This window comes from Pauljensenia sp. 27098_8_83, assembly GCF_041432695.1.
Taxonomy (GTDB): Bacteria; Actinomycetota; Actinomycetes; order Actinomycetales; family Actinomycetaceae; genus Pauljensenia.
In genome coordinates this window covers 1-57,671 of record NZ_JAPWAD010000015.1, presented here as the reverse complement: position 1 = coordinate 57,671, position 57,671 = coordinate 1, and the positions used below count along the sequence as shown (strand labels likewise).

At 66.4% G+C, this 57,671-nt stretch carries 45 protein-coding genes, 2 tRNA genes and 1 other RNA gene (1 of these 48 running past the window's edge); 22 read left to right on the top strand and 26 right to left on the bottom strand.

Annotated elements, in window-relative coordinates; genetic code table 11:
• Window positions 1–1,492, top strand: the 3' portion of a protein-coding gene (locus O3656_RS06855; RefSeq protein ID WP_500063236.1) for a glycoside hydrolase family 2 TIM barrel-domain containing protein. It extends 155 nt beyond the left edge of the window; the window shows 1,492 of its 1,647 coding nt (coding positions 156–1,647); its start codon lies beyond the left edge, outside the window; the stop codon is at window positions 1,490–1,492.
• Window positions 1,493–1,645: 153 nt separating this feature from the next.
• Here the strand turns inward: O3656_RS06855 and O3656_RS06850 are convergent, their stop codons facing one another.
• The 3 genes from O3656_RS06850 to modA all read right to left on the bottom strand — a co-directional run bounded on the left by O3656_RS06850 (window position 1,646) and on the right by modA (window position 9,394).
• Window positions 1,646–6,220, bottom strand: a complete 4,575-nt coding sequence (locus tag O3656_RS06850; RefSeq protein WP_500063235.1) for an acyl-CoA dehydratase activase-related protein — start codon at window positions 6,218–6,220, stop codon at window positions 1,646–1,648.
• Between the two features lie 303 nt (window positions 6,221–6,523).
• Window positions 6,524–8,587 (bottom strand): ABC transporter permease, encoded by a 2,064-nt coding sequence (locus O3656_RS06845; protein WP_500063234.1) that lies wholly within the window; start codon window positions 8,585–8,587, stop codon window positions 6,524–6,526.
• Between the two features lie 9 nt (window positions 8,588–8,596).
• A complete protein-coding gene (gene modA / locus O3656_RS06840) occupies window positions 8,597–9,394 on the bottom strand; it encodes a molybdate ABC transporter substrate-binding protein (RefSeq protein ID WP_500063233.1) in 798 nt (265 codons plus the stop codon).
• 342 nt (window positions 9,395–9,736) lie between these two features.
• Between modA and O3656_RS06835 the strand changes: the two genes are divergently transcribed.
• The gene (locus O3656_RS06835) at window positions 9,737–10,249 is read left to right on the top strand and encodes a molybdopterin-binding protein (protein ID WP_500063232.1); all 513 of its coding nucleotides are present in this window, start codon (window positions 9,737–9,739) and stop codon (window positions 10,247–10,249) included.
• Window positions 10,250–10,498: 249 nt separating this feature from the next.
• On the opposite strand, the gene O3656_RS06830 is transcribed toward O3656_RS06835, so the two are convergent.
• From O3656_RS06830 to moaA, 11 genes are all read right to left on the bottom strand, one after another.
• Window positions 10,499–12,424, bottom strand: a complete 1,926-nt coding sequence (locus O3656_RS06830; RefSeq protein ID WP_500063231.1) for a ComEC/Rec2 family competence protein — start codon at window positions 12,422–12,424, stop codon at window positions 10,499–10,501.
• A gap of 189 nt (window positions 12,425–12,613) precedes the next feature.
• Complete coding sequence (gene mobA / locus O3656_RS06825; protein WP_500063230.1) at window positions 12,614–13,231, bottom strand: molybdenum cofactor guanylyltransferase; 618 nt, start codon at window positions 13,229–13,231, stop codon at window positions 12,614–12,616.
• Window positions 13,232–13,236: 5 nt separating this feature from the next.
• Complete coding sequence (locus O3656_RS06820) at window positions 13,237–14,061, bottom strand: HesA/MoeB/ThiF family protein (RefSeq protein ID WP_500063229.1); 825 nt, start codon at window positions 14,059–14,061, stop codon at window positions 13,237–13,239.
• Window position 14,062: 1 nt separating this feature from the next.
• Window positions 14,063–14,482 (bottom strand): molybdenum cofactor biosynthesis protein MoaE, encoded by a 420-nt coding sequence (locus tag O3656_RS06815; protein WP_500063228.1) that lies wholly within the window; start codon window positions 14,480–14,482, stop codon window positions 14,063–14,065.
• Window positions 14,483–14,583: 101 nt separating this feature from the next.
• A complete protein-coding gene (locus tag O3656_RS06810; protein ID WP_500063227.1) occupies window positions 14,584–15,579 on the bottom strand; it encodes a MoaD/ThiS family protein in 996 nt (331 codons plus the stop codon).
• Between the two features lie 323 nt (window positions 15,580–15,902).
• Window positions 15,903–16,679, bottom strand: coding sequence for a respiratory nitrate reductase subunit gamma (narI, locus tag O3656_RS06805; protein ID WP_500063226.1), 777 nt, complete (start codon window positions 16,677–16,679; stop codon window positions 15,903–15,905).
• Window positions 16,680–16,684: 5 nt separating this feature from the next.
• On the bottom strand, window positions 16,685–17,374 hold the full coding sequence (narJ, locus tag O3656_RS06800) for a nitrate reductase molybdenum cofactor assembly chaperone (protein ID WP_500063225.1): 690 nt from the start codon (window positions 17,372–17,374) through the stop codon (window positions 16,685–16,687).
• Window positions 17,371–18,921 carry a nitrate reductase subunit beta gene (gene narH / locus O3656_RS06795; RefSeq protein ID WP_296532618.1) on the bottom strand — a complete coding sequence of 517 codons (1,551 nt, stop codon included), beginning with the start codon at window positions 18,919–18,921 and terminating at the stop codon, window positions 17,371–17,373. Before narH ends, narJ begins: the two co-directional genes overlap by 4 nt.
• The gene (locus tag O3656_RS06790; RefSeq protein WP_500063224.1) at window positions 18,921–22,691 is read right to left on the bottom strand and encodes a nitrate reductase subunit alpha; all 3,771 of its coding nucleotides are present in this window, start codon (window positions 22,689–22,691) and stop codon (window positions 18,921–18,923) included. Before O3656_RS06790 ends, narH begins: the two co-directional genes overlap by 1 nt.
• A 68-nt stretch (window positions 22,692–22,759) precedes the next feature.
• Window positions 22,760–24,103 (bottom strand): MFS transporter, encoded by a 1,344-nt coding sequence (locus O3656_RS06785; RefSeq protein ID WP_500063223.1) that lies wholly within the window; start codon window positions 24,101–24,103, stop codon window positions 22,760–22,762.
• 223 nt (window positions 24,104–24,326) lie between these two features.
• Window positions 24,327–25,391: a GTP 3',8-cyclase MoaA gene (moaA, locus tag O3656_RS06780; protein WP_500063222.1), complete on the bottom strand. Its 1,065-nt coding sequence runs from the start codon at window positions 25,389–25,391 to the stop codon at window positions 24,327–24,329.
• 177 nt (window positions 25,392–25,568) lie between these two features.
• Between moaA and O3656_RS06775 the strand changes: the two genes are divergently transcribed.
• The 4 genes from O3656_RS06775 (at window position 25,569) to moaC (ending at window position 30,365) form a co-directional block, all read left to right on the top strand.
• Window positions 25,569–26,609, top strand: coding sequence for a zinc-dependent alcohol dehydrogenase family protein (locus tag O3656_RS06775; protein WP_500063221.1), 1,041 nt, complete (start codon window positions 25,569–25,571; stop codon window positions 26,607–26,609).
• Between the two features lie 575 nt (window positions 26,610–27,184).
• Entirely contained in the window at window positions 27,185–28,201 is a 1,017-nt protein-coding gene (locus tag O3656_RS06770) for an endonuclease domain-containing protein (RefSeq protein ID WP_500063220.1), read from the top strand.
• A 325-nt stretch (window positions 28,202–28,526) separates the two neighbouring features.
• Window positions 28,527–29,828 carry a molybdopterin molybdotransferase MoeA gene (locus tag O3656_RS06765; RefSeq protein ID WP_500063219.1) on the top strand — a complete coding sequence of 434 codons (1,302 nt, stop codon included), beginning with the start codon at window positions 28,527–28,529 and terminating at the stop codon, window positions 29,826–29,828.
• Between the two features lie 54 nt (window positions 29,829–29,882).
• On the top strand, window positions 29,883–30,365 hold the full coding sequence (gene moaC / locus O3656_RS06760; protein ID WP_003791807.1) for a cyclic pyranopterin monophosphate synthase MoaC: 483 nt from the start codon (window positions 29,883–29,885) through the stop codon (window positions 30,363–30,365).
• An 82-nt stretch (window positions 30,366–30,447) separates the two neighbouring features.
• Here moaC and O3656_RS06755 read toward each other — a convergent pair whose 3' ends face one another.
• Both O3656_RS06755 and tadA read right to left on the bottom strand, forming a co-directional pair.
• On the bottom strand, window positions 30,448–30,939 hold the full coding sequence (locus O3656_RS06755) for a MogA/MoaB family molybdenum cofactor biosynthesis protein (protein WP_500063218.1): 492 nt from the start codon (window positions 30,937–30,939) through the stop codon (window positions 30,448–30,450).
• 1 nt (window position 30,940) lies between these two features.
• Window positions 30,941–32,227, bottom strand: coding sequence for a tRNA adenosine(34) deaminase TadA (tadA, locus tag O3656_RS06750; RefSeq protein ID WP_500063217.1), 1,287 nt, complete (start codon window positions 32,225–32,227; stop codon window positions 30,941–30,943).
• Between the two features lie 208 nt (window positions 32,228–32,435).
• Here tadA and upp point away from each other — a divergent pair, with 208 nt between their 5' ends.
• Both upp and O3656_RS06740 read left to right on the top strand, forming a co-directional pair.
• Window positions 32,436–33,074 (top strand): uracil phosphoribosyltransferase, encoded by a 639-nt coding sequence (gene upp / locus O3656_RS06745; RefSeq protein WP_500063216.1) that lies wholly within the window; start codon window positions 32,436–32,438, stop codon window positions 33,072–33,074.
• A gap of 248 nt (window positions 33,075–33,322) precedes the next feature.
• Window positions 33,323–33,877, top strand: coding sequence for a YagU family protein (locus O3656_RS06740; protein ID WP_500063215.1), 555 nt, complete (start codon window positions 33,323–33,325; stop codon window positions 33,875–33,877).
• 141 nt (window positions 33,878–34,018) lie between these two features.
• Here the strand turns inward: O3656_RS06740 and O3656_RS06735 are convergent, their stop codons facing one another.
• The 5 genes from O3656_RS06735 to O3656_RS06715 all read right to left on the bottom strand — a co-directional run bounded on the left by O3656_RS06735 (window position 34,019) and on the right by O3656_RS06715 (window position 38,291).
• Complete coding sequence (locus O3656_RS06735; RefSeq protein ID WP_500063214.1) at window positions 34,019–34,855, bottom strand: MetQ/NlpA family ABC transporter substrate-binding protein; 837 nt, start codon at window positions 34,853–34,855, stop codon at window positions 34,019–34,021.
• 80 nt (window positions 34,856–34,935) lie between these two features.
• Window positions 34,936–35,673 carry a methionine ABC transporter permease gene (locus O3656_RS06730; protein ID WP_500063213.1) on the bottom strand — a complete coding sequence of 246 codons (738 nt, stop codon included), beginning with the start codon at window positions 35,671–35,673 and terminating at the stop codon, window positions 34,936–34,938.
• The gene (locus tag O3656_RS06725) at window positions 35,670–36,689 is read right to left on the bottom strand and encodes a methionine ABC transporter ATP-binding protein (RefSeq protein WP_500063212.1); all 1,020 of its coding nucleotides are present in this window, start codon (window positions 36,687–36,689) and stop codon (window positions 35,670–35,672) included. Before O3656_RS06725 ends, O3656_RS06730 begins: the two co-directional genes overlap by 4 nt.
• Window positions 36,690–37,437: 748 nt before the next feature.
• A complete protein-coding gene (locus O3656_RS06720) occupies window positions 37,438–37,806 on the bottom strand; it encodes a fluoride efflux transporter FluC (RefSeq protein ID WP_500063211.1) in 369 nt (122 codons plus the stop codon).
• Window positions 37,803–38,291 (bottom strand): fluoride efflux transporter FluC, encoded by a 489-nt coding sequence (locus O3656_RS06715; protein ID WP_500063210.1) that lies wholly within the window; start codon window positions 38,289–38,291, stop codon window positions 37,803–37,805. The genes O3656_RS06720 and O3656_RS06715 overlap by 4 nt, the downstream gene beginning before the upstream one ends.
• 79 nt (window positions 38,292–38,370) lie before the next feature.
• On the opposite strand from O3656_RS06715, the gene gluQRS reads away from it, so the two are divergent.
• Window positions 38,371–39,285, top strand: a complete 915-nt coding sequence (gene gluQRS / locus O3656_RS06710) for a tRNA glutamyl-Q(34) synthetase GluQRS (protein WP_500063209.1) — start codon at window positions 38,371–38,373, stop codon at window positions 39,283–39,285.
• A gap of 1,381 nt (window positions 39,286–40,666) precedes the next feature.
• Here the strand turns inward: gluQRS and O3656_RS06705 are convergent.
• Window positions 40,667–40,739 (bottom strand) — tRNA-Arg (locus O3656_RS06705).
• 118 nt (window positions 40,740–40,857) lie between these two features.
• An RNA gene (gene ffs, locus O3656_RS06700) (signal recognition particle sRNA small type) lies at window positions 40,858–40,953 on the bottom strand.
• Window positions 40,954–41,149: 196 nt separating this feature from the next.
• Here ffs and O3656_RS06695 point away from each other — a divergent pair.
• Window positions 41,150–41,713, top strand: a complete 564-nt coding sequence (locus O3656_RS06695; protein ID WP_500063208.1) for a YbaK/EbsC family protein — start codon at window positions 41,150–41,152, stop codon at window positions 41,711–41,713.
• A 268-nt stretch (window positions 41,714–41,981) separates the two neighbouring features.
• Here O3656_RS06695 and O3656_RS06690 read toward each other — a convergent pair.
• Both O3656_RS06690 and O3656_RS06685 read right to left on the bottom strand, forming a co-directional pair.
• Window positions 41,982–42,069 (bottom strand) — tRNA-Ser (locus O3656_RS06690).
• A 280-nt stretch (window positions 42,070–42,349) separates the two neighbouring features.
• Window positions 42,350–42,787: a hypothetical protein gene (locus tag O3656_RS06685; RefSeq protein WP_500063207.1), complete on the bottom strand. Its 438-nt coding sequence runs from the start codon at window positions 42,785–42,787 to the stop codon at window positions 42,350–42,352.
• A gap of 159 nt (window positions 42,788–42,946) precedes the next feature.
• Here O3656_RS06685 and O3656_RS06680 point away from each other — a divergent pair, with 159 nt between their 5' ends.
• Window positions 42,947–44,320: a uracil-xanthine permease family protein gene (locus tag O3656_RS06680; protein ID WP_500063206.1), complete on the top strand. Its 1,374-nt coding sequence runs from the start codon at window positions 42,947–42,949 to the stop codon at window positions 44,318–44,320.
• A gap of 256 nt (window positions 44,321–44,576) precedes the next feature.
• Here O3656_RS06680 and O3656_RS06675 read toward each other — a convergent pair whose 3' ends face one another.
• Window positions 44,577–45,281 (bottom strand): ion transporter, encoded by a 705-nt coding sequence (locus O3656_RS06675; protein ID WP_500063205.1) that lies wholly within the window; start codon window positions 45,279–45,281, stop codon window positions 44,577–44,579.
• A 314-nt stretch (window positions 45,282–45,595) separates the two neighbouring features.
• Between O3656_RS06675 and O3656_RS06670 the strand changes: the two genes are divergently transcribed.
• The 11 genes from O3656_RS06670 to O3656_RS06620 all read left to right on the top strand — a co-directional run.
• On the top strand, window positions 45,596–45,985 hold the full coding sequence (locus O3656_RS06670; protein ID WP_500063204.1) for a MarR family winged helix-turn-helix transcriptional regulator: 390 nt from the start codon (window positions 45,596–45,598) through the stop codon (window positions 45,983–45,985).
• A complete protein-coding gene (locus O3656_RS06665) occupies window positions 45,982–46,809 on the top strand; it encodes an ABC transporter ATP-binding protein (RefSeq protein WP_500063203.1) in 828 nt (275 codons plus the stop codon). Before O3656_RS06670 ends, O3656_RS06665 begins: the two co-directional genes overlap by 4 nt.
• Window positions 46,806–47,444, top strand: a complete 639-nt coding sequence (locus tag O3656_RS06660) for an ABC transporter permease (protein WP_500063202.1) — start codon at window positions 46,806–46,808, stop codon at window positions 47,442–47,444. Before O3656_RS06665 ends, O3656_RS06660 begins: the two co-directional genes overlap by 4 nt.
• The gene (locus tag O3656_RS06655) at window positions 47,441–48,136 is read left to right on the top strand and encodes an ABC transporter permease (RefSeq protein ID WP_500063201.1); all 696 of its coding nucleotides are present in this window, start codon (window positions 47,441–47,443) and stop codon (window positions 48,134–48,136) included. The genes O3656_RS06660 and O3656_RS06655 overlap by 4 nt, the downstream gene beginning before the upstream one ends.
• Entirely contained in the window at window positions 48,133–49,050 is a 918-nt protein-coding gene (locus O3656_RS06650) for an ABC transporter substrate-binding protein (protein ID WP_500063200.1), read from the top strand. Before O3656_RS06655 ends, O3656_RS06650 begins: the two co-directional genes overlap by 4 nt.
• Window positions 49,051–49,307: 257 nt before the next feature.
• Window positions 49,308–50,906, top strand: coding sequence for a peptide ABC transporter substrate-binding protein (locus O3656_RS06645; protein ID WP_500063199.1), 1,599 nt, complete (start codon window positions 49,308–49,310; stop codon window positions 50,904–50,906).
• Window positions 50,907–51,207: 301 nt separating this feature from the next.
• Window positions 51,208–52,134 carry an ABC transporter permease gene (locus O3656_RS06640; RefSeq protein ID WP_500063198.1) on the top strand — a complete coding sequence of 309 codons (927 nt, stop codon included), beginning with the start codon at window positions 51,208–51,210 and terminating at the stop codon, window positions 52,132–52,134.
• Window positions 52,127–53,095: an ABC transporter permease gene (locus tag O3656_RS06635; protein ID WP_500063197.1), complete on the top strand. Its 969-nt coding sequence runs from the start codon at window positions 52,127–52,129 to the stop codon at window positions 53,093–53,095. Before O3656_RS06640 ends, O3656_RS06635 begins: the two co-directional genes overlap by 8 nt.
• Window positions 53,092–55,005: a dipeptide ABC transporter ATP-binding protein gene (locus tag O3656_RS06630; RefSeq protein WP_500063196.1), complete on the top strand. Its 1,914-nt coding sequence runs from the start codon at window positions 53,092–53,094 to the stop codon at window positions 55,003–55,005. Before O3656_RS06635 ends, O3656_RS06630 begins: the two co-directional genes overlap by 4 nt.
• A gap of 1,354 nt (window positions 55,006–56,359) precedes the next feature.
• On the top strand, window positions 56,360–56,968 hold the full coding sequence (locus tag O3656_RS06625; protein WP_500063195.1) for a hypothetical protein: 609 nt from the start codon (window positions 56,360–56,362) through the stop codon (window positions 56,966–56,968).
• A 15-nt stretch (window positions 56,969–56,983) separates the two neighbouring features.
• On the top strand, window positions 56,984–57,671 hold a 688-nt coding region (locus O3656_RS06620), incomplete at its 3' end, for an SPFH domain-containing protein (protein ID WP_500063194.1).

The window sequence follows — 57,671 nt, the reverse complement described above, 5'->3', positions numbered from 1 at the left end:
GCTGATTGATGAGGCTCCCGTTCATCAGAATTTCGGCGCGACATCTGTGCCTGGCATCCTGGAGCTGGATGGCTCACGGAGGTGCCCGCAGACGCAGGCGCGCCCGGAGGCACAGGCGCACGCGCAGACGCACGCTCACCCGGAGGGCAAGCAGCCCGCTGGCGGGGTGTCACCCACCGACGTTGTGCGCGCCTCGATTCTGCGCCGCGAGTTTTCCCTTGATGCGCCCCTCAAGGAGGCGGTTGATCGCGGCTGGATGATGACGCTGACTTTCGGCGGTTTTTCGGGTCCCCTCTACGCATGGCTCGATGGAGCGTTCGTCGGTTTTAGTGCGGACGGTTTCATTCCTGCGGCTTTTGACGTGACGGGCGCGTTGCAGCCCACCCACACGCACACGCTGGTTGTCTTGCTGATGGAGTCCCTGGTGTGCTGTCATGGCCTGTTCCGTGAAGTGTCGTTGGAGGCGAGGCCGACGGCACACATCGTCGACGTGGTGCCGGTGGCATCCCACGATGGCCGCGCAGGTGCGCTGACGCTGCGGGTTGAGACGACGGGGGGCGTCGAGGTTCATGCCACGCTCGTCAACGAGGCCGAACAGGAGAGGCTGTGGTCTGCGGTCGCATCTCCGGATGAGGTTGTTGACGCGCAGGGTCTGGATGTGATCCCCTGGAGCGCGGAGGAGCCGGCCCTGTACCGACTGATCGTCACGCTGCGCGATGAGGAAGGGGTCAAGGATACCGTGTCCCTTGACGTTGGCTTCCGCGACGTTGAGGCGACTGCGCAGGGTGTGACGCTGGGCGGTAAGGCACTGATCCTGCGGGGAGTGAACCGCAACGAGTGCGATGGGCGCACGGGCTTGGCTGTCAACTTGCCGGAGATGCTCGACGACATCGTGTGGTGTAAGCGCCACGGCGTGAACGCGGTTGTGATTGCGGGCGCGCCCGGCCACGCATGTTTCCTGGAGCTGGCAGACGAGTACGGCCTGTACGTCATCGACCGCGCGTCGGACGTGTACGGCCCGGGGGCCGCGCGCGACGAGGCAATCGAAGCGGCGATTCGCAGGGACCGTGCGCACCCGAGCGTGATCGCGTGGAACGTGGGTGACGTCGACGAGGAGCTTCGCGCGATCCACGCGTTGGACCCGACGCGCCCGGAGTTCGCGGGCGGCAACTTCCCGGACCTGTACGAGGTACGCAGCGAGGAGCTGCACTATGCGCCGGTGACCGTGGCTCCTTCCTATTCGGGGGTGACGGTGCGTAACCACATGACGTTCACGTCGACGTCGGATCTGGAGTTCCTCTGCCGCGTCGTCGAGGAGGGCCACGAAACGTGGGAGTATTCGGCGTCCCTGGATGTCGCGCCGGGTGAGACGGGCTTCCTTGAGGTGCCCTGGCCGTCCTCGGGCGTGCGCGAGGTCTCGGTGCGTCTGTCGTACAGCACGGGCTGGGCGTCGGCGGGCTTTGAGATCGCGCACGGAAGCCTGGCGGTGTAGGCCGCCGGCCTCGCAATGCGCCGCGACGACCGGGGCACGCACGCCACGCACGGCTTGCACAGCCCGCAGCACCCGCAGCCCGCACGGCGCCCCAGATAGCGCGACGAGGCCCGGGAACCCAGCCCAGGCCTCGTGCGCGGCGAGACAAGGCGGTCAGCGGAAGGCCGCGCGCCTCGTCGGAATGGTCGGCATGCCGAGCATGACGGAGCCGGATCCGCCGCACGACGTCGGCTCTTCGACGTCGACCAGCTGCAACACGTCGCCGTCGCGCGCCTCCGGGTCCTGCAGGGCGGTCGCCAGCATGAGCTTGATGCGGTTGAGCTGGTTGACTTCGGAGGCACCCGGGTCGTAGTCGACGGCCACGATGTTGGCCTCGGGGTAGCGGGTGCGCAGCGCGCGGAACATGCCCTTGCCGACGACGTGGTTAGGCAGGCACGCAAACGGCTGGGCGCAGATGATGTTCGGGCAGCCGTGTTCGATCATGTCGACCATTTCGGCGGTCAGGTACCAGCCTTCGCCGGCCTGGTTGCCCAGGCGCGCAATGTCCTGGGAGCGAGAGATCATCTCTTCGATGGGCCGGTGCGGCTCGAACTTGCCGTTCGTGGCCGCAAAAGCGCGGTGCACGGGCTTCTCGTACTTCTTGAGCGCCCAGAGCACGATCGGCATGATGTAGCGCTGCTTGCCGTCGATACCCAGGTTCTCCTTGTCCCACGCGGCGGTGGCCACGGAGTTGTGGAAGAACTGCATGAGGCCGGGCAGTTCGGCCTCGCAGCCCTCGGCCTCGATGACGTCGACGGCGTGGTTGTTGGCGTCGGGGTGGAACTTCACGAGGATCTCACCGACGAGGCCGACGCGCGGCTTACGCGGAATGTCGCGCAGGGGCAGGGCGTCGAAGGCGCGCACGCACTCGCGGATGATCTTCCCGTAGGAGACGCGCCCGCCGAGGGCCGCCACGCGTCCCGACGTGATCCACTCCTGCACGTAGGCGTCCCACGTGCGGTACAGCTCCATCGCGGAGCCGGGCGTGGCCTCGTAGGGGCGCACGCGCAGCAGCATCGACTGGATGGCATCGCCGATGACGAAGGCCTGGATGGCCTTGTGGATGTGGGGGATCCCCAGGTGGAATCCGGGGTTGTCCTCGATGCCCTGGACGGACAGCGCGATGACGGGCACCTGCGGGTATCCGGCGTCGCGCAGGCCCTTACGCAGCAGGGCGGCGTAGTTACTGGCGCGGCACATGCCGCCCGTCTGCGTGATGCCGACGGCCGTGCGGTCGGGGTCGGCGCGCCCGGAGATGAACTCGTCAAGGAGCTGGCCGATGACGACGATCGCCGGGTAGCACGAGTCGTTGTTGACGTACTTCAGGCCGACTTCCATGGAGGTGCGGCTCGTGTGCTCCAGGACCCGCACCTTCAGGCCCGCACTGGCGAACAGCGGGGTGAGGAAGCGGAAGTGGATCGGGGACATCTGGGGGGCCAGGATCTCGTATCCGGCCTCACGCATCTCTTCGGTGAAGGCTGTGCGCGGCTTGATGTGACCGGCCTGCTCCTCGCGGGCGGCGTCCCCGGAGGGGTCGCGCAGGGTGGCGGTGTCGACGGAACCCGACACGAGTCCCACGGACGAGGCGGGGGCCAGTCCCGCTCCATCCGCGCCGTTCTCGCCGTCGCCGGCCCCGGCCTCGTCGATCGAGGAGGCGAGGGTGGCGCGCTCGGTGATCGCCGCGTCGAGGGAACGCAGGCGGATCTTCGCGGCACCCAGGTTGGAGACCTCGTCGATCTTGAGGACGGTGTGCACGTCGCCGCGGCCCTCGAGGATCTCCTGGACCTGGTCGGCGGTGATCGCGTCGACGCCGCAGCCGAAGGAGTTGAGCTGGACCATCTCGAGGTCGGGTTCGTCGCCGACGCGGGCGGCGGCCTCGTAGAGGCGCGAGTGGTAGGACCACTGGTCGAGAACGCGCAGGGGGCGCTCGAGGCGCGCGTCGATGATGGAATCCTCGGTGAGGACGGCCATGCCGAGGCCGACGATGACCTCGGGGATGCCGTGGTTGATCTCGGGGTCGAGGTGGTAGGGGCGGCCCGCCAGCACGATGCCGCGCACGCCGTGCTCACGCATCCACTCGATCGTCTCGACGCCCTTCGCGCGGATCTCGGCCTTGACGGCGGCGTCCTCCTCCCACGCCTTGTCCAGGGCGGCCTTCATCTCCTCGACCGGGATGTCGTAGCCGTATTCCTTGAAGGTCTTGGACAGGTGGGCGGGCAGGTAGTCGCGGTTACCGAAGTTCACGAACGGGCTGATGAACTTCGTGCCGGGCTCTGCCAGGCGCTCCATGTTGTTGCGGATGACCTCGGGGTAGGTCGCCACGATGGGGCAGTTGTAGGAGTTTTCGGACTCGGTGAGTTTTTGCTCGAAGTCGACGCAGGGGTAGAAGATCGTCGTGATGCCCTTGTCCAGGAGGGACTCGATATGCCCGTGGACGAGCTTGGCCGGGTAGCACACGTTCTCCGAGGGGATGGACTCCATGCCGGTCTCGAAGAGGTCGTGGTTGGAACGGCCCGAGATCATGACGCGGAAGCCCAGCGCGGTGAGCATCGTGAACCAGAACGGGTAGTTCTCGTACATGCCGAGCACGCGCGGGATGCCGATGTCGCCGCGGAACGCCTTCTTCTCGGTGAGGCGGCGGTATCCGAAGATCCGCTTGTACTTCCAGTCGTAGAGGTTGGGCAGCTCCGACTTCTTGGGCACGCGCTCCAGGGAGGCACCGCGCTCGCAGCGGTTGCCCGACACGTGACGCTCGCCGTTGGAGAACGTCGAGATCGTCATCTGGCAGTGGTTCTGGCACAGGCGGCAGGTCTTGCGGGTCGTGTCCACGGCGAAGCCCTCGAGGGCCTCGATCGTGGCCAGGGACGAGGTCCCCTCCCCCGTGTCGTGCATGCGCGCGGTCAGGGCGGCGCCGTACGCGCCCATGAGGCCGGCGATGTCGGGGCGTACGACCTCGCGGCCGGTGAGCAGCTCGAAGGCGCGCAGCACGGAGTCGTTGAGGAAGGTGCCGCCCTGGACGACGACGCGTTCACCCAGGTCCGAGGGCTCCTTGAGCTTGATGACCTTGTAGAGGGCGTTACGCACGACGGAGTAGGACAGGCCGGCGCTGATGTCGCGCACGTCCGCGCCTTCCTTCTGCGCCTGCTTGACGGAGGAGTTCATGAACACCGTGCAGCGGGTGCCCAGGTCCACGGGAGATTCGGATTCCATGGCCATGCGCGCGAAGGATCGCACGTCGGTTCCCATCGTCTGCGCGAAGGTCTGCAGGAAGGAGCCGCAGCCCGAGGAGCAGGCCTCGTTGACAGAAATGGAGTCCACCGCGTGGTCGCGGATGCGCAGGTACTTCATGTCCTGGCCGCCGATGTCGATGACGGAGGTGACGCCGGGGCAGATGAATTCCGCGGCGCGGTAGTGGGCCATCGTCTCGATCTCGCCCTCGTCCATGGTGAGGGCGGCCTTGACCAGGCCCTCGCCGTAGCCGGTCGCGCACGAGCGGCCGATCTCGCAACCCTCGGGCAGCGCGGAGCGGACGGCTCGCACGATGTCGACGGCCGCGGCCACGGGGTCGCCCTCGTTGGAGGCGTAGTGGGTGAAGACGATGCGGTCCTGGGAGTCGATGACGACGGCCTTGATCGTCGTGGAGCCCGCGTCGATGCCGAGCCAGCAGCGGCCCTCGGCCTCGTCGAGGCTGGCCTTGGGGATGACGTCGAGGCTGTGGCGGGCGATGAATTCCTCTCGATCCTCCGGGGTCGCGAAGAGCGGATCCATGCGCGGGGACTCTACCTGAACCGGGGCGGCGGCGAGGCGCTCCATGAGGGTGGTGAGCTTCTCGCCGCGCGAATCGACGGAGGTGGCACCGGCTTCCTCGGCCTGGCGTGCCTTCTTGGCGGCTTCCTTCTCGGCGAGGAGGGCCGCGCCGATGGCGACGTAGAGCTGGGCGTCGTCGGGGGTGACGAAGGCGTCGGCCTTGGGCAGGAGGGCCTTGTAGGCCTCGCGCAGGGCGGGCAGGAAGTGCAGGGGGCCGCCGAGGAACATGACGGTTCCGCGGATCGGGCGCCCGCACGCCAGGCCCGCGATGGTCTGGGTGGCGACGGCGTTGAAGATGGAGGCGGCCAGGTCCTCGTGGGCGGCGCCCTGGTTGATGAGGGGCTGGATGTCGGACTTGGCGAACACGCCGCAGCGCGAGGCGATCGGGTAGAGCTGGGTGTGGCGGGTCGCCAGCTCGCCGAGGCCGGAGGCGTCCGTGTGCAGGAGGGTCGCCATCTGGTCGATGAAGGCGCCGGTGCCGCCCGCGCACGTGCCGTTCATGCGCTGCTCGGGGGTGGGGTGCAGGTAGGTGAGCTTGGCGTCCTCGCCGCCCAGCTCGATGACGACGTCGACCTCGGGGTGCAGGCGCTGGGTGGCCTCGGTGCCGGCGATGACCTCCTGGACGAAGGGGATGCCCATGGCGCGGGCGGTCGTCAGGCCGCCGGAGCCGGTGATGGCCGCGTGGACGCGCGCGCCGGGCAGGGCGCGTTCGACGTCGGCGAGGAGGGCTCCCAGGGATGCGCGCACGTCGGCGTTGTGGCGCCGGTAGTCGGAGAAGAGTCGGCGGTTGCCGTCCAGGACGACGGCCTTGACGGTCGTCGAGCCGACGTCGATGCCGAGCTGGTAGGGGCGCGTGGCCTCGTGGTGACCCTGTGTTGTCATGACGTACCTCCTGAGTCCTCACCACAACTTAGGAAACCCAAAGCACAGAGTCAAAGGCGTCCACTATGAGCGGGCTCGCACTGACTAAAACCGCTGAATACCCGGCAAAATAGGGGGTGGCATCCCCCGCACTGAGCACGCGCCCACTCGCGGCAAAACAAAGAATTACAACATATGAAGCGTAACAAAATTCAACCCATCGGCAAAAACCCCGTCCCGGCCTCGTCGCGAGAGCTCCGCACCGACCTGCCTGCCGCGCCCGCCCCGCCCCGCGTATCCGCAGGTGCGAGGCATACGCGCCGATTAGGAGACGGCCGCGACAGGTATCGCGCGGACCTGGGTGGCCTTGACGCTCACCCACAGGGAATCACCGACGCCGAGGCCGAGGTCGGACCAGGCGGAGGCGGTCACGCGGGAGGTCACTGACACGCCCTCCGCGAGCGCGACGCGCACGCTGACGAGGGAGCCGTCGACGTCGATGCCCGAGGCGACACCGGGCAGGACGGACCGCGGCGAGGCGTGGGATTCCTCGCGGGAGAGAGCCACGGCCTCGGGCGGGAAGGTGAGCGCGACGCGGCCACCCTGGTTGCTTCCGCCGGAAGCGACGTCGTCGGCCGCATCGCCGGACGCCACGTCGACACGACCCGCATCAGTCGAGTCGAACCCGGACAGGTCGGCCGCCCACAGCTCTGCCTCGCCGACGCTCACTCCGACCATGCCGGGGCGGGTCACGATGGGCCCGGCCACGATGTTGAGCCCGGCCAGGCGCGCGGCGAACACCGATGACGGCGAGGCGAGGACGCGGGCGGGTTCGCCCTCCTCGACGACGCGCCCGTCCCCCATGACGATCATGTGGGAGGCGAGGGCCAGGACCTCGGCGATGTCGTGAGAGACGAGCAGGGTCGTGATTCCCGCGCCGGTAAGGCGCTGGCGCAGGAGGGAGGACACCTGCGTGGTGGCTTCGACGTCGAGGGCGGCCGTGGGCTCGTCGAGGATGAGGACCTCGGGGCGGAAGACCAGTGCGCGGGCGATCGCGACGCGGGCGGCCTGGCCGCCGGACAGGTCGGAGGCACGCTTGTGCGCGAGGTCGTCCATGCCGACGGCGCGCAGCTGCTCGAGTGCAGCGGCCCGCGCCTGGGCGCGCCCCACCCCGCGCACGCGCAGCGGGAAGGCGACGTTGGCGAGCACGCTCATGTGCGTGAAGATGCGGGGGGCCTGGGAGACCATGGCGACGCCGCGGCGGCGCGCGGGCACGAACGTGACGGCGTCGTCGACGACGCGCTCGCCGATGCGGGCGCTGCCCTCGTCGAGGCGCAGCGTTCCGGCGATCACCTGGGCGAGCGTCGACTTTCCCGCGCCGTTGTGACCGACGACGGCCGTCACGAGGCCGGGGCGAAGCTCCGCGTCCACGTTCCAGCCGCGTGCCTCCACGCTTCCGGTGACGCGCACGTCCGCACCCTCCCCCGCATCTTCCGCGAGCACGGTCGGGGCCGCGGAGGAGGAAGCGGAAGGAGCGCCGGGAGCGGCGGCGCGCCCATGCCTCGTCGATGACAGGCGCGAACGCACGACAGAGGCGAGGCGCCCCCACGGTGTTTCCGTGAGCGCGACGACGGCCGCGGCGACACCGAGGAGGACGATGCCGAGCGCGAGGGCCAGGTCCGCGTCGGACTCGCGGGCCAAGTAGATCTGGAGGGGCATCGTGCGGGTCACGCCCTGCATGGACCCGGCGAAGGTGAGGGTCGCGCCGAATTCGCCGAGGCAGCGGGCGAGCGCGAGGGCCGCCCCGCGACCGAGGCCGGGCAGGACCGTAGGCAGGGTGATCTGCCAGAAGACGCGCGAGGGCGAGGCGCCGAGGGAGGAGGCCATCTCGTCGAGCCCCTGCTCGCGGGAGCGCAGCGCGGATTCGAGGGTGACGATGAGGAAGGGCAGGGAGACGAAGACCTGCGCGATGACGACGGCGCTCGTCGTGAAGGCGATGTCGAGGCCGGCGCCGCTGAGGAGAGCCCCGAGGGTCGAGCGCCTACCGAAGGCCGCGAGGAGCGCGATGCCGGCGACGACGGGCGGCAGCGAGAGCGGTAGAGCGACGAGGATGCGGGCGGCGCGCACGCCTCGCCACGAGCGCGACAGGACGAGGGCCGCGGGGACGCCGAGGAGGAGGTCGACGCCGAGCGCGATGGCGCAGGTGCGCATGGACAGGCCGAGGGCGTCGCGAGCCTCCGCGGTGGCGAGGGTCGCTCCCAGGGTCGACCAGTTGACGCGCCCCAGCATGAAGGCCAGGGGCAGGACCAGGAAGCACAGGGCGAGCGCACCGAGGCCCCCCGCCCAGATGGGCAGGGGGCTCACGGCGGACGTTCGACGCGATGTCACCTGTCGATGTTACTTCGCGGCGGGCGTGAAGCCGGCGTCTTCGAGGACCTTCTGGCCGTCGGCGGAGAGGACCAGGTCGATCCATTTCTGGCCGAGGTCCTTCTTGGTCGAGGCGCTCACGAGGGCGATCGGGTACTTGTTGACGGCCTCGTCGGCGCCCTGGATGGCGACGGTCTCGACGGCGTCGCCCTCGGCGAGGGCGTCGGTCTTGTAGACGATACCGGCGTCGGCCTGTCCGGAGGCCACCTTGCCGCGCACGTCGGTGACGGCCTGCTCCTCGGAGGCGGGGCTCAGGGTCACGCCGAGCTTCTCGGTGAGGGTCTTGGTGAGCTTGCCGCAGGGCACCTCGGGGGCGCAGATGACAAGCTTGGCGCCTTCGAGCGAGGAGTCGAGGCCGGTGATGCCGGCGGGGTTGCCGGGCGTCGTGATGAGGGTCAGCGTATTGGTGACGAAGATGGTCTGCGCGTCGACCTGGGAGGCGTCGGCGGCCTTCTTCATCGTGGACTCGTTGGCGGTGGCCAGGACGTCAACGTCCGCGCCTTCGCTGAGCTGGGTCACGAGGTCCTGGGAGCCCGCGAAGTTGAAGCGCACGTCCACGCCGGGGTTGGCGGCCTCGAAGGTCTTCTCGAGCTCACCGAAGGTCTCGGTCAGCGAGGCGGCGGCGTAGACGTTGAGGACGGTGGTCTCGGCGGCGGGCTGGGTCGCGGGCGACGAGGCCGTGGAGTCGGCGGCGGGGGAGCCGGAAGTGCAGGCGGCGAGGGCCAGGACCGCCGCGCCGAGGACGGGAAGGATGCGAAGGGAACGCACTCGCCTCTCCTCTAATAAGGGAATAGAACGCATTAAATCTAACAAGGTGCGCGACGCGCGCGCAACGATTCACAGATCCGCATTCAAATCGTTACTTTTCCCCCTCATTTCAGCGAAATCAAGATCTCTATTTAACTTGTTTTCAACCATGTAAATACGGGTGATCGGCAGCAACTCCGCGCACTCGACGATGACTGGACGCGCGAGGCCCCACACAGGCCCCATTTACCTCGGGCGCGACGCACACAAAATCACTGTCACGCCCATACTCCTCCCCACCCCGCCTTGTTACGAAGAAGGGACTAGGATCACACTTATACGCATTCGCCACCGGAGGACACCATGCCCAAGCCCGTCGACTACGACCTCAGCCAGATCAGCGCCCACGTCATCACCTATTCCGACCGCATTCAGCGCGGCACGAAGGAGGATCGGACGACCCCCGCCTGCACTGCCGCACTGGCAGAGGCGGGCCTTGGCCCGGTGACGGTCGCGGCGATCCCCGAGAGTGCCGACGTCCTCGAGACGGAGATCCGCGACGCACTCGAGGCCGGCGCGCGCTTCATCCTGGTTCTGGGCGGCTCGGGCTTCGGCGTGGGCAACTACGCGCCTGAGGTCGTCCGCTCGATTATCGAGGTCGAGATCCCGGGCATCGCCGAGCAGATCCGCGCCCACGGCCTCGTCAGCACCCCTCTGTCGGGCCTGTCCCGGGAGGTCGTCGGCGTGACGGCGCGGGACTCGTCGGGGGCCCTCGTCGTCTCCTCCCCCGGCTCGCGCGGCGGCGCGCTCGACACTCTCGAGGTGGTCACGCCGCTGCTGGGAGCGATCTTCCACCAGCTCGACGAACAGCGCTAACCCTCTTCTCCATCCCCTTCTTCTCTCCCCCTCTTCCCCCACGCCCCTCTCGCCCCCTCTCTCCGCCTCTCCCCCTCTCTCAATGTCGCATGCAATTTGGCTCTCCTAAGTTTTCTTAGGTATCGAGAAAACGTTGAAATACCAACATTCCCATTTCAAAGTTCGAAAGGTTGACATGGGAATTGCATGCGACATTTGTGGGGAACCATGCCGACGATCAGGGACGAGGCCTCGGTCGGGAGGCATCGATCAGGAGGCGTAGCCGGTCCAGCGACCCGAGGCCGTGAAGGTCGCGCGTCGGCCATCAATAACCTGCGTACCGGTGACCATGGCACCCGTCTCGTTCATGTAGTACCAGGAACCACCGTCCTGGATCCACCCGGTGGCCATGACGCCCGAGTCGTGGAAGTAATACCAGGACCCACCCGCGCTCTGCCAACCGACAGTCATCGCGCCCGATGAGCTCATGTAGTACCAGGCGTCGCCATCGCGCAGCCAGCCTGAGACCATCTTCCCGGATTCGTTCATGTAGTACCAGGAGCCACCGTCCTGGATCCACCCGGTTGCCATCGTGCCCGCACCGTCGAAGTAGTACCAGGTGCCGTCGATACTCTGCCAGCCCGTCACCACAGCGCCAGAGGAACGCATGTAGTACCAGCGTCCGTCGACCTTCTGCCAGCCTGTGAGCATCGCGCCGGTTGACTCGTCCAGGCGATACCAGGTCCCGCGGTCGGCGAACCATCCGGTTGACGCACGACCGTCGACGAAATAATGCCAGTTCCCATCGACGCGCTGCCACCCCTGTGCGGTCGGATTCCCCTTGTCGTCGAGGTAGTATCGGGAGCTTCCGTCGTAGATCCATCCTGTCGCCATCACGCCGGTGGAATCCATCCAGTACCAGGTGCCGCGATCGTTCACCCACTGGCTCGTCGCACAATAGGGGTGATCCGCAAAGAAGTACCAGTTGCCTGACCAGCCCTTCCACCAGCCGTACGTCGACTGGGGGCGCGCGCCCTGGAACCACCACGCCCGCGGCGTGACGCCCTGGTAGTACTCATGCCCCCACGAAGCAGCAGACAGGTCGTTATAGCTGATGCCCGATTCGGTGAAGGTCCCCACCACGGCGGGAATGCGCGCCCTGTCCCACAGGTCGGCGGTTGGCGCCCATGACGCGGTGCCGCTGACAGTGACCGAGGTCGTCAGGCGGTCCGGGGTCACCCATTCGGGGTTGGTCTGGATGATCATCGAGGGCGAGAGGGCGGCCATGAACGACTCTGAGTTCGAGGTCGCGAGCCCGTGATGCCCCGCCTTGAGCATGTCGACGTGTCCGACGACGGCCGCTATCCGATCCTCGAGGTCCCCCTCGATTTCGAGGTCGGCGGCGAGGAACGCGCGGTGCCCGAAGGCCGAGACGACACTTCCCCAGCCGAGCAGGTTCGCATCGCGAATGGGATGACGCTGATAGGACTCCTGGGGATCAAAGGGAATGAGCTGAACGTCCATGTCACCGAGCTGCACGTGCGTGTCGTAGTTCCGTACGTGTTGGACGATCTGCGCGCCGTAGCTGCGCTGTGCCCAGGAGGCGGCGGCAATCATGCGGTCATAGACCCACTGATTGTCCCAGAGCGCATTCGGGTTTGAGATCCAGGCGTCGGAGTATTCCGGGCTGAAGATGACTTGCGGATGGAAGCGGTAGATGATGTCGTCCGCATTATCGATATGATCGGAGTGAGGGTGGGTGCCCAGGTAGAAAGCCAGGTTCGAGGAGGTCACCCCCTGGGATGACATGTAGTCCAGGATCCGCTGCGTATCCCCCTTGGACGCCGGGGTGGTCCCCGGTCGCAGGGGGTAGCGAGGATCGGATCCATCGGGCGCACCTTGCCCCTCGCCTCCGTCGATCATGCCGAATACTCCCTTGGATTCGAGCAGGATTGCGTCCGATCCCTGGGTGGAGATGACGTGAACGCGGGTCGGTCCAGAGGTCCCGGGATAGACGTAGGTATGGACGTCGGCGCTTTCCTCCTGGGACGAGGCCGTGGCTGCGTCGGCGGACTCGGTGGAGTCGGAGGCGTCAGCACCGTCCGAGGCCGCACGGTCCTGGGAGTCAGCCGGATCGGCCACCCCGGCGTCCGAGCGTGACAGGTCGAGGTCGGCGGACTCCGCGTCGCTGTGCATTTCCTGACCGTCCGTCGGAGCGGCAGCAGTCGAGGGAGCGAGACTTGCGATGAGAATTCCTGACAATAGGGCCAGTCCGAGCCGCTGCCACAGTTGTCCGTGACGAAGTTTCATGAGGGCACCTTGATGGGAGTGAGCCGTGAGATACTGACCCTCCCAACCTATACCCTCTGTGGCATTACTTACAAATCATTTGCCGAGGAGATCCTGCCACCAGGCCACATCCTCGGGGGTATCGATGTCCCGGCAGACGTCAGCGTCGACGCTCACCCGCTCGAGCGCGAGCGCGCGCAGCACCCGACGCACCCCCACGCCGCGAACGGACCCGAGGGCAGCCACGGCCTCGTCGAGAATGCGGCGCAGCGCCCCCGCGCGATAGACGCCCATGAGGTACTGATCGAAAGGCTGGGGGTCGCCGCCGACCGCGATGCGTCCCTCACTATCCGACCCCAGAGGAGACCCCAGGAGGGCGGGCACAAGGCCTGCCACGCCGGGCGCATCGACGGAGACCACGACGACCAGGACGTCGTCGTCGACGCCCAGCGCGCGCAAGCCCGCATCGATACCGGCCAGCGGGCCGCCACTCGGCGGATCCTCGAGCGTACGCACGACCCCTTCCGGGACGCGTACGGTCGGGGGTACGACGGCCACGCATCCCGCGCCGCACGCCTGCAACAAAACCCCGCACACGCGGTCGATCACACGCACACCACCCAGCGTCAGGTCGGGCTTCGACACGCCCCCCAGCCGCTCGCCTCCGCCTCCGCCGACGACGATCGCCGCAACGTCAGCACGCGGGGCAGCCACGAGACTCAGTCCCACGGGGCGAAAGTCAGCACGTCGGCACGCTGCGTCGCCGCATCCATCATGAGGACGCGCCCGATGAGCGGCTCGCCGAAGCCCACCAGCACCTTGATGGCCTCCGTCGCCATGGCGGTGCCCGCCTGGCCGACGACGGGACCGAGCACGCCCACCTTCGGCGAGGCCGGCGTCGTCCCGGGAGCAGGCTGGACCGGGTGCAGGCTACGCAGCGTCAGCGACGGCACGGGGGCCGGTGCCTGGGACCAGAAGACACTCACCTGGAAGGCCATGGACACGACCGTGCCCCACACGAGCGGCACGCCCGAATCCGCGCAGTAGTCCGCCACCAGGTACTTCGCGTCGAAGTTATCCGTGCACTCCACGATCAAGTCCCAATCGCGGCCGTGCTCATCCAGCCACTGCCGGGTCACGTGCCCAAAGCGCTCAAAATGCACCGACGAGTTCAGCCCGGTCAGGTGACGCACGGCCGAATCCGGCTTCGGATCCCCCACGTCACCCTCGCCGTGCAGGAGCTGACGCTGCAGGTTCGAGACCTCAACAACGTCGGAGTCACAGATGCCGATCGTGCCGATCCCGGCCGCCGTCAGGTACAGGAGGACGGGCGAGCCGAGGCCACCCGCACCCACCACGAGCGCGCGAGACGCAGCGAGGCGCGCCTGACCGGCCTCGCCGATACCCGAGACCAACCAGTTACGACGGAAACGCTCCAGCGCGGGGTCCCCGGCCTCGTACGGGACAGGCTGATTGATGAGGGGCAGCGCAACCGAGCGGCCCGAAACAGCGGCCTGGCGCGAATAGGGGTCGCCGATCGTCATCTCACAGGCCCGACCAGTTGTGCGAACCGTCGGACAGTTCCTGCTTCTTCCAGATCGGCAGCTTCGCCTTCACATCCTCGACGATCGTCTCCACCGCGCGGAACGCCTGCGCGCGATGCTCCGCCGCAACGGCCACAACCATCGCATCGTCACCGATCTCCAGACGGCCCACGCGATGCCACGCCACAATGCAATGAACGCCGGGACGATCCCTCATTCCCGAGACAATTTCCCGCAGAATCTGCGGGGATGACGGGTGCGACGAGTACTCGATCGCATCCACGCTCTCGCCACCGTCATGATTACGCACCACGCCAATGAAAGACGCGACGGCACCACAGGTGTCACGGCGGGCACTGTTGATCAGCGCAGCCGCATCCAGGGGGTCCTCGGTAATACCGGTTGCAATCTCTGCGGACATGGGATCCTCCAATGATGGGAGAGGCTATATCCACATCCTACGATGAAGCGGTCAGGATTGTCTTACAACCCTGACCGCCCCACACAAATGATTAGTAAATCTCACCCTCCAGCGAAGGGGGGCAGCACGTCAACGCGTGCACCCGGCGCGAGCTCGCTATCCGGGCGGGCCGAGCGCTCGTTCACCAGGTAGCTCGACACACTCAGGATACGGGCCAGCTCGGGGCTCTCCGCGCTCAGCTGTTCAAGGAGCTCACCGAGCGTTTCCGGCGTCTCAGAGGAGGGCACTTCGCGGACGTAACCACCGGCAGCCTCAGCGGCGCCACCGAAGAAGTGCAGCGTCGTCGACAGGGGCTTCGGGTTTGCCTCATTCAGCGAACGAATGTAGATCGTCATACGCAGCGGATCCATCGGATCGACATCAAGTGACCACGTGGCAAATCCGGTCGCCGTACGCTCGAACACGCGCTCGACGATGCCGCGGCGAAGCTCCAGCGCCAGATCATCCGGCGCGCCGGGCTCGGTAAAGGGGCACGCCGTCAGCACGACCGCCATCGGGTCGGTGTCATGAGGGATCGACGCGAAGCCCATCGCATTCATGAACAGGCGCACCTTGCCCAGGTGAGCCGCAATATTGAAGGTGTCGCGCACCGGACGACGACTCGGCGCGTGGCTATGATCCGGAACCGCCATCGTCACGAGGGCCGCATCCGCCCACCGCGAGCCAATCTCACGCACAGACGCGACAGGATCTGCCGCATCCGCACGCAGCCAGGCCAGCAAAGACGAGGTGAGCTGGTGCAGCATCTGGGCAGCGAAGGACGGATCCGCCGGGGTCGTCGTCGAATAGCCGAGCGCGGGACGGCCTCGCCCCGAAGAGGGAAGCTGCTGCTTCTCGACCAGGCCGAGCGAGAATAGGCCCTCAAGGGTCTCGCGCACGCTCGACACGTGCAAGCCGGCCTCCTGGGCCAGTTCGGCGACGGTGACGGGGCTCGCGTGGTGCGAAATGCGCTCCAGGAGAGCGTGCTGCGCGGGGGTCAGAGCAGCCATCGCGGCGAGTGTTTCAGCCAGAGGCCGAGAACGGGAGGTGTCATTCATCGATAGTCCTCTCTCCCTCATAATCAGCGGAAATGCACATGACGAGCATCACCAAACGGCTTTAGACCTGTTACGTTACTTACAAAGTGCTCTTTATTCTACCCAGCACACAAGCCGCTCCGCACGGCCAATACCACCGACTGGTCTCATTACGCGGGGTCGACGCCTCTATTCGCGCAGGTCTGGCAGCGCACCCCACGATAAATGCGCGCGGCGAGGATAAAGACGAGGGGACAGGCTTTCGCCCACCCCCTCATCTCGCCGATCACCCGGCCACGGCCTCGCCCCTTCGGCAGGACCGCGGCGCGGGCACCGGCCATCGATCAGTCAGACATGCCGCCGCGCGTCAGCTGGTGCTCGCGGCGCTCGTCGCGCGCGCGGTACACCACCGGGGGACGCGCCACGTAGCCGACCGGCGCGCTCACCGCGTGCACGAGGCGGGTGAACGGCCAGATGCAGAAGAGCAGCAGACCGGCGACGATGTGCAGCTTGAAGCTGAGGGGCACATCGGCCATCAGGTGCGCCTGCGGGTGCAGGTAGAAGATCGAGCGGAACCAGACGGAGATCGTCTCGCGGTAGTCGTAGCCCTCGTGGCCGCCGAGCACCTGGTTCAGCAGCGTCGCCGCGCCGCCCAGGAGCACCGGGATGGTCAGCATGACGTAGGTGACGATATCCATGCGGGTCGTCGCCACGCGCACCGACTTGTACACCAGACGGCGGTAGATCAGCATCGCGAGGCCGACGATCGTCATGATTCCGGCGATCGTACCGGGGATCGTCGCCATCAGGTGGTAGACGTGCTGGGGCACGCCGGCCGCCTCGGTCCAGGTCTTCGGGATCACGAGGCCGAGGATGTGGCCCATGAACACGAAGAGGACACCGAAGTGGAACAGCGGCGACGCCCAGCGCAGGATGGTCGGCTCATTCCACTGCGAGGAACGAGACGTCCAGCCGTACTGGTCCGTCTTGTAGCGCCACGCGAGGCCCACGATGAGGATCGCGAAGGACACGTAGGGCAGGACCACCCACAGGGCAATGTCCAGGAAGGACAGCGACTGCGTCTCGGCTGCAGACGCGGCATGCAAAAGTACGGATTCCATGAACGTTACCGTCCCATCGTTGTTTCGGAAGTCGGGGAGGGCGTGGCAGACAGATCGCCCACGCCCACCAGCTCGGTGGGCGGCCCCTGGCTAATGAGCTTACGGAAGCCCTCAATGGTCTTTTCGTCCGGCTCGGGCAGCGTCGCGACCAGCGCATCCAGCAGCGGCGCGTACGGGGAGTCCGCGGCGCGCAGCGCCGTGCGAATCACCTCGATGCCCTCACGGTTCGAGCGCAGCAGGCCCTCGGCCGTGCCCGTCTCGTCGAAGGCCGCGAACTCCAGGACCACTGGCAGGTGATCGGGCAGCTCCTCGCGGTCCATCTCGAAGCCGGCGCGGCGCAGCACCTCCTTGAACGCCAGGATGGCCTGGCCGCGTCCACGGGTGTCGCCGTGCGTGTAGTACGTCAGGCCGAGCGCGCAACGGCGGCGCTGGTCGAACGTCTCCACGTAGGTGGTCTGCATGGCGCGCAGGCCCGCGGCGCGAGCGTAGCTCACGAACGATGCCAGGGCCGACGAGGCCGGCTCCGGCAGGTCCGCCAGAGCCTCCTCGACCGCGTCCAGCTTGGTCTCGAAGTCGTCCCCCGGGTAGTCCAGGAGGAGGGAGACCGCCATGCGCACGCCGCGCGCGTCCTGCGGATCCATCTCCGTCTCCGGAGCGGCCGTAGGAATACGCGGAATGCCGACGAAAGTACTCATCGAACGACCTCAAGGGGGAGCATCTGGCGTCCCTCCGGCGACGAGCCACCCATCGGGCGGTTCGACGTGGCGGGGGCCAGGCCGTGGAAGGCCTCGACGTCGTAGGACACCGGGCAGCCCTCGAGTTCCTTGATGCCGCGCGGCATCTCGGGGTGGGCGGTCGGGATGACGAAGCGGTCGTCGTACTTGGCGATCGACAGCAGTCGGTACATCTCCTTGACCTTCTCCGGGGTCATGCCCACGGAGGCCGGGATCTCCTCGTTCGTCGGGTTGTCGACGAAGACGTCGCGCATGTAGGAGCGCATCGCGGCGAGGCGACGCAGCGCCAGCTCCACGGGAGCCGTGTCTCCGGCCGTGAACAGGCCGGCCAGGTACTCCAGCGGGATACGCATCTGCGAGATGGCGGACAGCAGGACCTTGTGGTCCTCGCCGTCGCTGCCGGACGCGGTCACCTGGTCGACGACCGGGGACAGCGGCGGCACGTACCAGACCATCGGCAGGGTACGGAACTCGGGGTGCAGCGGCAGGGCGACCTCGTACTCGGTGATGAGCTTCCAGATCGGGGACTGCTGGGCGGCCGTGATCCACGAGTGGGGAACGCCGTTGGCCTGAGCCTGGGCGACCACCTGCGGGTCGTTCGGGTCGAGCAGGATCTCGCGCTGGGCGCGGTACAGGTCGCGCTCGTCCTCCTGGGAGGCGGCCCAGGTAACGCGGTCCGCGTCGTAGAGCAGCACGCCCATGTAGCGCAGGCGACCCACGCAGGTCTCCGAGCAGATGGTCGGCTGGCCGACCTCGAGGCGCGGGTAGCACAGCGTGCACTTCTCGGCCTTGCCCGTGTTGTGGTTGAAGTAGACCTTCTTGTAGGGGCAGGCGGACACGCACATGCGCCAGCCGCGGCACTGATCCTGGTCGACCAGGACGATGCCATCCTCGGAGCGCTTGTACATCGCGCCCGAGGGGCACGCCGACACACAGGTCGGGTTCAGGCAGTGCTCGCAGATGCGAGGCAGGTAGAACATGTACGCGTCTTCGATGGTCTTGGCGACCTGGAGGTTCATCTGGTGCAGGACGGGGTCCTGATCCAGGGTCTCCATGGAGCCACCGAGGTCATCGTCCCAGTTCGGGCCCCACTCGGGCTTGTCGATGTGCTCGCCCGTGATCGTGGACTTCGCGCGGGCCGTCGGGATCGCGCGGGAGTTCGCGGGCGCCTGGAGCAGCTTGTCGTACTCGTACGTCCACGGCTCGTAGTAGTCCTTCATGGTCGGCTGCGTCGGGTTCGCGAAGATCTTCGCGAGCGAGGCGACGCGTCCGCCCTGACGGGGAACGAGGCGGCCCGTGGCGGTGCGCTTCCAGCCACCCTTCCACTTCTTCTGGTCCTCCCAGCCGCGGGGGTAGCCCACGCCGGGACGGGTTTCGACGTTGTTGAACCAGATGTACTCGGTGCCCTCGCGGTTCGTCCACACCTGCTTACAGGTGACCGAACAGGTGTGGCAGCCAATGCACTTGTCGAGGTTCATCACCATCGCGATCTGAGCCATGACCTTCATCAGAACTGCACCTCCTGGGAGCGGCGGCGGATAACCGTGACCTCGTCGCGGTTATTGCCGGTGGGACCGTAGTAGTTGAACGCGTAGGCGAACTGCGCGTATCCGCCGGCCAGGTGGCTCGGCTTAATGAAGATTCGGGTCAGCGAGTTGTGCGTACCGCCGCGCTTGCCGGACTCCTCGTTCAGCGGGGTGTTGATCTGGCGATCCTGGGCGTGGTGCATGAACACCGTGCCCTCCGGGATGCGGTGGGAGACAACGGCGCGAGCCGACACGGTGCCGTTACGGTTCTTCGCCTCGATCCACTCGTTGTCGCGCACGCCGATCTTCTCGGCGTCCTGCGGGCTCATCCACACCGTCTGGCCACCACGACCCAGCGTCAGCATGTACGGGTTGTCGTAGTACTGGGAGTGGATGGCCCACTTGTTGTGGACCGTCAGGTAGCGCACCGCGACCTCGGCCTGACCCGGCTGACCGGGACGATGGTCGCCGACGGGGCGCTCACCGTAGATGTGCGCCAGGTCGAGCGGGGGACGGAAGATCGGCAGGGACTCGCCCATGTCCATCATCCAGTCGTGGTCGATGTAGAACTGCGGGCGACCCGTGAGCGTGTGCCACGGCTTGCGGCACTCGACGTTCTGCACGAAGGCGCTGTAGCGGCGTCCGCCGTGCTCGGAGCCCGACCACTCGGGGCTGGTGATGACGCTGCGCGGCTGCAGGACGGTGTCCTGGTAGGTGATCTTCTTTTCTTCGTCACCTTCGGCCAGGAACGCCATCTCGTTGCCGACGCGCTTTTCCAGCGTGCGGAAGCCCTGAACGGCCAGCGAGCCGTTCGTGGTTCCCGAGAAGCGCAGCGCCATGTTCGCCGCCTTGATCGCGGTGTCACACAGGGGCGCACCCTCGCCGGCGTTGCCGTCCATGGGGGCGCGGCCGTTGAGGTCGCCGAGTTCCTTGAAAGCCTCCTGGACGTTGAACGCGACGCCCTTGGCAGCCAGGCCAGCCTTTTCCAAGAGCGGACCCATGCGGTCGAACTTGTAGCCGACCTGCGTGTAGTCACGCTCGATCGGGACCAGCTTCGGCATGGTCTTGCCGGGCGTCCACGTCTGCTCGGGGACGACGCCGCTCGCCATGGTCATGGCGTCCGGGGAGTCGTGACCCAGCGGGACGGCGACGACGTCCGTCTGCGTCCCCAGGTGGTCGGCGGCCAGGCGTCCCACGAGGTGCGCCAGCGTCTGGAACACCTCGAAGTCGGTGCGCGCCTCCCACGGCGGGTTCACGGCCTCGTCGAAGCAGTGCATGAAGGGGTGCATGTCCGTGGAGGACAGGTCGTGCTTCTCGTACCACGTGGCGGCCGGCAGCACGACGTCGGAGTGCAGGGTCGTCGAGGTGTTACGGAAGTCCGCGACCCACATGAGGTCGAGCTTGCCGGGGTGAGCGTCGCGCCAGTTGACGGTCGCGGGACGGTTGCCCTCTTCCAGCTCCTGCGCGTTGACCTCGTTGCCGGTGCCCAGCATGTGGCGCAGGAAGAACTCGGTGCCCTTCGCGGACGATCCGAGCAGGTTCGTGCGCCAGTTCGCGAGGATCTTCGGGACGTTGTGGTGGGCGTCCGGGTCCTCAATCGCGAACTGGAGGCGACCCTCGCGCAGCTCCTGGGACACGTACTGCGCCGGAGCCATGCCGGCCTCGGCAGCCTCGCGACCCAGCTGGGTCGAACCCTTGGAGAACGTCGGGTAGCAGGGCATCCAGCCGCGCTGAACCGACTCGACGAGCGTGTCGACCAGCTGCTTGCCGTCCAGGTGCGAGGACTTGATCGGGTTCGCCATCGCCGAGGCCGGGGCCCCGTCGTAGCGCCACTGGTCGGTGGTCATGTAGTACCAGCCGGTGGAGATCATCTGGCGCGGCGGGCGCGCCCAGTCCAGGGCGAAGGTGAAGGAGCCCCAGCCCATGATCGGGCGGACCTTCTCCTGACCCACGTAGTGGGCCCAACCGCCACCGTTGCGGCCCTGGGTGCCACACATTTCCGTGAGGGCCAGGAACGTCCGGTACATCTGGTCGGAGTGGTAGTAGTGGTTCGTGCCAGCGCCCATGAGGATCATGGAACGGCCCTGCGTCTCGACCGCGTTCTGCGCGAACTCGCGACCGATCTTGATGGCGGCTCCGGCGGGAACCGAGGTGAACTCCTCCTGCCACGCGGGGGTGCCCGGCGTGGAGGCGTCCATGTAGTCGGTGGGCCACTGGCCCGGCAGGCCCTCGCGCTCAACCGCGTAGTGGGCCAGCATGATGTCGTACACGGTCGTCACGAGGCGGCCGTTGACGCGGCGCGCGGGCACGCCACGCTTCACGTAGCCGCCACCGACCGAGGCCTGACCGTCAGCTGCCGGCAGGTCGAAGCGCGGCAGGGCGATCAGGGCGGCTTCCCACTCGTCCGTGTCCATGATGGACATGACCGGCTCGACACCCTCGAGGTTGAGGTTCCAGTGGCCTGCGCCCTCCTCGCCGAAGCGATCGGCGAGCGTGCCACCCGGGTCCTTGACCGTGCCGTCGGCCTCGATAACGAGGGGACGGAACTCGTTGTTCTCGGTGCGCTCGGTCGTGCCCTCGGGCATCTTGGCGGCCGTGAGGAACTTGCCGGGTACCAGCGTCGTCGGGGCGACGCCCTCGTGGGCACCCTCGCCGACCTCGCCGATCTCCACCAGGAACGGGCCGTCGGTGTAGCGCTTCATGTAATCGAGGAACATGGGCTCGCGCTTGCCGACGTGGAATTCCTTGAGGATGACGTGACCCATGGCCTGGGCCAGGGCGCCGTCCGTGCCGGGCTGGACGCGCAACCAGTCGTCCGCGAACTTCGTGTTGTCCGCGAAGTCTGGGGACACGACGACGACCTTCTGGCCGTGGTAGCGGGCCTCGGCCATGAAGTGGGCGTCGGGGGTACGGGTCAGCGGCAGGTTGGTGCCCCACATGATGAGGTACTGCGAGTTGAACCAGTCGCCGGCCTCGGGCACGTCGGTCTGGTCGCCGAAGACCTGCGGGGAGGCCGGCGGGAGGTCCGCGTACCAGTCGTAGAAGGACAGCATGGTGCCGCCGATGAGCTCGTGGAAGCGGGCGCCCGCACCGTAGGAGATCATCGACATGGCGGGGATCACCGAGAAGCCGGCGATTCGGTCCGGGCCGTACTGCTTGATCGTGTGCACGTAGGCGGAGGCGACGATCTCCATCGCCTCTTCCCAGGACACGCGGACCATGCCGCCGCGGCCACGCTGCGACTTGTAGGCACGCGCCTTCTCCGGGTCCTCAACGACCTCGGCCCACGCGTCGACCGGATCGCCGAGGCGCTTCTTGGCCTCGCGGAACATGTCGAGGAGGACGCCGCGCACGTAGGGGTACTTGATGCGGGTCGGCGAGTACTCGTACCACGAGAACGCCGCGCCACGCGGGCAGCCGCGGGGCTCGTACTCGGGCATGTCCGCGCCGGTCGACGGGTAGTCAGTCTGCTGGGTTTCCCAGGTGATGACGCCGTCCTTGACGTAGATCTTCCACGAGCACGAGCCCGTGCAGTTCACGCCATGGGTGGAGCGCACGATCTTGTCGTAGCTCCAGCGCTCGCGGTAGAAGGAGTCGCCTTCGCGGCCGCCGTCAAGGAAGAGCTGGCGCGCGTCGGCGGACGCCTTGCCGCGACGCAGCCACGAGCCGAGCGCGAACAGGGTCGCGCCGGTTGCGGGCTTGACCTCGCCGCCGTAGGTCGGGAAGGTCATGTCGGATTCGAGATTCGTCATGGGGTGCTCCTAAGAGTCGATTGACGAGGCAGTGGCAGGTCCGTTGGCACCGCGCAGTGCCGGGTGGATCAGCCGGGGAACGGGGCGTTCTTGCGCGCGTACATGATCCAGCACAGGACCGAGCACAGGGCGCAGAAGATAGCGCAGCCCGCGAAGAAGACCGGGGCGCTGATGGCGGAGAGCGCGACGCCGACCAGGAAGGGGCCGAGGGACGCGATCGCCGAGGTGAAGCCGATGGCACCGCCAGCCTGGCGGGCCGGCATGATCATCGGCATCTGCTTGAAGGTACCGGCGTTACCGAAGCCGGAGAACAGGAACATGGTGAGCATGAGCGCCATGAAGATGTAGAAGTCGGTCCAACCGGTGGGGTTGGTCAGCACCCAGGCGACACCGCCCAGGGTGATGGCCATGCCGACGCCGGAGATGAAGGTCCAGATGGCGCCGCCCATGCGGTCGCAGAAGATGCCCCAGGACATGCGGATGACCGAGCCGATGAGGGGGCCAAGGAAGGCGAAGGTCGCGCCCTTGACGCCCAGCTCGAGGGGGGAGGAAGCGCCGAACTGGTTGTTGATGAGCAGGCCGAAGACGGCGGAGAAACCGGAGAACAGGCCGAAGGTCATGACGTAGAGGATGGTCATGTACCAGGTGTTGGGGTTGGAGAAGATGTCCAGCTGCTGCTTGATGTTGGCCTTGACGGGCACGTCGCGCAGCCAGATGAAGGCGAGGATCGCCGCGAGGATGCACCACGGAATGAAGAAGGCTGCGGCGTTGTAGACCCAGATCTCCTGGCCGGCGGCTTCGCCGGCGACCTGCCTCTGGGGCGCCAGCCAGGTCATGCCGACCAGGCCGAAGCCCATGAGGATGGGGCCGACCAGCTGGATGACGGACATGCCGAGGTTACCGATGCCACCCTGCAGGCCCAGGGCCGTGCCGGCGAGACGCTTGGGGAAGAAGTAGCCGGTGGAGGCCATGTAGCCGGAGAACGCGCCGCCGCCGATGCCACACATGAAGGCAAGGGCCAGCAGGACCCCGTAGGGGGTCGTGTTGTCCTGGACGACGTAGAACCAGCCCGCCATGGGCAGGATGCACAGCAGGGAGGTAATACCGACGAGCTTGCGGGTGCCGATGAGCGGGGGCAGGAACATGTAGATGAGGCGCAGGATGCCGGCGGCCAGGCCCGGCAGGGCAGTCAGCCAGTAGAGCTGCGACTTGTCCAGGTTGAAGCCGAGGGCGTTCAGCTTGGGCGCGATCGCGCTGGGCAGGAACCATACGCAGAAGGCCAGGATCAGCGAGTAGGTCGTGATCCACAGCGTGCGCCACGCGAGTTTCGAGTCCCACTTGGACTCATCGTTGGGGTTCCAGTCAGTGAGCAGGTAGCGGCTCTTCTTGGCCGCGGGGTCGGTCGCGCTCATGGCTCTCCTCGTGTCTGAAGGGAGTCCGGGCGCGGGCATGCGCCGGACGTTCTTTAACACGGAGGCTACCAATTGAAATGACGTAACCCACACGAACTCATTGGGACGTGCATCACCCCTGCAAGCACTAGGAAAAGTCCCCCCGCCAGGGACGTTCTTCCCGTGAACAAACAAGCAATTTACCGCTGTTAGAAAACACCGGTGTCACGAAATTAGTGGGAGGTTACCCACCAATACGGCTCATGGTGCGCGACGCGCGAGCAAAGGTGTCGATATTGAGCCCGTGCGCAGCCGGCTTCGCCCACATAGCGTCGGCCCATCGGGCGGCGATCTGCGCATCGTCCCCGCCACCCCGCAGCAGGTCACGCAGCGAGGTCTCTTCGGTGGAGAACAGGCAGGATCGCACCATGCCGTCCGAGGTCAGGCGGGTGCGGTCACACGCGCTGCAGAAGGGGTCGGACACGGAGGCGATAACTCCGAGGCGCTTCGTCGGGTCACCATCCACGATCCAGCGTCCCGCCGGCGAATGCGGGTCCTCGCGCGGCGCGGGGGTCAGCGCGTGGCGAGTGCCCATGATGTGCAGGATCTCGTCGGCAGTCAGGATGTGCTGGCGATCCCACGTGTCCGGCGGGCCGATCGGCATCTGCTCGATGACGCGCAGCTCGATGCCCCGGTCCAGGCAGTAGTCGACCAGGTCGGGCAGGTCGGCCTCGTTCATGCCGCGCAGGACGAGGGCGTTGACCTTGATGGGGCTCAGCCCGGCGCGGGCGGCGGCCTCGATGCCCTCCAGGACATCGCCGAGGCGGTCGCGGCGGGTGATCGCCGCGAAGTGCTCGGGGTCCAGGGAATCAAGCGAAATGTTGACGCGGTTCAGGCCCGCATCCCTCAAGCCCTGGGCTCGCTTGGCCAGGCCGAGCGCGTTCGTCGTGAGGGCCAGGTCGAGCGGCTCCCCCTCGTCGGTGCGCATATGGGAGCACGCTTCGATGATCCCCTCGAGGCCTCGGCGCAGGAGGGGTTCCCCGCCGGTGAAGCGGACCTGGCGGATCCCGAGCCGCTCGACGCCAACGCGCACGAGGCGCACGACCTCGTCGTCCGTCAGGGTTTCCTCGGTGGGCAGCCAGTCCAGGCCTTCGGGGGGCATGCAGTAGGAACAGCGCAGATTGCAGCGGTCGGTGAGCGACACGCGCAGGTCGCGGGCCACGCGTCCGAAGGTGTCGACGAGCCGCAGCGGCGCGTCGCACGCCACCGCATCTGCCGCCTGAGAGGCGGAAACGAACTCGACAGACATGGCGCAACCCTACCGCGATTTGCCCTGTGTTCGCCCCTCGAAAAACCGAGCGCGAACGGTGACACGCAGCCCCTGCCTCGTCGCTGAGAGAAACGAGACAGCGGCCGGCGCTGACGAACTGGCGGACTTGACGGCTACCGTTGCCCCACGACCAATGCACCAATCACGAGGAGAAACATGCGCGCCGCCGTCATGCACGAGCCCGGCAACGTCACCGTCGAAGACATGCCGATGCCCACCATCCTGGAACCCACGGACGCCATCATCAAGCTGGCGGCCACCTGCATCTGTGGCTCCGACCTGTGGCCCTACCGCGGATCGGAGCCGGTCCACGAGCAGCGCATGGGCCACGAGTACGTCGGAACAGTCGTCGAGGTGGGCGCGGCCGTCACGACCGTCAAGCCCGGCGACTTCGTCGTGGGTTCGTTCTGTATCTCCTGCGGCGAGTGCGCGACCTGCCGCTCCGGCTACCCCTCGCGCTGCACGACCGCCGCAGCCCAGGGCGACGCCTTCATCGGTATGCGCGCAGGCGGCACACAGGCCGAGTACGCTCGAATTCCCCTCGCGGACGGCACCCTAGTGAAGACGCCCGAAGCCCCCACGCCCGAACAGCTCCCCTCGCTCCTGGCCGCCTCCGACGTTCTCGGCACCGGCTGGTTCGCCGCCGACGAGGCCGGGGCCGCCCCCGGGAAGACCATCGTCGTCGTGGGTGACGGCGCCGTGGGCCTGGGCGCAATCATTGGCGCCAAGCAGCTGGGTGCATCCCGCATCATCGCGATGTCGCGCCACGCGGACCGCCAGGCGCTGGCCCGCGAGTTCGGAGCGACCGACGTCGTCGAAGAGCGCGGCGAGGAGGGCATCGCGCGCATCAAGGAACTGACCGACGGCCTGGGCGCCGATGGTGTCGTCGAGGCGGTGGGCAACGAGGCGTCCTTCGATCAGGCGCTCGGCTGCGTGCGCCCCGGTGGTCACCTGTCCTTCGTGGGCGTTCCCCACGGCGTCTCCCTGGATATGAGCCGCATGTTCGCCGCCGAGGTGCACATGTTCGGCGGGCCGGCCGCCGTGCGCAAGTATCTGCCCACCATGATCGACCTGATCTACCGCGGCGAGATCAACCCAGGTACCGTCTTCGACCTGGTCCTGCCGCTTGAGCAGGCCGCCGAGGGCTACGCCGCGATGGATGAGCGTCGCGCCACGAAGGTGATGCTCACCGTCTGATTCTGTTGCACGCCAGCGGTCTCGTGGGCTTCTGATCCGAACGCCGCCATAACGACCGCGTCCGTGCAGTCACATGCTGCACAGCTTCGTTGCCCGGGCAGCCCCGCCACCTCGCGGGGCTGCCCGGTGTCGTTTGCACGCAACGCCACCGACTGAGACTCCACGAGGGGGTTTTGCACTACACGAAGCCTCCCACCGGCGTGTCGCCGGCGTGTCGAACCGCCTTGTAGTGCAATTCCCCCCGTGCTCCCACTGCCGAACCCACCCCACGCCTCGTCCCGCCACAGCCTCCACCCAGCCATCGAAGGCGCGCCAGGTGGCCCAAATGAGGGTTTTGCACTACACCAAGCCTCCCAACGGAGTGTCGCCGGCGTATCGAACCGCCTTGTAGTGCAATTCCCCCCGTGCTCCCACTGCCGAACCCACCCCACGCCTCGTGACACCACGCACAAACGGCGCACCGATGCACCCAAACCCGCGCACCGCCGAGCCACACATGAACATCATTAATGATCAAATAAAATTAGAAGCATCAAACCGCACCGAATTGAAACGTAAAGCTCTAGAATTCACTCATGAGCCAAGAAGTCAGGGGCAACGACGCTCCTTTCGTCCTCGACGCCGTTGAACGCGCGATCATTCGCGTGCCGCGCTCCAGTCACCACGGCCTCACAAAGATACCGACGGCTGTAAGAATCGCGGGCAGGACGTACCTCGATCTCGCGCGCCTCGAGGGCATAGACGCCAGCCAGCTTCCGGAGGTCATGCTCGCCGCACGCCTCTATCACCTCGCGCACACGCACCGTGCCATGGTGGTCACCGGACAATGCGCACTGTGGGCACACGGATACGGGTCCGTCCCTCGCATACCTGCGCTCACTATTGCTTCCTCAACGTCAACCCATTCGGTCCAACTACCCGCAGTCTCAGTCGGCACGCATCATTTCGAGCCGATAACGATCACACCGAGTCGCGTTCGTCGATTACCGCCAACCGCCGACGCACGTGGCCTCCACATCGAAAGCCTCGAAGCAGCGCAGATCACCGTCGCACGAACATCACCGAACCGGAGAGCTGCCTTCACCCAGCTCTGCATGATCGGTAATGCCTTCACTCACTTCGATAACTTCCACCTCACAGACTCACGCCGACACGAGAAGTACTGGAAAGAGTTACTGAGCGTAGAGCTTACGCGTCTGGGCAATAGGGCTCGGGGCCGCTCTCAAGCGCAGTGGATCATCGCCCATGCTGATGCCGGATGCGCCTCCCCCGGAGAAGCACGCGTGCTGTATGAGCTGTGCGCAGCAGGCCTCACCGGCATGCGCACACAGGTCGAGGTCCACACGCGGGGCCGTCGTTACTTCATCGATTGCGCCTTCCCCGCCGAGAAAGTCGGCATTGAGTTCGACGGACGCGCCAAATACGGTGATAACCCGGGCAGTATTCACGCCTCACTCGCCCGCGAGCGCGAACGCCAACGCCACCTCGAGGCCGAGGGCTGGCACATTATCCGCGTCGGATGGCACGATCTGGACCACCCCGATGAGCTTGTTGCGCAGGTCCGCGCGGCGCTCGCCGCGCGCCTTGGGTGAGACGAGGTGAGAACTGGGTTGAGACGACGTGAGAGCTGTCGACCCAACGGGGGTTTTGCACTACACCAAGCCTCCCAACGGCGCGTCGCCGGCGTGTCGAACCGCCTTGTAGTGCAATTCCCCCCGTACTCCCACTGCCGAACCCGGCCCACGCCTCGTCCACGCGCGCGGGGCAACCGACCACGCAGCGCACACACGACCGCCATCCCGTCACGATGCCCAGGCTGACACAAGTGCCGACACAAGTACCGACCGACACCGTCGCACCACCCGCCATCCGCCGCCTACGCCCCTCCCCCACGCCACCTGGCTCTACACTGGACACATGCACGATCCCACCTTGTCTACCGCGCAGCATCGCGAGCTGATCGAGGCGCTGGCGCATAGTCATGTCCTCCCTCACGACACGCTTCCCGTCGAGGAGTGCCTGGGTCGCCGCCTGGCGGTCGACGTCCGCTCGCTGATCCCGCTGCCGCCGTTCACGAACTCCGCGATGGACGGGTTCGCGGTGCGTCGCGAGGACCTGGCGGGCGAGGGCCCGTGGACCCTGCCCGTCGCCGGTGATATTCCGGCGGGCGACACCCGCGACAATCGCCTTGAGGCGGGGCAGGCGTGGCGCATCATGACGGGCGCCCCCATCCCGGCTGGCGCGGATACCGTCGTGAAGGTCGAGCAGACGGATCATGCGGCGGGCATCGCGCAGGCGCCCGAGACGGTGGAGATCCGCGTTGCCCCGAAGCTGGGCGAGAACGTGCGTGTTGCCGGCGAGGCCCTCGCGGCTGGCTCCCCGGTCCTGGAGGCGGGACGCGTCCTGGATGGGGCGGCGCTGGCGGCCGCGACCTCGGTCGGGCACGGCACCCTGACGGTTCTGCCCCGGCCCCGCGTCATCGTCGTGTCGACGGGCACGGAACTCAAGCGCGCCGGCGAGGCCCTCGAGCGCGGCCAGATTCCCGATTCGAATGGCATCCTGCTGCGCGGCCTCGTCGAGGAGGCCGGCGGGCAGGTCGTCGCTCACCTGCGCACGGGTGACACCCCGGCCGAACTGCGCCACGCCCTCGACACGGCACCCGAGGCCGACCTGGTCCTGACCGCCGGCGGCATTTCGGCGGGCGCGTACGAGGTCGTGCGTCTCACCCTCGGCACGGACGCAGGATTCCACCACGTCGCTCAGCAGCCGGGCGGCCCGCAGGGCGTGGGGTCCACGCCGGTGGGCCCGGGCGGCCGCCAGACGCCGATCATCTGCCTGCCGGGCAACCCGGTGTCGGTCTTTACGACGTTCCACATGTACGTCGCGGGTGCGCTGGCGGTCATGTCGGGCCTCGTCGCCCCCGAGCGCGGCGCGACCGCCCCGAGCGGCATCCACGCCCGCGCGCGCACCAGGTGGGACTCCCCGTCCGGAAAGACGCAGTTCATCCCGCTTCGCTTCGTCTCCGCCCCCGGGCACGAGGCCGGGGCCCGCACCGGGGACGAGGCCGGGACCCGCTGGGTGGAGCCGGTGCACTCCCTGGGGTCGAAGTCGCACCTGGTGGCTTCGCTGGCGAACGCGGAGGCAATCGGCGTGGTCGCGCCGGAGATCGAGACGGTCGAGGCGGGCCAGGAGCTGGCGGTCGTCCCGCTCGTAGGCTGACCCCGCTGCCCGTAAGAGCTCACCCCGCTGCTCAGACATAACGAAAGGAAATCCGTGAAGTTTACACACCTGAACGAGGACGGTGCCGCCTACATGGTGGACGTGACCGCGAAGAATCCGACGGTGCGCCAGGCGAGCGCCGTGTGCCGCGTGGATTGCTCACCCGAGGTCATGCAAGCCCTGCGTGACGGCACAGTCCCGAAGGGCGACGTCCTGGCGGTGGCGCGCGTGGCCGGCATTTCGGCGGCGAAGCGCGTCCCCGAGCTGCTGCCCCTCGCACACACGATCGGCGTGCACGGCTGCGCGGTGGACCTGAGCCTGGAGGACGATCACGTGGCGATTCGCGCGACCGTGCGCACGGCTGACCGCACGGGCGTGGAGATGGAGGCGCTGACCTCGGTGACGGTGGCGGCTCTCGCGATCGTGGACATGGTCAAGGGTGTGGATCGCTCGGCCCGCATCCGCGAGGCGAAGATCGTGGCGAAGTCGGGCGGTCGCAGCGGCGACTGGGTGCGCCCGGAGGACCCGCAGGACTGAGACGCCCCGAAACGTACGCCGTCACGTACGCAGGCCGCCCGAAGCGCACGCGCCGGGCGGCCTCGTCGTATCAGCGGGTTGATCAGGCTCGCGGGTGGTCGCCGCCCGCGAGCTGGTCGATGATGTGGGCGACGAGCGGGCCGATGACGGTCACGGCATCGGTGACACCACCGCGGGAGCCGGGGGCATTCACGACGAGGGCGCCCTCGGGCGAACGCGCGGTGACGCCAACAAGGCCTCGCGAGAGGGCGGCGGAGACGACCTTTTCTTCACCGCGGCGCCGAATCGCGTCGGTGAGGCCGTCGATGCGCGTCACGAGGAGCGGCTCGGTCGCCTCGGGGGTGACGTCGCGGGGCGCGAGGCCGGTGCCGCCGGTCGTGAAGACGAAGCGGGCGCCGTCCTCGACGGCTGCGGTGATCGCTGCGCGGATGGCGTCGACCTCGTCGGGGACGATCTCGACCGACGCCTCGATGTCGTGGTCTGCGAGGAGGCGCGCGGCGAGGGGCCCGGAGAGGTCCTCGGCGACGCCGGCGGAACAGCGGTCGGAGACAGTGATGACGCGTGCGGGAATCATGTCAGTGGCGGGCGTTGCCGCGGCGACGCCCGGAGCGGCGCACGCGGATCCCGGAGGTAATGGGGTCGACGTCGTTGAACTGGCGCGGGGAGAGCTCGTAGTCGACGCGGCGCGCGGGCTCGGGTTCGAACGCCTGCGGGAGGGGACGCTGCGGGCGCTCGTTCACACGCTTCTGGGCACGCTGGGGGAATACGGGCGGCGCGGGAATCGGCTCGTCCGCGACGGTCGCGGGCGCGGCGGCCGGAGGCCGGGGCGTACTCTCACGCAGCGGCTGGGCGAGCGGGCGGCCGGGCTGCGCGGGCGTGTAGAGTCCCTCGGGCACGGTCGCGGTGGGGCGCACGTGGACGGGGCGGATTTGGGGGACGGATTTGGTGACGGGGCCGCGTGTGGTGTCGGGCGACACGGCGGGCATGACGGGGGCGGCGCTGCGGTAGGGCGGCTGCGAGGGCGGGGTCTGCGTCGCGGGCGCAACACTTTCGCCCGCGGGGATGTCGGCGGGGTTGTCGGCGTTGCCGGAGACACGCTCGGAGAAGGGGCGGCCCGCCCGACGAGGCAGGGGCGAGGCCTCGGTCCCACGGTGACGGCTGGGCGTGTGCGCGGAGTGCGAGGGTGCCGCCGGAGCAGAGGAGACCGCAGCAGCGGAGACCGGGGCTTCGGGCGTCACGAGCTGAGCGGGAACGCCCTCGTGGCGAGGCGCATTCTCGAGCGCGGGCTTCTCGGCGCGGACCGCCGCGGGCACCTCGTCCTCCTCGTAGGGGACAACGGGGGGCGCGGGGATAGCGTCGGGCTCGTGGACGGGGGCCTGGACGACGGGCATTTCGTCGGCACTGCGGCAACCGAGGAAAAAGGAACGCAGCTGCATGGCGGCCTCTTGGGCGAGAACTCCGCCGAACACCTCGGTCGGGTGGGGCATGCGGGCGTCGCGCAGGACGTCGCGCAGGGAGCCAGCGGCACCTGCCTTCGGGTCCCACGCGCCGAAGACAACGCGGTCGACGCGGGAGGCGAGAATGGCACCCGCGCACATCGTGCAAGGTTCGAGGGTGACGACGAGCGTGCAGCCCGTCAGACGCCAGGTTCCCCTGGCGCGACCAGCCTCACGCAGCGCGACAATTTCGGCGTGACCAGCGGGATCGTGGTGCGCCTCGCGGCAGTTCCACCCGCGGCCGATGATCCGGCCGTTTTCGTCGACGACGACGGCCCCGACGGGGACATCTCCCGTCTCGCGGGCGCGGTTGGCCAGGAAAAGGGCCTTCCCCATTGCTTCGCGGTACTGCTCATTCACGGTCACACTACTAGCTTACCGGCCAAATCAGTGTTGGGATAGTTGGAGTCCACAGTGGCTTGTGAGCTTCATGTGACGCGTGAGTCGACGTTGCCCGGATCCGGACGCGGTGCCCACCCCACCGACAGTCGCGCGGATCAGAGCTGACCGGCCACGGCCTCGTCCCCGACGCACCAGGGTGCACATCCACCGGCGGACAAGGTAGCCTATAACCATGCGCCTCCACGTTGCCAATCACCCCCTGATCACCCACAAGCTCACCGTTCTGCGCGATCGCGAAACGCCGTCGGCGACGTTCCGCCAGCTCGTGGACGAACTGGTCACTCTGCTCGCCTACGAGGCGACCCGCGAGGTGGCCGTCACCGAGACCCCCATCGAGACCCCCGTTGCCCCCACGGTCGGCCTGAAGCTCTCCGAGCCTCGCCCGATCGTGGTCCCCGTCCTGCGCGCAGGCCTGGGCATGCTCGAGGGCATGACCCGCATGCTGCCCACGGCCGAGGTTGGCTTCCTGGGCATGCGCCGCGACGAGGACACCCTGGAGATCGAGACCTACGCGAACCGCCTGCCCGACGACCTGTCGGGCCGCCAGTGCTTCATTCTCGACCCCATGCTGGCCACCGGTCACACCATGGTCGCCGCCACCAACTACCTCTTCGAGCGCGGCACGAAGGACGTAACCTGCGTGTGCATCCTGGCCGCTCCCGAGGGCATCAAGACGCTCGAGGACGCGATCGGCGACCGCGCCGACGTGAACGTGGTCGTCGCAGCAGTCGACGATCACCTCAACGAGAAGTCCTACATCGTCCCCGGCCTGGGCGACGCGGGCGACCGCCTGTACGGCATCATCGACTGACGGACGTTCTCACAAGCGTCACGGCGCGAGGCGTGAAGTCTCGCGTGCGAGGCAGCTAACGCCACGCGAGGGGTGGTGGCGGGACCCAGGTCCCGCCACCACCCCTCGTATTTACCTATTAATCGACGCATAAACTAACCGTCGTGGCTATTTGTAGCCTATTTTTCCTAATGACAGCCTTATGTGACCTTAAACGCTAAGAGTTCATCAGCCTCGAAAATACCGCGTGAGCGTTTCATGCTTGTCACATGGCACTGATTCAGACCAATCCCAAGCGCCGCCGCTACGGCGTCGCAGCAATCGCAGGTGTTCTCGGCGGCATCGTCTCCGCCATCGTGAAGTTCGGCTGGGAGGTGCCGCTGCCTCCGCGTACGCCCGAGCGCAACGCCACCAACCCGCCCCAGGAGCTGCTCCAGCAGCTGGGCGTCCCGGAGAGCGTCACGCACCTGTCCTACACCTTCAACGGTAACGAAGGACTCCCCTGGATCTCCTTCATCGTCCACTTCTCGTTCTCGATCGCCTTCGCGGTTCTCTACTGCGTGCTCGCCGAGCGCTTCCCGCAGATCAAGCTCTGGCAGGGTGCCGCCTTCGGTATCTTCGTCTACGTGGCCTTCCACGTCGTCCTCATGCCGCTGATGGGCACCGTCCCAGCGCCCTGGAACCAGCCCTTCGCGGAGCACTTCTCCGAATTCTTCGGCCACATCATCTGGCTGTGGGTCATCGAAGTCTTCCGCCGCGACATGCGCAACCGCATCACGCACGAGCCGGACGCCGAGTTCCCGCTCGAGGCACGCACCAACTGACGCGCGCCGCTCACGCGGACATACGGGTGGCCCCCGGAACCCTTGGGTTCCGGGGGCCACCCGCTTATCTATGCAGATCCCTGCATTCGCGATCCGTCAGCCTCGACGCCTGCGCGCCCCGGCCTCGTCAATCAGAGTCAATCAGAACGCCGGGATGACCGAGCCGTCCGACCAGGTCTGCTCGATGTACTGCTTCACCTGATCGGAGTGCAGGAGCTTCTCAAGCTTGGCGATCGCGTCAGCCTTCTTCGAATCCTTCTTCCACACGAGGACGTTCACAGCCGGGTTGTCGACCGGGGACTCGACGACGAGGGCGTCGCCGCTCAGGCTCAGGCCGCCCTCCTGGGCGAAGTTACCGTTGATGACCGCGTAGTCGAAGTCCTCGAGCGAGCGGACCAGCTGCGGGCCCTCGACCTCGTTGAAGGAGAAGTCCTTCAGCTTCGTGACGGTGTTGACGTTGACGTCGCCCTCACCCTCGGGGATGGACACGAGGCCCTGGGTGGCCAGCAGGCGCAGCGCGCGCTCCTGGTTGGAGGTGTCGGAGATGATGCCGATCGTGCCGCCGTTGGGCAGCTCGTCCAGGGACTTGTGCTTCTGGGAGAAGACGCCGAGGGGCTCGAGGTGAATACCCTCGCCGGCCTCGAAATCGTAGCCGGCCTGCTTCTCCGCGTTCTCCAGGTAGGGGACGGTCTGGTAGAAGTTGGCGTCGAGCTCACCGTCGTTGAGCGCCGTGTTGGGCTGCACGTAGTCGGTGTACTCAACGATATTGAGCTTGATGCCCTCGGCCTCGGCCAGGTTGTCGTTGATGTAGGTGAGGATCTTCGCGTGGGGCGAGGGGGTCGCGCCCACGGTCAGGGTGACGACGTCCGAGGAGGAGCTGGACGCATCGGAGGAGGTGGAGCCCGAGCCGCCGCAGGCTGCCAGGCCGAGGGAGGCAACGGCGGCCAGCGCGAGGGCCGCGAAGGAACGATGACGCATGATGTTTCTCTTTTCTGTGGTCGTCGATGGGATGGGACGAGGCCGGGGTGGCCTCGGGTGGACAAGGGTGTGCGTGCGCCTCAGCGCGAGCGGTGGTCGACCGCCCGCGAGATGAGGTCGCCGATCAGCTGGATGACCTGGACGATGATGATGATCGCGATGACCGTGGAGATCATGACGTCGTCCTGCCAGCGGTTGTAGCCGTAGTTGATGGCCATCTGGCCCAGGCCTCCGCCACCGACGGCACCCGCCATCGCGGAGTAGCCGATGAGCGTGATCGCCAGCGTCGTGATGGACTGGATGAGGGAGGGCATGGCCTCGCGGATGAGGACTCCCCAGCGAATCTGCCGGTTGGAGGCACCCATCATCTGGGCGGCCTCGACCTTGCCCGGGTCGACGGCCAGGAGGTTCGTCTCCACGAGGCGCGCGAAGAAGGGCGCGGAGAGGATGACGAGCGGCACGACGGTGGCCAGCGAGCCCGTGGACTTGCCGACGATCATCTTGGTGACCGGGATCAGCATGATGATGCCGATGATGAAGGGCAGGGAGCGCACGATGTTCACGACGAAGGACACGGCCTGGTACACGCCCTTGTTGGGGGTGAGGCCGCCCTTGCCGGTCTGGACCAGCACGAGGCCCAGCAGCGTTCCGATGATGACCGCGAAGAGCGTGGACAGGCCCGTCATCATGAGGGTCTCGAGGATCGCTGGGACGAACTTCTGGGTGAGGGCGGGGTTGTCGAGCCACGTCGGGTCGCCCTTGCCGGTAGGCTGGAGCGCCTGCGCGGCGGTCGCGGCGGCGAGGTATGCGGTGGTCATTGGGTCCTCACTTCCGCGTGAACGTTGTTCTTACGCAGCTGCTCGATAATCTTGTCGGCGTGGTACGCGGGGACGGTGAGGGCCAGGCGGCCCACCTGCACGCTGCCGAGGGACTCGAAGGTTCCCGCGGTGACGTCCGCGCCCATGGACGAGGCCAGGTGCAGCACCGTGGCACCCGTGGGCACACCCGGGTGCGACGTGAAGACGACGTCGAGGAGGACGGTGCTCTTCGTCAGGCCATCCAGGCTCGTAGCCCCGGGGGCGGGGACGGACTCCACGACGGGCATGGGGACCAGCTCGCGGGCCAGCGGGGTCGAGGGATCGGCGACGACCTCTTCGAGGGGACCGGTCTGCAGGACCTGGCCGTGGCCGAGGAGGGTCACGGAGTCACAGATCTCGCGGACGACGGCCATCTCGTGGGTAATGATGACGACGGTGACACCGGCGACGTCGCGCACGCGGCGCAGCAGGGAGAGGATCTGGGCGGTCGACTCCGTGTCGAGGGCACTCGTCGGCTCGTCGCAGAGGAGCACAGCCGGGTCGTCGGCCAGGGCGCGGGCAATGCCGACGCGCTGACGCTGGCCGCCCGACAGCTGAGACGGGTAGGAGTCGCCCCGGCCCTCGAGCCCCACGAGGGCGAGGAGTTCCTCGACGCGCTGACGGCGCTGCGCACGAGGCACGCCGGCGAGCTTGAGCGGGTAGCCGATGTTGTCGGCGGCAGTGCGAGCGTCCAGGAGGTTTGCGGCCTGGAACACCATACCGATGCGACGACGGGCGGCGCGCAGCGCGGAACCCGACAGGGTCGACAGGTCGAGGCCGTCGACGACGATGCGGCCCTCGGTGGGCTTCTCGAGCGCCGTCAGACACCTGATGAGCGTGGACTTACCCGCACCAGAACGGCCGACGATCCCGTGGATCGAACCGCGATCGACGTGCAGGTTCACCCCATCGAGCGCGACGACCTGGCCGCCGCCTTTCACGGGGTAGATCTTGGACACCCCGGTGAGGTCAATCATGTGCTTCTCCGTTACTGGGCCCCGCGGCCCGCATCATCAGCATATGAGGGCCAGCGGCGCCAGCGCTCGGAATGCTGTTACAAAACTCCGTATCGTGGCTAAACCCTCACCGAACAGCCCACATCGCGGCTGTAGTTACGCGGAAAACTCCCTATCCGGCGCAAGCGATACCCACGAGCGCCCTGCATCCCCTCTTCCATCCCCTCTTCCATCCCCTCTTCCATCCCCTCCTCCTGCATCCCCTCCTCCTGCATCCCCTCCTCCTCCCTGATCCCGCCCCCGGCCTCGTCCCCCACCCCCAAAAGTCGCATGCAATTTGGCTACCCTTACTTTTCTTAGGACCCGAGAAAGCGTTGCAATCCCAACGATCACAATTCAAATTCTGAAATAGACGCAGGGGAATTGCATGCGACATTTTTGGGTAAGGATAAGCGCGGGTCTGTGCGAACATCCGGCCTCACCCGCCCAGCCTCGCCCGCCCGACCTCATCCCCCTTCCCGACCTCGCCCCCAAAAGTCGCATGCAATTTGGCTACCCTTACTTTTCTTAGGACCCGAGAAAGCGTTGCAATCCCAACGATCACAATTCAAATTCTGAAATAGACGCAGGGGAATTGCATGCGACATTTTGGGTAAGGATGAGCGCAGGCCAGGCCTGTGCTCAGTCGCGCGCAATGGCTGATAACAAGCAAAGCCAGATAACAAACAGAGCCAGATAACAAGCAGAGCCCGGAACGCCCCGACGAGGCTCACGCGACGGCGATGCCCGCGAGCGCCGCTCCCCAGGAGGCCGCCCAGGTACCCAGCGCGAGCGCCAACGAACGTCCTCGGAATCCGTCGGCCCACAGGGTCACAGCGTCCACGAGAGCGGTCGAGAACGTCGTGAAGCCACCGAGGAACCCCGTCGACACGATCGGCATGATGCTCGCTGGGGCAAGCTGCGTTGCCACCCCGGCCAGGAAACACCCGATCACGTTCACCACCAGGATGCCGAGCTTCGCCCCCGCCGGGTCACCCCACGAGTCCAGGGCGCGCTGCACACCTCGATCCAGCCAGAAGCGGGCGCACGCGCCCACGCCGCCAGCCAGGGCCACAAACAGGAACGTCACCGGGCTCACGCTCGCTCCCCCTCGTCGTTCACGGACGTCGCAGAAACCGAGGAGGCAGCTGAGGCCGCCGAGGGGCCGCACAGCCACTCCCCCACGCGCATCCCCACCCAGGCGCACGCTCCGCCCAGGGCGAGGAGACCCAGGGACTGAGAGACGGCCTCGACAATGCCGTTGAGCGACACGTAGCCCACCGACGCGACAATGTACGTCCCGTACGTGGTGAAAGCGCCCGCGAAACCAGTGCCAACCAGGAGCTTCAGAGTCTTCAACGACGCCGGATCCCCCGCGCCGCGCGCGAGGCGCCCCGCCACCCACGTGGCCAACGCGCCCAGCAGGAACGCGCCCACCACGTTGACCGTCAGCGTCGACCACGACAGGAAAAGGCCGGGCACGGGCGAGGCCTTCGCCACCTCATCCAAGCCGGCGCGCGCAGCCGTCCCCACGACGCCACCCACGAAAACCGCCACCCAGTCGGGCACTCGAAAACTCACCATGCACCCACTGTACGCCTGCGACCCTAGCGCCCGGGGAGGCGGATCCCGGGAGGCCGCCACGGCCTCGTACACTGGGCGCATGACGAACACCGGACGATTCGCGCCTTCCCCCACGGGCGACTTCCACCTGGGCAACCTGCGCACCGCGATCCTCGCGTGGGCGTGGGCGCGCGCGACCGGGCGGCGGTTCGTCCTGCGCATCGAGGACATCGACCGGGAACGCGCCGGGTCCGCGGGGCGCCAGATCGAGGACCTGCAAGCGATCGGCATCGACTGGGACGGCGAACCCCTCATCCAAACCGCACGGGCCGACGCGCACGAGGCCGCCCTGGCGTCGCTGGCCGCGCGCGGCCTCATCTTCGAGTGCTACTGCACGCGCCGCGACATCCGCGAGGCCGCCTCCGCGCCGCACGTGCCGCCCGGCCACTACCCGGGCACATGCCTGTCGTTGAGTGAGTCGGAGCGCGACGAGAAGCGCGCGTCTTTGGCCGCATTGGGGCGCAAGCCCGCGCTGCGCCTCGCCGCGCCATCACCCGAGTGGACCGTGTTCGATGAGCTGCACGGCTCCTACACCGGGCCCGTCGACCACTTCGTCGTGCGCCGCGCCGACGGCGTGCCCGCCTACAACCTGGCAGCCGTCGTCGACGACGCCTACCAGGGCGTCGACCAGGTCGTGCGCGGCTTCGACCTGCTCTCCCAGGCACCCGCGCAGGCGCAGCTCGCGCACCTGCTCGGGGCACCCGAGCCGACCTACGCGCACGTGCCCCTCGCGCTCGCGCCCTCGGGGGCGCGCCTGGCCAAGCGCGACGGCGCGGTCACGCTCGCCGATTTACGAGGCCTGGGCTGGTCCACCGCCGACGTCGTTTCTTTTATCGGGTCGTCCCTGGGAGTGCCCGGGGCGCGTTGCGCCTCCGACATCGCGGATGCGCTGGGGATTTCCGGATTGCGTTCCTTGTCGACCGAGCCGTGGGTCGTGACGCCGCCCAGTTCCTGAGGTTTTGCTTCGTACGCCCTGCCGGGTTGCTCTGTTTGCCCTGCCGGGCCGGGCTGCTTGATGTGCCCGTGGGCGGCGGCCCGCCCGCTCACCGTCCGCGCCGCGAGCTTCGCTCGGCGCGTCGACTCGTTGTCCGGCCAGGCCCCGCCACCGCCCACGGGCACTGCAGCCAGGCCCTCCGGCACCCTCCACACCAGTGGCGCCTGGTGGCTGATCGGTTGCTCGGAGCGTCGCCTCGTTCTCCACCCTGGCCCGCGGCCCAACGGCACCACAGCCAGGCCCGACCACCATCCCGTAGGCCTCGCATCCCTCATCGCCGGGTCTACCACCAATTTCGCATGCAATTCCCTCGCAATTGTTTCAAACTATGAATTCACAGCGTTGGAATTGCAACGTTTTCACACTTTGTTGAATCTTCACCAAATCGAATTGCATGCGAAATTTATGGAGCCGGGCCCCGCCACCGCCGCGAGCTTCGACGGTGGGACCATTCGGCGATGCAGCCGCTTCCGATCGTGCGGCTAACCCTGTGCATGTGCTGCCACCCCTGCAGTGCTCTGCGTCTGAGCACTATCCGGATAGGTTATGCACACGTGGATAGGTTATGCGCATCCGGATAGGTTAATAAGCTATCCGGATGCTCGTTACCTATCCGCCTGCTCGTTACCTATCCGCGTACGTATTGACGCCTGGGAGCTGCCCACCCACGGGCGCGGTGACCAGTCCCAACATCTCACCGCTGTGCTCCACGAGTTGCGCAGCGGCCTCCAACCGGGCCGCGGGACAAAACTCTCCCCGCTCAGCTTGCTCGCAGCCAAAACGGGACAAAACTCTCCCTGCATGCGCAAAACGACCCAAAATGCGCGTATTTTGGCGAGCAGGGCGAATTTTGTCACGCAAGCACCCCCAACCGGCCACGCCGGGCGAATTTTGTCACGGAATACGCTCCACAGCGGCAATGCCGGACGAGTTCCGTCTCGCCTTCAGCTGCGCGGCCGCGCGTTAACCCTTGAAAGTGCGCGTGAACCCCTTGATACGCACCTAAACCACTAGACATGCACGTGGGCGGCGCTGCCCGCACACATGTCGTCGGGCCCAGGTGCAGGTCATCGGGCCTGCATGCGCCAGGGGCCCATACACAGGGCTTGACGCAGTATTCACAGGAACGAGGCAAACACAACCAACTAAAACACCGACTTTCCCGCGCAACAAAGCCGAAAAGTCACCCCTCTAGCAACACGTAGTGTCCTATAACCCTCCTATAACCCCGGTCCTCGCCGCAAACGCGTGGACACCACGGGCATGAAAAAAGCACTCCCGAAGGAGTGCTTTTTAAAAATGCAGAACCCCCACCGGTGGATCGCACCGAGGGGGGCCGCTGCGCGCCCGAAGGGACTCGAACCCCCAACCTTCTGAACCGTAATCAGATGCTCTATCCATTGAGCTACGGGCGCTTTGCCGTTTGGCTGGGTATAAGCTTACACGCTCTTCATCAGGATGCAAAATCAAGAGTCATGACCTGAACCACACTGAAGGAGCACGTGCTTCAGCCGACCAAGATCGAGCAGCATATACAAAGATCCTCCGCGCACCCGGCAGCGCACCCTTATCCTTGCTGCATTCCTGCCCTGGGGAGGTTCGGATGATACCGTCACGCGGAGGACCGGCCCCCAGCATACACGTTTTCACCCGGCGCGCGCAGCTGCGGCGACCATGCCGCGGAACACTACGGGCACGAAACACTACGGGCACGAAACACCGCAGACCCCGAACACCGCGGGCACGGACGCACACCCGGCCGTCACGCAGGCTTACCCATCGGCCACACCAGACACTCCGATGCCGACAGGCCTACCCTGACACCATGAGCGACATCATCATTCCCGGCATCGGCTCGCTGGAGCCCGCACCCGCACTGGACAATCTGAATCTGCTCGCGCCGCCGGTCGCGGCCGCTCTCACCGCACTGGCCGAGCACGGGGTGGCCACGGCCTCGTCGGCCCTCGTCGTCGCGATCGACCCTGAGCTGGCGGACACGGAGGTCATGACGCGCGAGTTCGGCATGGATCTGGCGCTGTCGTCGAACTGCATCCTGGTGGCGGGCAAGCGCGCGGGCGAGGAGCGGATCGCGGCGTGCGTCGTGCGCGCGACGACGAACGCTGACGTCAATCACGTGGTGAAGAAACGCCTCGACGTGCGCAAGGCGAGCTTCTGGCCGCAGGACCGCGCGGTCGAGGCGTCGGGCATGGAGTACGGCGGCATCACGCCGGTGGGCGTGCCCGGCTCGTGGCGTCTCCTCATCGATTCGGCGTGCGCGGTCGGCTGGAGCTGCATCGGCTCGGGCCTACGCCGCTCGAAGCTGTTCGTGACGGGCGAGGTCCTCGCCGCGCTCCCGGGAGCGGAGATCGTCGAGGGGCTCGGAGTCTAAGGGGACGAGGCCGGGGCCGGCTTCGAGACACAGGGCCAGGCTACGGTGCCCGCGGGCGGCGGCAGGGCCTGGCCACTCACAGCGACATGCCCCGCCCGATTGGAGGCCGCCGCGAGGCCTGCGGGGCCTGGCCGGGCTTCGAGGCGACGCGCCGAGCCGAAGGCTCGCGGCGCGGACGACTCGCGGGCGGGCAGGACTCGCGGCGGCCGGAGATCAGGCGGGGTACAAGCAACAAAACCCCGGAACCTGGGCAGGTTCCGGGGTCCGGTGGCGGAGGATGGGGGATTCGAACCCCCGAGGGCTTGCACCCAACACGCTTTCCAAGCGTGCGCCATAGGCCACTAGGCGAATCCTCCGTGCACATCGTGCCGGACAATCATAAGCGAAAAAAGCCTCCCAGCGCCAATCCTGGCCAATGGACCAGATCACAGGCCCGGAATCCCACGAAAAACCGCGCGCCCAGGCAAGCAGGCAAACAGGCAAGCAGGCAAGCAGGCAAGCACACACCCACACCTTCCTCGGATCACCCAGGCAATTCAGTGGCATCGAAACCGCGGGCGCGCGCCAGCTCGACCACTGCCTGCCTGGCTGCACCCGCGAAGGCCGACCCCCAAGGCAGCCCCGGCCTCGTGCGAATCAGAAGAGCCCGAGCGCGTAGATGGACAGGCCAATGAAGACGAGGATGCCGTCGTAGACGAGGGCGGCGATGGCCTCGCGTGAGCCGATGCGCTCGGGGAGGGACTGCGCCTGGACCAGAGCGATGACCGCGAGAACGATGCTGATGACGAGGGTGAAGCCGAAGAACCCGAAGACGCCGAACCAGAGGGCGACTTTCGCCATGGGGTTCCTGATGGGCTTGGGGGAAGTGTAGCCGCCGTCGGCGAAGACCTCCTGGATGTCGACGTATTCCGTGCCCGGGAACCTACTGTACGAGGCCGGGACGCCCTGGCGGATGACGCTCTCGGGGGCGTAGCCGTAGCGGTCGCCGGGGGCGGCAGTTGGCGAGGCAGTGTCCGGGTTCGCCCAGGGCACCCTGGAGACTGTGGGGGCGAGGTTCGGGGACGGCTGGCTCATGTGCTCCACTATTCCATAACAGCAGGGGCGTGCACCACACTTTGGCCGCTCGTGGGGTTTAGGCGTGGCGAAACCTGCGGATACAGGGGCAAACGCGCTACCCTGTTATTCCGACCGGTACGGCCATCCTGCCCATCAACTGATCGGATTTGTACGCTTATGAGCGAAACGAAGACTTCGCTGTTCCGTTGGAAGCTTCACGGTAACGGCACGTCCATTAATCCCGGTGACGTCGTCCTCCCGGGTGAGCGACTGTCGTGGCCGCGCACTATTGGCATTGGCGCCCAGCACGTGGTCGCAATGTTTGGTGCGACGTTCCTTGTTCCGTTGTTGACGGGTTTCCCTCCGTCGACAACGCTTTTTTTCACCGCGATCGGCACCCTGCTGTTCTTCCTGATCACGGCGGGCCGTCTGCCCTCGTACCTGGGTTCCTCGTTCGCCCTGATCACCCCGATCACCGCCGTGTCGAGCACTCTCGGGTCTTCGTACGCGCTCGGCGGCATCATTGCGACGGGTGCGACGCTGGCTACGGTTGGTTTGATCGTTCACTTCGCGGGCGTGCGCTGGATTGACGCGGTCATGCCGCCCGTGGTGACGGGTGCGATTGTGGCTCTCATCGGCCTGAACCTGGCACCTGCCGCGTGGAACTGGGTGAAGGAAGGCCCGATCACTGCTGTTGTGACGATCGTGTCGATCTGCCTCGTGACGGTGCTCTTCAAGGGCATCCTGGGCCGCCTGTCGATCCTGATCGGCGTGCTGATCGGCTACGTGGCCGCGATTCTTCAGGGTCAGGTCGACTTCTCGACCGTGAGCAAGGCCGCTTGGATCGGCTTCCCCGAGTTCCAGGCTCCTAGCTTTGCCCCCTCGACCCTGGGCTTGTTCCTGCCGGTCGTGTTCATCCTGGTCGCGGAGAACGTCGGCCACGTGAAGTCTGTGTCCGCGATGACGGGTGAGAACATGGACGACCTGACGGGACGCGCGCTCATGGCGGATGGCCTGTCCACGATGCTGGCCGGCAGCGGCGGCGGTTCGGGTACGACGACCTACGCGGAGAACATCGGCGTCATGGCGGCGACCCGCGTGTACTCGACGGCCGCGTACTTAATCGCGGCTGGTGTTGCCCTGGTTCTGTCGATGCTACCGAAGTTCGGCGCGCTGATTGCGACGATTCCTCCGGGCGTCCTCGGCGGTGCGGGCACGGTCCTGTACGGCATGATCGGCATGCTGGGCGTGCGTATTTGGGTGCAGAACCGCGTGGATTTCTCCAACCCGGTGAACCTGAACACCGCTGCGGTCGCGTTGATCGTCGCGATTGCGAACTTCACGTGGAAGATCGGCGACATGTCCTTCGAGGGCATCGCGCTGGGTACCGCCTCGGCTCTGCTGATCTACCACGGCATGCGCCTGATTTCGAAGCTACGCGGCACGAACCTGGAGGCTGCGACGCCCGCGTCCGCACCGTCGGGTTCGGAGTTGGAAGGCGAGGCGTATTCGAAGCGCCATCGCTCCCCCGCGCCGCAGGCTGAGGCCTGATCTGACGCTTTCATTGACGAGGCCGGGGCTCGGCCACTCGCTCACCGCGCGGTGAGAGGTGGGTTGGGCCCCGGCCTCGTTTATCTCTCCCAATTCCGCACGTAATTCCCCAGCGATGCCGAGAATCCGATCAGCACGAACCGCGGAATTTCAACGCTTGTGCGCCCACTTATAAAATGACCGCCTGAGAATTACGTGCGACTTTTGGGTGAGCGGAGGCCACACGAATCGACCCCGCAATAAAAGTCCCTACACATCAGTCGCTAGCACCTCCGTCTCCGCGCAGCTCGTCGAGCATGCCCGCCGTGATAATGCCCGAGGGCAGGGCGACGACCGCGACGCCCATGAGCGAGGAGATCATGGCGATGGTGCGCCCCACGTCGGAGGAGGGGTAGAGATCGCCGTAGCCGACGGTCGTGAGGGAGACGACCGCCCAGTACACGGCGTCAAAAAACGTGTTGAAGGTGTCCGGCTCGACGTTGAAGATCACGAGAGCGCTCACGAGAATGTACGCGATCGCCAGGCAGAGGACGGCGAGCAACGCTTCCCGTTGCTTCTCGAACACGGCGGCGATCGCAGAGGCGCTCTTCGAGTAGCGGATGAGCTTGAAGGCACGCAGCGCACGGAACAGGCGCAGGACTCGCAGCGTGCGCAGCGCGTCATTGAGGGCGTTGAAGACAGGCAGGATCGACAGCAAGTCGATGATCGCCATGGGGGTGAAGGGATAGATCAGGAACGACAACGCGCCCTTGCCGATCTTCAGATCCGCCGTCGCCCATCGGGCCAGGTAGTCAACGATGAAGACGAGGACGCACGCATACTCGATTGTTTCGAGGATGGGGCTGGATCCTTTGAAGCACAGGGGCAGGAGGCTCGCGACGATGAGGATGGTCATGACGCGCCCGTACCACATTGCCGCTCTCCCATCGCCATTGAGCAGGGAGTAGAGACGGTTCCGCATCCGCGTCGTCCTTCCTCGATACGCACGTGCCACTCCGCTATGCGCGCCGCCACGCATCCGCCGAGGCTCGAAGCGAGAACACGATCACGCCTCTCGCCTCTACAACGCACTGTAGCACTGGGCTTGGGCGGCTTGGCAGGACCGGCGCACAGCCAGATTCCCTCTGACACTCACGACTCAGACGTGCACATATGTCATCCGTCGGCGCACAAATTTCCGCTGACAAAAACCATACGTGTTAATTGTTTACGTGTAAGGTAGTGGACATGGCAACATGTGCACCCTCGCTATTCACAGCGCTAATTCACACGGAAATGCACGCCTGGAACGCGGTCGAATCCGCCCTCTCCGAGGCGGGAAACGCGCTCACGCTCGGCCGTTTCCTCGTCCTGCGCACGGTCCGCGACACCCCCGCGTGCCGCATCCAGGAGGTCGCCGCGAGCCAGGGCATCACCCTGGGAGCGGCCTCGCGCCTCGTGGATCGCCTCCACCGAGACGGGCTCGTGCACCGCACCCCATGCGAGCACGACCGGCGCGCAATAATCCTGACGGTGACGGAAGAGGGCCTGGCACACCTTGAGAAGGCCTGCATGATCGTCGAGACGGAGCAGGAACGCCTCTTCGCGCCACTGTCCACAGCCCAGCGCGAGGAGCTGACGCGCAGCCTCGCGCTCATCACCGAGGCCGCGAAGGAGCGCGCATGATTCGCTTCGACCACGTCTCCAAGACGTACCCGGGCGGCACACGAGCCGTCGACGACTTTTCCCTCACCGTCGAGCAGGGTTCCACGACCGTCTTCCTGGGCACCTCGGGCTGCGGCAAGACGACGCTCATGCGGATGGTGAACGCGATGGTCACCCCGACCTCGGGCACGGTGTTCGTGCGCGGGGAGGACGTGGCGGGCGAGGATCCGGTGCGCCTGCGCCGCTCGATCGGCTACGTCCTGCAGGAGGGCGGCCTCTTCCCCCACCGAAGCATTGCCGACAATATCGCGACGGTCCCGCGCCTGGAGGGCACCACGAAGCAGGCCTCCCGCGAGCGCGCGCTCGAGCTCCTGAGTCTGGTGGGCCTCGATGATGAGATGGCGCAGCGCTACCCCGCTCAGTTGTCGGGTGGGCAGCGTCAGCGCGTGGGCGTGGCCCGGGCTCTGGCCAATCGCGCGGACATCCTGCTGATGGACGAGCCCTTTGGCGCGCTGGATCCGATCGTGCGCGCGGAGCTGCAGCGCGAGCTAAAGGAGATCCAGCGGGCGCTGGGTACGACGATCCTCTTCGTCACGCACGACGTGGACGAGGCGTTCACGCTGGGCGACCAGGTCGCCGTCCTCTCGACGGGTGGCCGCATCGAGCAGGTGGGCACGCCCTCAGAGCTGCTCTCCTCCCCCGCGTCGCCGTTCGTCGCGGAGTTCGTGGGCGCCTCGCGCGCCGCGCGCCCGGTGCGCATCGCCGGGCCGGGCGGCCTGGTCGTCGACGAGGCCGGAACCCCCGTGGGCACACTCGCCGCCGACAAGGCCGGGGATCGTCCGTGACCTGGCTGTCCTCGAACTGGGGGGTCATCGGCTCCCTGACGCTCGCACACCTGTGGACCGCCCTCCCAGCGATCGCACTGTCAGTGCTGTTTTCCGTGACGATCGCTCGCTGGGCGGCGTTTTCGCGCCGCGGCGGCTGGGTCCTGTCGGCCTTGTCGGCGCTGTACGCGGTGCCGTCGCTGCCACTCCTAATCGTCATTCCGGTGATCGTGGGGGTTACGCTACGCTCGCCCGCCAACATGGTGATTGTCCTGACGCTGTACGGCGTGGCGGTGCTGGTGCGTCAGGTCGCCGAGGGTTTCCGCGCGATTCCGCGCGCGACCCTGCGGGCGGCGAACGCGTGCGGCTATTCCCTGCCCAGGCGCTTCGTCGAGGTGGAACTGCCGCTGGCGACGCCCGTCATCGTGGCGGGCACGCGCGTGGTTGCCACGTCGACCGTGTCGCTCGTGACCGTGGGTGCGTTTATCGGGGTGCGCTCGCTGGGCACGCTGTTCACTGACGGTTTTCAGCGCGGCCTCGTCGCCGAGGTCGTGGCCGGCTTGGTCGCGACGGTCCTCCTCGCGCTCGTTATCGATGCGCTGATCCAGGGAATCGGCTGGGCTCTCACCCCGTGGACGAGGAGGGGGCTGGCATGAGCATTCTCCTCGACGCCCTGAAATGGCTGACGGTGCCCGCACACTGGCTGGGCGAGTCCGGGATCCTGATGCGGGCCGCGCAGCACCTGGGCCTCACGCTCCTGATCGTGGCGCTCGCTGCGCTAATCGCGCTGCCGCTGGGCACGTGGATCGGGCATACGGGCAGGGGCCGCTGGCTGGTGAGCGCGACGGGCGCGGCCCGCGCGGTTCCCACCCTCGGCGTCCTGACGCTGGCGGGCCTGTGGCTGGGCATCGGCCTGGCGGCTCCGACCCTGGCGCTCTTGATCCTGGCGATCCCGCCGCTCCTGTCGGCGACCTACTCGGGCATCGCCTCGACGCCGCGCTCGACCGTGGATGCGGCGCGCGCGATCGGGCTGACCGAGCCCCAGGTGCTGACGCAGGTCGAGGCCCCGCACGCGGCCGGCCTCGTGGCGGCGGGCGTGCGTTCGGCGACGCTCCAGGTGATCGCGACGACGACGCTCGCAGCATACACAGCGAACTACGGCCTCGGCCGCTTCCTCTACGAGGGGCTGAAGACCCGCGACTACGCGGAGATGATCGGCGGCGCGATCATCGTCGTCGCCCTCGCCCTGGCGACCGACGCGCTCCTGGCACTGGTGGCGCGACGCCTTCGCGCCCGCACCCATTCTTTCTCAGACAACGAGAACAACTCACTCAAGGAGTCACGATGAAACGCACGATGATGACGATGGCCGCTATCGCCGCTTCCGCCCTGGCGCTGGCCGCCTGCGGTTCTGCAGAGTCGGTCGGCGGTAACGCGAGCACCGGAAGTTCGGACAGCGGCCAGACGACGCTCGTCGTAGGGTCGCAGGACTACTACTCGAACGAGATCATCGCCGAGGCCTACGCACAGGCGCTCGAGGGCGCCGGGTTCGCAGTCGACCGCCAGATGCGGATCGGCCAGCGCGAGGTCTACATGCCCGAGCTTGAGGCCGGCTCGATCGACGTCTTCCCCGAGTACACGGGCAACCTCCTGCAGTACCTGGATCCCAATGCGACCGCACGCTCCTCCGACGAGGTGTACGACGCGCTGCGCAGCGCCCTTCCCGATGGCTTGCGCGCCCTCGAGCAGGCGGGCGCGACCGACCAGGATTCCTACGTGGTGACGACAGACTTCGCGCAAGAACACTCGCTCACCTTGATCGGCGACCTCGCGAACGCGGGCACGCTGACGCTGGGCGGCAATTCGGAGCTGCGCACGCGCCCCTACGGCCCGACCGGACTGTCCGACGTCTACGGAGTGACCGTCAACTTCACCCCGATCGAGGATTCGGGCGGCCCCCTCACGGTCAAGGCCTTGAAGGACGGCGACATCCAGCTCGCGAACATCTACTCGTCCGACCCGGCGCTCGCGGACGGAAGCCTGACGGTCCTGACGGACCCGAAGGGCTTGTTCCTGGCTTCGCACGTGGTACCCCTGGCCTCGTCGCGGGTCAGCGACGACGCGACCGCGGTCATCAACAGGGTGAGCGAGGCGTTGGACGTGCAGGATCTCATCGAGATGAACCGGGAGTCGACGGTCGAGCAGAAGTCCGCCTCTCAGATCGCCCACGACTGGCTGATCTCGGAGGGGCTGCTCTCCTGAGCGCTCTTCTCGGGACGGGGCCGGGGCCGGGTGTGTGCGCACGCTCAGCCCCGGCCTCGGCGCATGAATGCTTGGTCACAACATGCCCGTTTTTATGTGACCCACACCATTATTTGACCTTCTTTTTACGTTTGTAACCAAAATGTAATGCGCACATGATGGACATCTTTCGTGTCTTCCAGGCATCAGGGGTTACTCTCGGACCATACCTGAGGGCACCGCCCCCAGTTCCACCCATCAACCAGGAGGAAGAATCCATGAACCTGAAGAAGGCATGGCTCGTCATCCCCGCGGCTGCTGCGCTCGCTCTGACCGCCTGCGCCGGCGGCGGCTCCACGTCCTCGTCCGGCTCCGCCGACAAGGTCGTCACCACGAACGGCTCCGAGCCCCAGAACCCGCTCCTGCCGGGCCTGACCAACGAAAACGGCGGCGGCAAGATCCTGTCCGTCCTGTTCAGCCAGCTCGTCCGCTACGACACCGACGGCAAGGCCATCCTCGACGTCGCCGAGTCCATCGAGCCCAACGAGGACGCGTCCGAGTGGACCATTAAGCTCCACAACGACCGCAAGTTCTCCGACGGCACCCCCGTCCAGGCCCACAACTTCATCAAGGCCTGGAACCTGATCACCTCGAAGCAGCAGCAGCAGGCTGCCTTCTTCACCATCTTCGAGGGCACCGACGACGAGGGTAACGGTGAGATCACCGGCCTGACCGAGGTCGACGACTACACCTTCACCGCGAAGCTGAAGAACCCCACCTCGGACTTCGTTTCCCGCCTGGGCTACGTCGCCTACGCGCCGCTCCCGGACTCCACGCTGGCTGACCCCGACGCCGGCGGCCAGGCCCCCGTGGGCAACGGCCCCTACAAGATGGCCTCGGCCGACGCGTGGGAGCACAACGTCAAGTTCACCGCCGTCCCCAACGAGAACTACGTGGGTGACACCAAGGCCCAGAACGACGGCGTGACCTTCGTCTTCTACTCGAGCCTCGATGCCGCCTACCAGGACCTGTCCTCCGACTCCGTGGACGTCATCGACGCCGTGCCGGCCTCCGTGTTCGCCACCTACGAGTCCGAGCTCTCCGGCCGCACCGTGAACCAGCCCTACGCTGGCGCACAGTACTTCACGATCCCGCAGTACCTGCCCCACTTCTCCGGTGAGGAAGGCCAGCTGCGTCGCCAGGCCATCTCGATGGCCGTCGACCGTGAGACCATCGTGAAGACCATCTACAACGGCACCCGTACCCCCTCCAAGGACTTCACCGCTCCGACGCTCGAGGGCTACGACGCCAACGTCTCCGGCAACGAGGTCCTGACCTACAACCCCGAGAAGGCCAAGGAACTGTGGGCCAAGGCCGACGCCATCTCCCCGTGGGACGGCACCTTCACCATCGCCTACAACTCTGACGGTGGCCACAAGGAATGGGTCGACGCGACCGCCAACTCCATCAAGAACACCCTGGGCATCGACGCTGAAGGCAACCCCTTCGCCGACTTCAAGTCCCTGCTCGACGCAGAGGACAAGGGTGAGATGACCGGCGCGTTCCGTAACGGCTGGCAGGGCGACTACCCGGCGCTGTACAACTTCCTGCAGCCCCAGTTCGCCACCGGCGCCGACGCCAACAAGGGCAAGTACTCCAACAGCGAGTTCGATTCCCTGGTGACCCAGGCGTCCTCCGCCACCAGCAGCGCCGAGGCCGCGAAGATCCTCGAGCAGGCTCAGACCATCCTGCTGCGCGACATGCCGGCCATTCCGCTGTGGTACACCAACGCCAACGGCGCATGGTCCAAGAACGTCGACAACGTCAAGTTCGACTGGAAGGGTCAGCCCGTGTTCTACCAGATCACCAAGAAGTGATCACGCAAGGGTAACCTCGCCACAGGGGCGGGCGGCGCGAGCCGCCCGCCCCTCGCGTATCTCCACCGGCCTCGCAGCCATCAGAGCAGCTCAACAAGAGGCCTCCCCGCACGCATTGACGCGGCACACACTTTTATCCCCAAAAGGCCCAAAGGGTTTGATACGGCAGACAAATACAGAGACTGATACGCCATTTGCCCATTCTTTACCCTATGATGGGTCCATAGTCGGCCTCGCATACGAGGCTCCGCCAGGGATCGGAACCCCTCCCTCCCACGACACGAACACTAAAGGATTGTCCATGCTCCGCTACATCGGACGGCGACTCCTCCAGACCATCCCGGTCTTCTTCGGAGCCACCTTTCTGATCTTCGCGATGGTCTACCTGATGCCAGGTGACCCCGTCGCCGCACTCGGTGGCGACCGCGGCCTCTCCGAGGCCGCCGCCGCGCAGATCCGCGCCCAGTACAACCTGGACAAGCCCTTCTGGATGCAGTACCTGCTGTACCTCAAGGGAGTCTTCACACTCGACTTCGGCACCGCGTTCAACGGCCAGAAGGTCACGTCCATCATGGCGACCGCCTTCCCGACGACCGCGAAGCTCGCCATCTACGCCCTCGCCATCGAGACCTTCCTCGGCATCGCCCTCGGCGTCGTCGCAGGCATGCGCCGCGGCAAGTGGTTCGACTCCACCATCCTCGTTGTCTCCCTGCTGCTGATCTCCGTCCCCACCTTCGTCCTGGGCTTCGTCCTCCAGTACGTCCTGGGCGTGCAGCTGGCGATCCTGCCGACCACGGCCTCGGCCTCCGTCGACCTGCGCAGCCTCACCATGCCAGCCATGGTGCTCGGCGGCGTCTCCCTGGCATACGTCATCCGCCTAACCCGCCAGTCCGTCTCCGAGAACGTCTCCGCCGACTACGTGCGCACCGCGCGCGCCAAGGGCCTCTCCGGTGGCATCGTCATGACGCGCCACATCCTGCGCAACTCCCTCATCCCCGTCGCCACGTTCATCGGCGGCGACCTCGGCGCCCTCATGGGCGGCGCAATCATCACCGAGGGTATCTTCAACATCCACGGCGTCGGCGGCACCCTGTGGAGCGCCATCATCAAGGGCGAACCCCAGACCGTCGTGTCAGTGACAACAGTGCTCGTGCTGGTCTACATCATCGCGAACCTGATCGTCGACCTCCTGTACGCCGTGCTCGACCCGAGGATCCGCTATGAGTGACCAGATTCCTTCCGCCAACATCGCCCGCACCCGCGCGGGCCAGGACCACTACGTCTCCGACATCGACGAGACCGGCCTCGGTGCCGTCGACGCGGTCGCCGACGAGGGCGCGCCCTCATCCATGTGGGGCGAGGCCTGGAAGCGCCTGCGCCGCCGCCCGACCTTCTGGATCGCCGCGGCCATCATCGCGCTCGCCGCGCTCCTCGCCCTCTTCCCGTCGCTCTTCACCGCGACCGACCCGAAGTTCTGCGAGCTCTCCTCGTCGCTGGCTGGCCCCTCCGCGGGTCACCCCTTCGGCTTCGACAAGCAGGGCTGCGACATCTACGCCCGCGTCGTCTACGGCGCCCGCGCGTCCGTGTCCGTCGGCATCCTCACGACCATCGCGGTCGTGCTCATCGGCGGCACCGTCGGCGCACTCGCCGGCTACTTCGGCGGCTGGTTCGACGCCCTGCTCTCGCGCATCACCGACGTGTTCTTCGCGATCCCGCTGCTCCTGGCCGCGATCGTGTTCATGCAGATGTTCAAGGGCTCGCGCTCCATCTTCATGGTCGTCATCGTCCTGTCCATGTTCGGCTGGACCTCCATCGCGCGCATCACCCGCGGTTCGGTCCTGAGCGCCAAGAACGAAGAGTTCGTCACCGCGGCCCGAGCAACCGGTGCCTCCCGCGCGCGCATCCTCATGAGCCACATCATCCCGAACTCGATGGCCCCCATCATCGTGTACGCAACCGTCGCACTGGGCACCTTCATCGTGTCCGAGGCCTCCCTGTCCTTCATGGGCATCGGCCTGCCGACCTCGGTCGTCTCCTGGGGCGCTGACATCTCGTCCGCCCAGACGTCCCTGCGCACCAACCCGATGGTCCTGTTCTACCCGGGCGCGGCCCTGGCCATGACCGTCCTCAGCTTCATCATGATGGGCGACGCCGTGCGCGAAGCCCTCGACCCGAAGGCACGCAAGTGAGCGAAACGAACACCCCCCAGCTCTCCGACAAGGAGATGGAAGAGGTCGTCGAACGAGCCGTCGCCCCCAGCGCGGCCCCGGCCTCGTCCGACATCCACCCGGACGACGCGCAGCCCCTGCTCAAGATCACGGACCTGGAGGTCACCTTCACCTCCTCGACCGGCGTCGTCCCCGCCGTGCGCGGCGCGAACCTGACCATCTACCCCGGCCAGACCGTCGCCATCGTCGGCGAGTCCGGCTCCGGTAAGTCCACGACCGCCGCCGCCGTCATCGGCCTCCTGCCGGGCACCGGCAAGGTCGCGGGCGGAACCATCGAATTCGACGGCCGCGACATCACCCACCTGACCACCAAGCAGTGGGTGGAACTGCGCGGCTCCGGCATCGGCCTCGTCCCCCAGGACCCGATGAGTAACCTCAACCCCGTGCTCCGCGTGGGCACGCAGGTCAAGGAAGCCCTCGTCGCGAACAACGTCGTGCCTCGCTCCGAGGTCGGCCAGCGCGTCACCGCCCTCCTCGAGGAAGCCGGCCTGCCCGACGCGGAACGCCGCGCCAAGCAGTTCCCGCACGAGTTCTCCGGCGGTATGCGCCAGCGCGCCCTCATCGCCATCGGCATGGCCGCGCACCCCAAACTGCTGATCGCCGACGAGCCGACCTCCGCCCTGGACGTCACCGTCCAGCGCCGCATCCTCGACCACCTCGGCAAGCTGACCGCCGAGATGGGCACCGCCGTGCTGTTCATCACGCACGACCTCGGCCTCGCCGCCGAGCGCGCCGAGCAGCTCGTCGTCATGCACCGCGGCCGCATCGTCGAATCCGGTCCCGCCCTGGAGATCCTCCAGCACCCCCAGCACCCCTACACGAAGCGCCTCGTGTCCGCCGCGCCCTCCCTGGCCTCGGCGCGCATCGAGTCCGCCCACGCGCGCGGCATCTCGGTCACCGAAGAGGAGCTCACCGGCTCCGGCAAGGGCGCGACCTCCACGGACGCCATCATCCGCGCCGAGCACCTCACCAAGGAATTCGACATCCGCGGCGCCAAGAAGGGCCAAGACACCTTCCTGGCCGTCGACGACGTGTCCTTCGAGCTGCGCCGCGGCACGACCCTCGCGGTCGTCGGCGAGTCCGGCTCCGGCAAGTCCACCGCCGCGAACATGGTGCTGCAGCTCCTGACGCCGACGGAGGGCAAGGTCTACTTCGACGGCGAGGACACCTCGCAGATGAGCGAAGGCGAACTCTTCCGCCTGCGCCGCCGCCTCCAGGCCGTGTTCCAGAACCCCTACGGTTCGCTGGATCCCATGTTCTCGATCTACCGACTGATCGAGGAGCCCCTCAAGATTCACGGGTACGGCACCCTGGAGTACGCGCGCGCCGAAATCAAGCGCGCCGAAGCCACAGGCCGCGAGCCCGAGGAGTGGATGCGCGTCCTCGTCGAGGCCGCCGACGCGAAGCGTTCGCTGACGGCCGCCGAGAAGCGCGAGTTCAACCCGAAGAAGCTGCGCATCGCGCGCGCTTCCGAGCTGCTCGACATGGTGGCTCTGCCGCGTAGCGCCATGCGCCGCTACCCGAACGAGCTCTCCGGCGGCCAGCGCCAGCGCGTGGCCGTGGCCCGCGCCCTCGCGCTCAACCCGGAGGTCATCGTCCTGGACGAGGCCGTGTCCGCCCTGGACGTGCTGGTGCAGAACCAGATCCTGTACCTGCTCAACGACCTGCAAGCGCAGCTGGGCCTGTCCTACCTGTTCATCACGCACGACCTGGCCGTTGTCCGCCAGATCGCCGACGACGTGATCGTCATGGAGAAGGGCAAGCTCGTCGAGGCCAACACGACGGACGAGCTGTTCAACAACCCGGTCCAGGACTACACGCGCGAGCTGATCGAGGCCGTCCCCGGCCGCAACATCCAGCTCAACCTGTGAGCAACTGACACACGCGAGGGGCCCGAGGCGCTGCGGCGCTTCGGGCCCTTTGCTGTGTGCTGCCGGGTTGCTTGGCCCGATTGATGGTGTTGCTTGTGGCCCCACGGGTGTTCCGGGCGCCGCAGCCTGGCCCCGCGGTCCCTCCGGCGCCCTCCACACCAGTGGGGCATAGTGTACTGACGTGTGGCTTGGCGCGTCGGATCGTTGTTCGGCCAGGCCCCGCCACCGTCCACGGGTGCCGCAGCCTCGCACTGGCACGCGGCATGGGGGCCTCGGCCTCGTCGACGCACTCCACGGCCGCCACCGCCACTTCCAGCGAGCCTGAGTGAAAGAAATATCGCCCCAGCAGGGCGCCCAACCGCTTGACTTGCGTCCTCAGTGAAAGAAATATCGCCCCTGCTCGCCCACAATGGGCAAAATACAGCGTTTTTCGGCGTGCCGGGGCGAAGAATATTTCACGGCACCCCACAACACCTCACGCAGGGGCGGTATTTCTTTCACCACAGCTCCACCCCTGCCCCACAGGCGGGACAAAAATCGCCCTGCTCGGCTCCATCAGCGTCCAGGCGGGACAAAACTCACCCAGCACGCACAAAACGCGCCAAAAAGGGCTATTTCGGGCGAGCAGGGCGAGTTTTGTACCGGAAGTGGCCCCGCGCAGCTCGAGCAGGGCGAATTTTGTACCGGCAGCGGCCCTACGCGGTCCTTGGCGGCGAGTATTGCCTCACCTCGGCACCGCCCGTGTCTCCAGTTGCCGACCTCCCGCCACCCACGGGCGCCGCAGCCTGGCCCGGGGGTCCCTTCGGCGTCCTCCGCGCTCTTAGCGGTGGGGGTTTTGCACTACACGAAGCCTTCCGGGGGTGTGTCACCGGCGTGTCGGAGCCTCATGTAGTGCAATTCCCCCCGTTTGGCGGCGATGAGGCCGCGACTCACAGCAGTATGGTGCCCAAAGTGCAGTCCACCTCGGCAAAAACCGGCGAAAACGGGCTGTCGTGGGCGAGGTGGTCTACGTTTTGGGCACACAGGTGTCTGGCACGGTGCATGTGCTCGCAGGTGAGCCCATTATTCCGAGTGCCTACCCGATAGATCGCACGTTCACCCGCTGACCTGCACGTTCACCCGCTGACCTGCACGTTCACCCGCTGACCTGCACGTTCACCCGCTGACCTGCACGTTCACCCCTCAACATGCGCGTGGGCGGAGCCGCCCACGCGCATTACTGCGACCGGAACACTCATTTGGGGCTCCGCAGCGCCATCAGTAGCAAAGCTCACAGCATGGTGAATTTATTGCTAGTATATGGGACATATATGGGTACGGATCGCTACGACGTTGCATAGACGGAGGTATTCGGATGGCTCAGTATCAATTACAGCCTAACGAGGGGGTTGTGCTCCAAAAGACGGGCATCTGCTACGAGCCCAATAGGATCGGCACCGCTTACACAGACGAACTAATTCTGACCAACCTCAATCTTATTCACGTCCGCAAGGGTATCTTCATGGGGACGAAGGGCGTTCGTTACATTCCCCTGAATCAGGTCAAGGTGATTGGCGGCAAGTGCCAGGCACTTGTGGGGAAAGCGCGGAACGGAACCGCTGTTCTGCAGATTTACACGCAGCAGGGTATCGAGGAATTTGCGTTTCAGACCAAAGCAAAGAAGAACTCCGGCATTTGGGCGAACGAGATCAGCCGCTTGGTAACCGGCAGGGATTCTGAGAATGCACTCGAAAGCCAGGATGCACCCGAATATGACTTCGAGGATACGGTCGTTGGCCAGCTTAGGGACGCATTTGGTGAAGTCGGTGCTGCCTTCGGCTTCGGATTCGGCAAATCGGGCCAACAGCAGAAAAGCTCTGTCGAGCGTGTTTCGACAAAGTGCTCCGGTTGCCACGCCCCAATTACGGGCGTAAAGGGCAAGACCGCCGTATGCAAGTATTGCGACACCGAGCAAGTGCTCTAAGAAGGTGAGATTGACATGGGACTTATAAAAGCAGCAACTGATTCACTAGGCGGAACCCTTGCCGACCAATGGCTTGACCTGATAACCGCTGGCTATTTCGACGAGCACACCGTTGTCGCTCCGGGCGTTCTGAAGTCCACCAACAACGGGCGCGGAAGCAATCTCCTCGGCTCGCAAGGCGTGATCTCAAACGGTTCCAAGATTTTCGTACCAGAAAACACCGTGGCGTATATCTTCAGCCAGGGAGGCATCGAGACCGTAGTGTCCGAGCCCGGTCCATACGAATACCAAGACGGCGAATCCAGTGTCTTCAGCGGCGGCAACTCGGATTCGCTCTTCCGACAGCTGGGCGACCGATTCTCCCATGGCGGAATCAGCTCATCCGAAAAGCGCATAGCATTCGTGAATCTTCGCGAGATTCGCGACATCAAATTCGGCACCAGAGGCCCACAGGTCTACAATGACCATTACTACGAATGCGACCTTGAGATATACGCCTATGGCGGATTCTCCGTTAAGGTCGTCGACGCCGATAAGTTCATTCGCAACTTCGTACCGGCGAACGTCAGCAGCTACACATTCGACGACCCCAAAGCTCGTGGCCAGATGGTTTCCGAATTTCTGCAGTCGTTCATCGTTGCGCTAAATGGCATGTCGAGCACATATCGAATCTCCCAGCTGCCGGCACAGGCGGTCGAGATTG

What these genes read in the sequence shown, in the direction of transcription:
- O3656_RS06850 (WP_500063235.1), bottom strand. Translation starts at nt 6,220, where the DNA reads ATGACAACACAGGGTCACCACGAGGCCACGCGCCCCTACCAGCTCGGC.
- O3656_RS06835 (WP_500063232.1), top strand. Translation starts at nt 9,737, where the DNA reads ATGCCCAAGCCCGTCGACTACGACCTCAGCCAGATCAGCGCCCACGTC.
- O3656_RS06830 (WP_500063231.1), bottom strand. Translation starts at nt 12,424, where the DNA reads ATGCACAGCGACGCGGAGTCCGCCGACCTCGACCTGTCACGCTCGGAC.
- O3656_RS06820 (WP_500063229.1), bottom strand. Translation starts at nt 14,061, where the DNA reads ATGACGATCGGCGACCCCTATTCGCGCCAGGCCGCTGTTTCGGGCCGC.
- O3656_RS06815 (WP_500063228.1), bottom strand. Translation starts at nt 14,482, where the DNA reads ATGTCCGCAGAGATTGCAACCGGTATTACCGAGGACCCCCTGGATGCG.
- O3656_RS06810 (WP_500063227.1), bottom strand. Translation starts at nt 15,579, where the DNA reads ATGAATGACACCTCCCGTTCTCGGCCTCTGGCTGAAACACTCGCCGCG.
- narI (WP_500063226.1), bottom strand. Translation starts at nt 16,679, where the DNA reads ATGGAATCCGTACTTTTGCATGCCGCGTCTGCAGCCGAGACGCAGTCG.
- narJ (WP_500063225.1), bottom strand. Translation starts at nt 17,374, where the DNA reads ATGAGTACTTTCGTCGGCATTCCGCGTATTCCTACGGCCGCTCCGGAG.
- narH (WP_296532618.1), bottom strand. Translation starts at nt 18,921, where the DNA reads ATGAAGGTCATGGCTCAGATCGCGATGGTGATGAACCTCGACAAGTGC.
- O3656_RS06790 (WP_500063224.1), bottom strand. Translation starts at nt 22,691, where the DNA reads ATGACGAATCTCGAATCCGACATGACCTTCCCGACCTACGGCGGCGAG.
- O3656_RS06785 (WP_500063223.1), bottom strand. Translation starts at nt 24,103, where the DNA reads ATGAGCGCGACCGACCCCGCGGCCAAGAAGAGCCGCTACCTGCTCACT.
- moaA (WP_500063222.1), bottom strand. Translation starts at nt 25,391, where the DNA reads ATGTCTGTCGAGTTCGTTTCCGCCTCTCAGGCGGCAGATGCGGTGGCG.
- O3656_RS06775 (WP_500063221.1), top strand. Translation starts at nt 25,569, where the DNA reads ATGCGCGCCGCCGTCATGCACGAGCCCGGCAACGTCACCGTCGAAGAC.
- O3656_RS06770 (WP_500063220.1), top strand. Translation starts at nt 27,185, where the DNA reads ATGAGCCAAGAAGTCAGGGGCAACGACGCTCCTTTCGTCCTCGACGCC.
- O3656_RS06765 (WP_500063219.1), top strand. Translation starts at nt 28,527, where the DNA reads ATGCACGATCCCACCTTGTCTACCGCGCAGCATCGCGAGCTGATCGAG.
- O3656_RS06755 (WP_500063218.1), bottom strand. Translation starts at nt 30,939, where the DNA reads ATGATTCCCGCACGCGTCATCACTGTCTCCGACCGCTGTTCCGCCGGC.
- upp (WP_500063216.1), top strand. Translation starts at nt 32,436, where the DNA reads ATGCGCCTCCACGTTGCCAATCACCCCCTGATCACCCACAAGCTCACC.
- O3656_RS06740 (WP_500063215.1), top strand. Translation starts at nt 33,323, where the DNA reads ATGGCACTGATTCAGACCAATCCCAAGCGCCGCCGCTACGGCGTCGCA.
- O3656_RS06735 (WP_500063214.1), bottom strand. Translation starts at nt 34,855, where the DNA reads ATGCGTCATCGTTCCTTCGCGGCCCTCGCGCTGGCCGCCGTTGCCTCC.
- O3656_RS06730 (WP_500063213.1), bottom strand. Translation starts at nt 35,673, where the DNA reads ATGACCACCGCATACCTCGCCGCCGCGACCGCCGCGCAGGCGCTCCAG.
- O3656_RS06725 (WP_500063212.1), bottom strand. Translation starts at nt 36,689, where the DNA reads ATGATTGACCTCACCGGGGTGTCCAAGATCTACCCCGTGAAAGGCGGC.
- O3656_RS06715 (WP_500063210.1), bottom strand. Translation starts at nt 38,291, where the DNA reads ATGGTGAGTTTTCGAGTGCCCGACTGGGTGGCGGTTTTCGTGGGTGGC.
- gluQRS (WP_500063209.1), top strand. Translation starts at nt 38,371, where the DNA reads ATGACGAACACCGGACGATTCGCGCCTTCCCCCACGGGCGACTTCCAC.
- O3656_RS06695 (WP_500063208.1), top strand. Translation starts at nt 41,150, where the DNA reads ATGAGCGACATCATCATTCCCGGCATCGGCTCGCTGGAGCCCGCACCC.
- O3656_RS06685 (WP_500063207.1), bottom strand. Translation starts at nt 42,787, where the DNA reads ATGAGCCAGCCGTCCCCGAACCTCGCCCCCACAGTCTCCAGGGTGCCC.
- O3656_RS06680 (WP_500063206.1), top strand. Translation starts at nt 42,947, where the DNA reads ATGAGCGAAACGAAGACTTCGCTGTTCCGTTGGAAGCTTCACGGTAAC.
- O3656_RS06675 (WP_500063205.1), bottom strand. Translation starts at nt 45,281, where the DNA reads ATGCGGAACCGTCTCTACTCCCTGCTCAATGGCGATGGGAGAGCGGCA.
- O3656_RS06670 (WP_500063204.1), top strand. Translation starts at nt 45,596, where the DNA reads ATGCACGCCTGGAACGCGGTCGAATCCGCCCTCTCCGAGGCGGGAAAC.
- O3656_RS06665 (WP_500063203.1), top strand. Translation starts at nt 45,982, where the DNA reads ATGATTCGCTTCGACCACGTCTCCAAGACGTACCCGGGCGGCACACGA.
- O3656_RS06655 (WP_500063201.1), top strand. Translation starts at nt 47,441, where the DNA reads ATGAGCATTCTCCTCGACGCCCTGAAATGGCTGACGGTGCCCGCACAC.
- O3656_RS06650 (WP_500063200.1), top strand. Translation starts at nt 48,133, where the DNA reads ATGAAACGCACGATGATGACGATGGCCGCTATCGCCGCTTCCGCCCTG.
- O3656_RS06645 (WP_500063199.1), top strand. Translation starts at nt 49,308, where the DNA reads ATGAACCTGAAGAAGGCATGGCTCGTCATCCCCGCGGCTGCTGCGCTC.
- O3656_RS06640 (WP_500063198.1), top strand. Translation starts at nt 51,208, where the DNA reads ATGCTCCGCTACATCGGACGGCGACTCCTCCAGACCATCCCGGTCTTC.
- O3656_RS06635 (WP_500063197.1), top strand. Translation starts at nt 52,127, where the DNA reads ATGAGTGACCAGATTCCTTCCGCCAACATCGCCCGCACCCGCGCGGGC.
- O3656_RS06625 (WP_500063195.1), top strand. Translation starts at nt 56,360, where the DNA reads ATGGCTCAGTATCAATTACAGCCTAACGAGGGGGTTGTGCTCCAAAAG.